This window comes from Paenibacillus sp. MAHUQ-45 (assembly GCF_058133325.1).
In genome coordinates, this window is record NZ_JBYUPV010000003.1 from 1 (window position 1) to 57,029 (window position 57,029).

Below are 57,029 nucleotides of genomic sequence, written 5' to 3' on the forward strand. Positions count from 1 at the left end.
TGCACGGTGCGTTAGGGTATCTCTCTCCCGCTCGCTTTGCACAGCAATTTACTAAAAAATCCGTTGCGTGACTGTCCACTTTCTTGACAGAGGTCCAAAATAAGGTACAAAAATGCTCTTATTGCCTAATTTACCTCTATTTAAGAAAAATAAGGTACAAAAATGCTGTTAGTTGAGGAGGCAGAGTCATTTTTCTTTGTTAAGACTAATGGTACTGAGAATAGGAGATTTGCGACCTAAACTGAAGCCCAACTTCACCAGAATAACGCCTGGTCTTCTGTTTGAATCTTAATTTCACTTCATATGTCACTCTTTTTTTCTGGCAAGTCCGTCAATAAACAAGGTGAGTATTCCCTGAGTAATATCTTCCTTGGTAGATTGATGCGCCTTCTGCTGGTAGAGATAAAGATCAGGGCTCAGCACGGACAGGAGCGCAGTCACGGTAAAGTGAGGGTCAATGTCCATGATCTCACCATTCTCGGCAGCTTGTGACAGCAATTCTGTAAGAATAACATTTACCCGTTTGAAAAAAGGGTGCTCGAATTGGGTGAGCTGCTTCTTGCCCACAAACTCAGATTTGATCAGGTGCAGCAGCTCCGCATGCTGATCAATAAAATCGACCACTTGCTCGATGCTGTTCTTGAGGCGCTGAAGTGCTGGAACGTCTGCGGTGGGAGCTTGGCCTTCCCGTTCCAGCTCGGTCAAGAAACGTCCTGTGCTGTCGCGCAGTAAGGCTGAGCAAATCTCACCTTTGTCCGTGAAGCGGCGATAAAGAGAGCCTTGGCCGATCCCGGCCTGCTTGGCAATACTGTACATACTTACATTTTCCAGGCCTGACGCTTTGAACAGTTCTCGGGCTGCGTTCAATATTCGTTCATGATAGGGATCGATACTTTGTTTGTTTACTGGGTCTATAGGGGAAAGCGAGGATTCCTCTGTTTTTTTCATAAGGGGCTCCTTTTGGCAGCAGCGTATATTTAGGCTCTTTCTTTAAAAACAGCACTTGGGAAGAACCCTCTGACCCCGTAGCCTCTTCACGGATATGAGGTCAAGCGCTGATTTTGGTGATGAGCCTATTATTATTTTAAAAATAAAATAGGGAATTGACAATGCGGACAATTGTCCGTAGACTAATGAATGCCTATACGGACAATTGTCCGTTCAAACTAATTATAATTTGAATCCATTTCAAAGGTCAATGAAACCTGAGATGGCGATAGAGGAGGAAGAGAGAATGGAACATACGGTACAACCGGAGCAAGAATTTCGCATCACAAGCATCCTGATTCCGCTGATTGCGATTATTGCTGGCGTATTCATGGTAGCACTAGACTCCACTGCTATGAACGTTGCATTACCCACACTGTTGAAGGACTTCGGTACAAATTTGACTACATTGCAATGGGTAGTTACTGGCTACATGCTGGCACAGGCCACAGTGATTCCGCTGTCGGGTTGGCTTTCCGACCGGTTTGGAGCCAAAACAGTATTCTTGAGTGCTGTTGTTTTGTTTACGATAGGATCGATACTGTGTGCGCTGCCCAATAGCGCAGAATGGCTGATTACATTTCGGGTCATTCAGGGACTTGGGGGAGGTAGCGTAATTCCGATAGCCATGGCGTATGTCTACAGATTGAGCCCGCCCGGTAAGGTTGGCGTAGTCATGGGCATGATGGGCATTCCTGTCCTGTTTGCACCGGCAATAGGCCCTGTATTATCGGGCTGGCTTGTTGAATACCATTCCTGGCGTTGGATTTTTCTAATCAATATTCCAATTGGCATCATCTGTTTGTTAATCGGCATGCGAAAGTTGCCTAAAGTTGAGCGAACTCAAGTCCCGGGGATGGATAAGTTTGGAATGCTTCTCGGGCCGCTGGCTTTTGCCGCATTAACCTACGGTGTCAGCCAGGGCGCTGAGAGCTGGACGTCGGGCAAAACGCTGATCGGTCTCGGTCTTGGTGTCGTTGCCCTGATCCTGTTCGTTATTGTGGAATTAAGGGCGCGGACACCGTTATTGGAACTACGTGTGATGGGCTCCTTAGATTTCAGTCTAGGCATCATCGTCCAGTGGATTGGACAATTCGGGCTGTACGGTGCGTTGTTCCTAATGCCGCAATTCTTGCAGCAGGCCCGCGGTTTCGGTGCGTTTGATACCGGACTGACGATGTTGCCACAAGCCATTGCCTCCGGACTGATGATGCCGATTGCCGGGTTTCTGTTCGATAAAATCGGAGTGCGCTGGCTCGTCGTTGGCGGACTCGGCTTGATCTCCGGCGCGCTGTATCAGTACTCCCATGTGGATCTGACAATAACCTCACGGGATGTAATTTTGCCGCTGCTGATGTGCGGCGCGGGGATGGGGATGATGATTATGCCGATGAATACGCATCTCCTTAATAAAGCGCCACGCCATCTGGTAAACCGGGTGACTTCGTTGACCAACTCGATGCAGCAGGTAATTAATTCTTTGGCGATTTCGACACTTGTGACGATTCTAACCTCCAGAACAGCGACGCATGCACTTGAAATGAAGGAAGCGGCTGCTGCCGCGGGAGCAAGTTCTACAGCAGCTTCGCCGGAAGCGGTCAAGCTGGCTACCCAGAATTTACTTGTAAAAGGCTTCGACGACACCTTCCATATTATGATGTTCGTCGCTATTGGCGGCGCAGTGATGGGACTACTCCTTCGCAGAGGTAGCAAAAAGGCGGAAGAGACACCGCATACGGAGATCATGCACGGCTAAAGGATCAAGTGAGGAGAAACTTAGAATGACTATTGCCTTATGGATTGTCCAGATCTTATTAGCGCTCATCTTTTTAATAGCTGGTGCCATGAAATTGTTCCAGGAGAATAAAGCGAAGGAAATCATGATCTGGGCAAGAGAAGCATCGAGAAGTTTTATAGTATTTGTCGGGTGTGCTGAGATATTAGGCGGACTCGGTCTAATCTTACCTGGAGCTCTGGGGATATTACCAGTATTAACACTTCTTGCAGCCATTGGCACAGCTATCATTCTTATTTTAGTAGCATTATTACATGCAAAAAGAAAAGAAAAAGGTGTAGGGATTAACCTTGTATTTCTATTATTAGCTTTATTTGTGGTCATTGGTCATATGACCTTCAAGTAGACAAATAAAAAAGAACCTCTAACTTCGCGCAAACCGCAAGATCAGAGGTTCTTTTTCCGTTATAGATAGGGAGTTACTGCGAATATTGAAATCATTATTCAGCAACAGTTTCGCGGGATTTCAGGAAGTCCACGGCATTATAGACCATGATCGCGGCCTCCGCACGGGTGATTTCACCTTTTGGATTGAATTTTCCGTTGCTGTCCAGCGTGTTGATTTTGTAGACTAGCGAGCGTTGAACGGCACCTTGGTAAGAAGGGTCCAACTGGCTGTCATCCGCGATGTTGGCAGGCTTGATGTTGATCATTGGCAGATTGCCGATGGCTTCCACGCCCTGAATCAGCATGCTGGTGAATTTCTCTCTGGTCAAGGTTTGAGTAGGGTTTATATCTTTTGGAATGTCTACACGGTTGTAGTGTGCATTAATGAAGGCTTCTGCGTACCAGGCATTGTCCTTCACATTAGTGAACAGGCCGCTGGCTTTAGGGGCAATATTGAAATCTATCGCAGCCAGGCTGAGCTGAAGTCCTCCGGCAATGAATTGTACACCTTGGGCAACCGTCACTTTCGAAGCAGGTAGGAAGGAGGTCTCTGTAACTCCCTTGATCAAGCCTTGATCTTTAAGGGCAATAATCTTTTCTTTGCCAGCTACAGTATCAAGATCCTTGAAGCTAGTCTCTGCGGCAAACACTTGACTCCCGAGGGAGAAGGAGAGAAGTGTTACGGTAGCAATCGCTGCAAATGCGCTTTTTTTCAAACTCATGTTAGTTCCACCTTGTCATTGGATTGGCCGCTTGGCCATTATTTGTTTCCTTTGACGAGGCAATGATTGGAAAGGTTGCAGGCCATTTAATAGGATTCACGAAAAAGCAGATTACGGTAGGGATACTTACTGAACGGCGTCCTGAATAACAGGGCTACACCACTATCTTCGATGATTACAGAGCGCAGGGCAGCACTTTTCACGAGCTTTCGCACCAAACATTTCACAGTTCTTTGGTCTTTGCGGCGGATTGCGCATGCTAAGGTCTTGGCAAAACTGGAGTCCGTGGCCAGCTTTCGGTAGAAAGGCAGTAAAGCACGGGCAATGTAGCGGTGGGCTTGTGTATTAAAAGTAAATTGGACCAGACCCGGCGGGATCGTGGTTCCATTCGTATAATAGCCGACAGGCGAAGTAAAGGGAAAAGAAATAAAGTAACCGATGGCATTCGTGCCATAATTCTGATTTCCAGCCAGTGAGGGGATTTTTGCCAACAGCTCCTCCATAAGGTTGAGATTTGCTGTAACTACTGCTTTTGACCACTTCCGGGCGAACTTGTCGTCCTTGGCGATTTTTATATAGAACGGCAGCATGGCCCTGGCAGTTTTGCGCAAAACATAAGCCGTGACATAGGCCCGGGATTTCTTCCGTACCAATTGCGACATACACACCATCTCCTTCATATAGGTTACACCCGTCTATATAAAGTATGGGGGTTGGGCTTATATCTGATTGGGCGATTGCTCCGCATGTGAAAATATATTTTTGACCTGTATACGGTTTTGGAACACTGGACAAGGATGTTATAATAGATTTAGACTCTTTTCAAGTGATGGTAAATTTGTTATGCTCATATCGTAATCATTACTATTTGAGTGTTGAGTGTTTGGAACAGTATCGTCTCAAGGGAGTGTAGATGCTGATTCGTTCTGGAAAGGCGGGAGACTTATGAATCCAATTGAAAATATTAGCCAGCAGTTTGCAGCACACAATTATAAATTAACGCGTCAACGCGAAGCCATAGTCCAGGTATTGCTGGATAACGAGAAGGATCATCTCAGTGTTGAGGAAGTGTACATGCTGGTCAAGAACAGCTATCCGCATTTGGGACTGGCAACGGTGTACCGGACGCTGGAGCTGCTGTCGGAGCTGCATATTGTTGAGAAAATGAACTTTGGTGACGGCGTGGCCCGTTACGATCTGCGTGATGAGTCGCATGCTCATATGCACCATCATTTGATCTGTCATGTCTGCGGCAGACTCGAAGAGATTAAGGACGATTGGCTATTGGATCTGGAGAAAAGGCTGGAGCATGAATACGGCTTCACCGTTACCGATCATCGTCTGGATTTCAAGGGTACATACGGTACCTGCAAGCAGACCGGCTGCAAGCGTGACAAGGAGAAGAAGGCAGTTTAAGGAAAATTTAAAGCCAGTCCAGTCTGGGTGTATCCAGACCACAACTGGCATGAGAAGTGAGGAGCGGGGGCAACCCCGCTTTTTTCAAATTCAAGACGGTCTTAAAGGTCCTTTTTGAGATAATAATGGGTGTGGCTGCCTGCATTTTCAAGGGTACCGTATACTTCAAATCCTAGTTTCTTGTAAAAATCCAAGGCTTGGAAGCTTAAGGTATCTACTTTTATGAACTCGCACTTTTTCTCTCTGGCCAATGATTCAGCTTCTAGCATTAGTGCTTTGCCATAACCTGACTTTCTAAGCTCTTCGTTAACAAAAAGATATTCGATCTCAAGCCAATTCCAGCATATCTCCCCAACAAGTCCCCCATAGATTTGATTATCTGCATCCTTCAGGAATAGATTGACCACTTCGCATCTACCTTTTAAATCGTCCGGAAAATGTAACATATTATATTCGAACATTTTATTCTCAATATATGCCTGGTGCTCGTTATTATTTTCTTTGTGAATATGAAGATTCATCTAGTCGTCACTCCTGTTTAGTAGTTTTATGGTGATGCAAGAGCTGTTCAACTTTATTGTATTAGTGATACAGGGAAGATGGAGTGAAGAGAATAACTATAATTAAAATATACTAGAATCTGGTATGTAATCTGTACAATCTTTAAAAAAGCATTAAAATTGAAACAGTGATAGTCTGTGCCGACCAGCATGGATGAAGTGCAAAAGGGGCAAACTAAGGCTAGTAGACTTGAAAAATGAACTGCTTATTTTGTAAACATAAATTGATGATAAGGGTGTTTCTTGATGACAACTAGTAGATTGAATCCCAAGGTTGATGAATTTCTAGGTAAATCTAAAAAGTGGAAGGAAGAATATGAGAAGTTGAGAAATATCGTTCTCGACTGTGGGTTGACCGAAGAATTTAAATGGATGCATCCTTGTTATACGCATGAGAATAAGAACATCGTTTTAATACATGGTTTTAAAGAATATTGTGCACTGCTCTTTCATAAAGGTGCCTTGCTTAAGGATGCGCAGGGTATATTGATCCAACAAACGGAGAATGTTCAGGCGGCGCGCCAGATTAGGTTCACCAATGCTCAAGAAATAGCTGACATGGAAACCATTTTAAAAGCTTATATTCATGAAGCCATTGAAGTTGAAAAGTCCGGTTTGCAAGTGGAGTTGAAAAAGAACACAGAATACACTATTCCTGAAGAATTGCAGAATAAATTCGCTGAAATCCCTGGCTTGAAAGACGCCTTTGAAGCATTGACGCCGGGACGGCAAAGAGCATACATTCTCTATTTCTCTGATGCCAAACAATCCAAAACTCGAGTAGCCAGGGTTGAAAAATATGTGCAGCACATTCTGGATGGTAAGGGATTGAATGATTAAGATCGCCTTTCTGTCAAAATGCTATATTCTGATTTTAATTAGATCAATGAGTCCTGTTTATTAGGTTCATTGGTCTATTTCTTGAATAGGTGCTTCTAAATGTTCTGCTAGAAATCTAATGTGATCTAAGAAGGATGGATCGTGTTTTTTGAAGTCATATAAACTGCAGGATTCAATGTCTCACTTTCAATAATGAGGGCTGTTAACCCTGTACTTGTTTTTGTTTCGTGCCATTCCTCCTTTTGCCAAAACACAGCATCTCCAGCTTGAACTTTAACATACTCATCTGTTTCACCTCTTACCAAGCCCTCTCCTGCCATAATAAGAAGAAGTTGAGGTATCACTGCTTGATGATATCCAACGATCCCGTTTCCTTCTAAAAACATACATCCAATATGAGCTGCCGATTCTGTCTGAATAATACGAGACATCATAAAGTCAGAATCGAGCTTCGTAATTCTTTTCCCGGTTTCTTTACTAAAACTATAAATCTCCATGGTAGGCTCCTTTTTGTTTATATTTGAAAATAAGGGGTTTATTCAAACGGTAGGCGAATCGGGTGTCTGCTCAGGCAATCATCCCGTGTCCGAAGGCGATGGAAGTCCCGATATACATAGCGGGGAGACTATATGCGAAGGTCCATTATTTAATACAGCTGTGCTATACTCGGAACATGCCCAAAATAGTAAATCATGATGATCGTCGAAAGTTATTTGCAGAAGCGGCCTGGCGAATTATACGCTGGGAAGGCCTGAAAGCCGTGTCTGTGCGGAATGTTGCCAAGGAGTCCGGAATGTCGTTAGGGTCGTTGCGGCATTATTTTGTTACCCAGGACGAGCTACTGTCATTTTCCATGAAGCTGGTGTTGGAGCGGGCCGGTGAGCGTATTCGAAGGATAACATTTTCAGATAATCCCCGTAGTGCTGCTGAGCTGCTGATTGGTGAACTGCTGCCGCTGGAAGAAGAGAGGCGTGCGGAAGTCGAGGTTTGGCTTGCTTTTGTCGGCGGGGCGGTAGCGGTATCTGCTCAGGGACTAAAACTGAAGATACATAATGAGTTATATGAATATTTTCGGGGACTCATCCATTATCTCGCTGATCGTAATTTGTTGAAGAAGGGTGTGGACCTTGGCCTAGAGAGCAAAAGACTACATGCGATGATAGAGGGCTTAGTACTTCAACATATTCTTCATCCCGAAGAATTAACTCCGGAGGAGATGACCCGGCTGGTTGCATATCATCTGGATAGCCTGATAGTCTAAGCAAACAAATCCAAATCCAAATCCCAATGCAAATCCCAATGCAAATCCCAATGCAAATCCCAATCCCAATGCAAATCCCAATCCCAATGCAAATCCACTCAACCTTCAGACGTGCAGATCCGGTAAAGTGAAAGTGGATGTAATGCAGCGCTTAAACAACTGGAAATTCTCAGACTGTTGAGAAAGTAGTTGTTTTGAGAAAATCGATACCCTTGATTAATGAACTGATCTCGAAATCCGGACTTGCTTCTTGTTCCCTCTGGTAACGGACCTCAGATCCGTTATTTCCTAACAACTGATCGTTCCAGAAAATAACGGACTCCAGAGACGCTATTAGCAGAAATCGGGTGTGAAATCCACGGTTTGGGAGGAAATAGCGGCACCTGAGTCCGTTACATGTTCCAGAAGCTGCTTGATGTGTAAATAACGGCGCTGGGGTCCGTTAGCCCCCATGCATACGTCTTCAACCTTCTGAAGCAGTGGTTTTGACATGCATTGATGATGACGCTGAGCCTGATTTATAAGGCTATTTCGCATCAACAATCGTAGAGAATGGTGTTTCTCGACAGTCTGAGAAATTCCCTTTATTTCGAGCAAAACCGTTGAAAGGGGAGAATTAACGGTACATTTTCCTGTTAAATCAGAGCCAAGCCCCCAAAGGGTGTGAGGAGGACCTGTATCCGGCTCTGATCAGTCCAACTCCACCGTGCTGCGCGACCTGCGTACGGCGGCTTTATTTGCACAGCAGCTCATCTCGAAAGGCTGTGCCACCGAGGTGGAGGAGCAAACGGTTCAAGGCCCCAAATATCAGAGCGTTAACTTCGGTTAGGTACAAACGACTTGATCCAATTTCCAAAGCTGCCAGGGTTCCGGCTCTGTACGTAAATCACGCCTTCGCCGCGGAAGCGGCAGACGAGCGCCTCTCCGCTGGTGATGCTGCTGAGCCAGCCGGAGGAGGCTTTTTCAATTTTGTAATCCATATAATCCGGCCAAGCCACCAGATGCCCGTTGTCGATGATCGTTTCTTCGCCAGGTCCTAGATGGATGGGATGAATGGCGCCGAAGGAAGAGAGGAAGACGGTGCCTCTGCCGCTGATTTCGACAATGAAAAAACCTTCGCCAGAAAAGAGGCCTCGGCCAAATTTTGCATTTTGGTGCTTACTTGAATACCTTGTGTTCCGGCAAGGAATCCGTCCTTTTGCACGAGTAGCCGGTATGAACCGTCTAGCTCAATGGCCTGCACATTTCCGATTGACCTCGGTGATAGCAGCACTTCACTATGTCCTCGCGTGGCTGTCAGCTCCTGAAAGAAGAACTTTTCTCCGCTCAGCATTCGCCCAAGCCCTTTCATAAGTCCGCCGTCCACAGTCCCCCGCAGCTCTACGTTTGGTGACATCGCCACCATTGCGCCCATTTCAGCTTTGACACTTTCACCCGGATCGAGATCCACCTTCAGCATAGCGAATGCACCTTCATGCAAAACCTCGTATTTCATCCTTTGTTCCTCCGATTCTATGGATTAATACTGCTTACACTATATCCCAAGTATACCGAATTCCTGCTGGTGTTGATAGTTGCTATGAAAGTAAGCGATTTTGGTATAAAAGCCAAGCCTGAATACTATAATATACTATGCCCTAGACCCCAGAAAGCTTGTCCCTTCGTTTGAAAAATGGCTATTTCGGTTATATGAAAGATACAGTGCACTGGAATTCCTGTTCGACCAAGCTACAATACGCCATACAGAAGAGGTGCAGCTATGAAACCAAAGAATATCAAGGAATTTGCATTCCCGTTGATAATATCTATCCTGCTTTTGTCCCTGTTCGGTCAAGCCGCCTTTGCCCATCCCGTTAAGGGTGGCACATTTGAGCAGAGTCAGAAAAAGATCGTAACGAGAGAGAGAACGCCTTTGATTAAAAAGACTGTTCATGCCACCTATGAGGGTCAGGCAGACGGTCATACGGTCGAAGTTTCGGTATACGGTGAACCGATAGCCTTGCAGTTCAAGCAAGGTCTGCAGCCGGCAATCAGCTCGCTGGAGACCGGAGATGCAGTGGTCATCAGCTACACCGTACAGAAATTCGTGGATGATCCAGTAGTTCTGCTATGCAATCTGCTGTCCATTCGAAAACTCGAGCCTGGTGAAATCAAGCACAGAACAGATTAAAGAATATTTTACCGGGGCTTCATTCCTCCTGTCTGCTGTTATGATATGTTTTCTGTGCTACAATAAAGAAGAGCAACAAGCATACACACCATGGTCAAAATAGAACAGGAGAGTGACGCCACATGGCACGTACAAAAACGAAAAAAACACTTCTGAAAGCAGAGCGCTCGGGAACCTGGAGCAATGTCAGTCAACGCAGAACCAATGAAGATTACAGCGCAATCTCACAGCATGTGCGGGTGACCCCGACCAAACGACAGCAATTGAACAAAATAAAACACAAGGAGCGGATCTTCCATGATGGCGCTCCTTTTTTGTTGGGCAATACTATGATAAGAACCTGCCAATACGCCGTAGCCGCAGCTTAAATCTGGGATCTACTGTGGGCCCGGTACTCTTTTGGCGACATGCCGAATCGGCTTCGGAAAATCCGGTGAAAATAAGTATAGTTGGCAAAGCCACAGGTCTCCGCCACATGCTCTAGTGGCATTGGACTGAATGTAATGCGCTCCCGCGCCATTTCCAGTCTGACGTCGTTCAGATACTTGACGATACTCGTCCCGAAGGCTTCCTTGAACAGATGAACGGCCCGGGAGACAGAGATATCGACATGACTAGCCACATCCTCCAGCTTGAACGGCAAGGCGGCGTGTTCTTCTATATATTGCTTCATACGGTAGGCTAGGAACCCTTTGGGGCTAACGGTTGGCTGCTCGGTCGTCAGTCTGTCGATTTCCATACATACGATTTGCAGATAGCAAGATGAGATTTCCGGTGAAAAATCCGATTGGCGGCGCTGCTCCAGCACGAGCTGACGGAATAGCCCGAGGAAGTTGTCGCTGAGCGGTACACTGACCTTGTCCGGACGTTTTCTGCTATACCACCACTCTTCAATCCAACTCCCTCCGCAATAAATGTGATAGTCCCCACTTTCAATACGTGGTCTGCCTGAAGGGAATTCCTCTTCGTCGATGATGAGATTATAAGGGGCGGTAGGCGTGAACAGCATAATATCGCCCGGCTCCACCGGAGAGATTACTCCGTCGATCAAAGCCCGGCACCGGCCTTCGCTCTGGAGACGAATGAGGTAATACTGAATGCCCTGGCTTAACGACATCCGGAACGGCTTGCGGTGAAAAGAAAATCCCGCGGATAGTACGTGACAATCAGCTGCTTGTATCATTAGTCCTCCAAATATTTTTTTAAAAGATAACCAAATTGTTCATGTTGGAATCATATTATTCATTTTATTATAAACGCTCTCATATTACCATATAGCTAGGTTCAAGAGAAAGAAATTGAACAGATAAGGCTGAAATAGGGCGCTGTAGGTTGAAAAAGGGCATTTTATATTTTTTAGTTCAAAAATATGGTAATAATGTCTTCATACTATACATGACCCTATTGTTCATGTCGTAAATTTAGATACTATCCATAATTTGGTGTACCTGAATGAAGAACGCAGTAGAAGTTAACCCTAACCCAATTGGAGTGATCAGACTATGTTGAAGATTGGTCTTCAGCTATACACGCTGAGAGAAGAACTGGAGAAGGATTTCGAAGGAACCGTTCGTAAAGTGGCAGCCCTGGGCTACCGTGGTGTGGAGTTCTTCAATTATTTTGGACGTACGCCTGAACAAGTGAAGCAACTGCTGGATGAGACCGGACTCGTTGCCTTAGGGGCACATAGCCCATACAATGCCATGATTAAGGATGCGAAGCAGGAAGTAGCATTCAATCTGCACATCGGCAATCCAAACCTCATTATTCCGTACCTTAATGAAGAAGAGCGGAATTGGAAGGATGTTGCGGTTAATCTGCGAGTGATCGGTGAACAATGCAAAGAACAGGGTGCTGTTCTTTCCTATCATAACCATGATTTTGAATTTACCGAGCAAGTAGAAGGCCGTACGGCTTGGGATTATCTGTTTGATGAAGTTCCAGCAGATCTGCTTCACGCTGAACTTGATACCTGCTGGGTACATTTTGCCGGCTACGATCCGGTAGAGTACATCCACAAATATGCAGGTCGCCTGCCGATCATCCATCTCAAGGATGTGAAGAAACGCGAAGACGGTTCACCGGAAACGGTTGTACTGGGCGAGGGCGAAGTGAACCTGACTGCGATCCTGAAAGCAGCAGAGCAAGCAGGCGTGGAGTGGGCTGTTGTAGAACAGGATTACTGCAGCCGTCCAGCGTTTGAAAGCGTTACAGATAGTTTGAACTGGGTAAAGGCATACGCAAATCAAGGGGGAAATATAAATGTCTAACAAGTTGAAAATTGCAATTATCGGGTGCGGAGGAATCTCGAACGGTAAACATATGCCGAGCTTGTCGCGTCAGGCTGACGCTGAGATGGTAGCTTTCTGCGATATTATTGAAGAGCGTGCTCAGGAAGCGGCTACGAAGTACGGTGTCGAAGGCGCTGCTGTCTATACCGATTTCCGTGAAATGCTGAAGGACGGGGGGTTCGATGTTGTCCATGTATGTACACCGAACGATAGCCACTCCGAAATTACGGTAGCTGCATTGGAAGCAGGCAACCATGTTATGTGTGAGAAGCCGATGGCGAAGACTACTGCCCAAGCGCAAGAAATGCTGGATGCAGCCAAACGTACAGGCAAGAAGCTGTCTATTGCTTACCAGAACCGTTACCGTTCCGATAGCGAATATTTGAAGGCGATGTGTGAGAACGGTGAACTGGGCGATATCTATTTCGCCAAAGCAATCGCGTTGCGTCGTCGTGCAGTTCCAACCTGGGGTGTATTCCTTGATGAAGAGAAGCAAGGCGGCGGACCTCTTATTGACATCGGTACCCATGCGCTCGACCTTACGCTGTGGATGATGGATAACTACAAACCGCGCAGCGTAGTTGGCTCGACCTTCCATAAGCTGGGCGATCGGAAGAATGCTGGTAATGCTTTTGGCGAGTGGGACCCTGAAGAATTCAAGGTTGAAGACTCTGCCTTTGGTTTCATTACGATGGAGAACGGTGCAACGATTGTGCTGGAATCCAGCTGGGCACTTAACGTTGCCGAGTACGGAGAGGCTAAGACTTTGCTCGCAGGTACGGAAGCTGGCGCGGATATGACCAATGGTCTGCGTATTAATGGTGACCGCGGCGGACGTCTGTACGAGACCAAAGTAGACTTGTCTTCCGGCGGAGTAGCTTTCTATAGTGGCGGACAAGAGGATGCATCCGATCGTGAAGCGCGTTTGTGGCTGGAAGCGATCAGAGAAGATAAAGAACCTGTAGTGAAACCAGAGCAGGCATTTGTGGTAACGCAAATTCTGGAGGCTGTTTATGAGTCGGCACGTACTGGGCGTGCGGTGTATTTTGACGGAACATCCGATAATTAATTCAATACCAAAGCTAAATTACTTTAAATAAAAGCAGGTGTGGAAACGATGAGCGCAAACAAACATTCTCTGGTTATTGTAGGCTTCGGAGGCATGGGCAGTTATCACAGCAAATTGATTAAGGACAACAGCCGTCTGGAAGTTACAGGAACCTTCGATCTACTGGAAGATCGTCGCAAAGCCTCCGTTGAAGCAGGCTATACGTCTTATGCAAGCTTTGATCAGGTGCTGGCCGATCCGACGGTTGAGGTGATCCTGATTGCTACACCTAACGACGTGCACAAAGACATTGCTATCTCTGCATTACGGGCAGGCAAGCACGTCATTTGCGAGAAGCCGGTGGCGATGAACAGTCAGGAATTTGAGGAAATGATGTCGGTTTCCAAGGAAACCGGCCGTGTGCTAATGGTGAATCAGAACAGACGCTGGGATGAAGACTTCCTGGTGATCAAAGAAATGCATGCCAAGGGTACAATCGGTGATCTGTTCCAGATCGAATCCCGTGTTCATGGAGCCAACGGTATTCCGGGCGACTGGCGTCATCTGGAGGCTCACGGCGGCGGAATGCTGCTGGACTGGGGCGTACATTTGCTGGACCAGCTGCTCTTTCTCATCGACAGTAAAATCACCAGTGTATCCAGCCGCTTGAGCTTTATCCTCGGCGACGAGGTGGATGATGGCTTTGAAGCGTATCTGCAATTCGAGAATGGCGTAATTGCAACGGTAGAAGTGGGAACGACGAACTTTATCCAACTGCCAAGATGGTATGTCAAAGGGATTGAAGGAACGGCTATCATCGAGGATTGGTCGCTGTCTGGAAGAGTCGTGACCAGAAACCATGAGTCCGTCAAGGTTGAACCGAAGCCGATTCAGGCAGGGGTAGGACTGACCAAGACGATGGCGCCTCCTTCTGAGGGTGCGACCCTAACAGAAGCATTGCCAGCACCGTACAAGATGTCCTCTGGCTTCTACGATAACTTTGCAGATGTCATTGAAGGAACCGCAGAGCCTATTGTCAAGAATACAGAAGCACTGCGTGTGTTGAAGCTGATCGAGGCGATTTTTGAATCCAGCCGGAGCAAGCAAGCGGTGACGGATTTTGATACCTATGAGACGTTAGTTCTAAGCTAAATCTTGGATTCGAACTGAATAATTCTCCTAAAATAGAGAGGTGGCACATACTATGAAACTTGGCGTATTTATGGTTCTCTTCGGCGGACGCAAGCTGGAAGACGCATTGGATTATGTAGCATCCAAAGGATTAAAGGCTGTGGAAATTGGTACCGGTGGTAACCCGGGTAAAAGCCACTGCGATCCGGCCCTGCTGCTTGAGAACGAGACAGCGTTGAAGGAATTCAAACACGCGGTAGAGTCACGCGGATTGACGATCAGTGCTCTGAGCTGTCACGGCAACCCGTTGCACCCGCAAAAGGAACTGGCCCGCAAGGATCACGAGGACTTCGTGAACTCTGTGAAGCTCGCTCAAAAGCTGGGCGTTCCGGTAGTCAACACCTTCTCCGGTTGTCCTGGAGACCACGAGGATGCGAAATATCCGAACTGGCCAGTAGCCCCATGGCCGAATGACTATCAGGAAATTCTGACCTGGCAGTGGGAGAACAAAGTAATTCCTTACTGGAAAGAAACGGGCGCTTTTGCCGCTCAGCATGATGTGAAGATCGGTCTGGAGCTGCACGGCGGATTCTCCGTACATACTCCGGCTACACTGCTTCGTCTCAGAGAAGCGGCGGGCGAGGTTATCGGAGCCAACCTGGACCCGAGCCATATGTGGTGGCAGGGTATTGATCCTGTACAAGCGATTCACATTCTTGGTCGTCAAGGCGCGATTCATCACTTCCACGCCAAGGATACCGTCATTGATCCGGTGAACGTGAACATGCACGGGCTGACTGACATGCAGCCGTACACCAATATGCTTGACCGTGCTTGGCAGTTCCGTTCCGTTGGCTTCGGTCATGATGTGAAGACCTGGGCGGATATCATCAGTGCCCTGCGTCTTGTAGGCTACGATTATGTAGTGAGTATTGAACACGAAGACGGACTGATGTCGGTAGAAGAAGGCTTCTCCAAAGCCGTTGATAACCTTCGTCAAGTTCTGATCGAGGAACCATTGGCCGATATGTGGTGGGTCTAATCATCAAGAGCAGTAGAACATAGAACGGAGAAAGTTCCCCTCAGAAAGCCGCCAGCTGCTGGCGGCTTTCTGCTGTGACCGAGGGATCGGAAGAGCCCTCTGAATCCGTAGCGGCCCAATGAAGCGTCGACCGCTGATTTTGGTTTTAAGTCGATAATAAGGGTGGTTATTTCATGGAGAGCGTAATCAAGGCTAAGTTAAATGATGAGCAATTGAATCTGCTCGTCAAATCAGCATTTGGTGCGGCGACAGTCATAATGCGGCAAACAGAGCTGACCGCAGGCATGTTCAATACAGGGTATGATCTGGAATTAAACGACGGCAGGTCCGTTATTCTGAAGGTCGCGCCTGCGGCGGAAGTGGAGACGTTAAGCTGTGAAAAAGATATTATGCGCACCGAAGTTGAAGCACTGCGTCTGATCCGCGCCACTGGACTTGTACCGGTGCCGGAGGTGTTCAGCTATGACCTGAGCCTGAAGCTTATCCCTTATCCTTACTTTTTTATGGAGAAGATTGAGGGTCAGCCGTACAACGAAATCAAGGAAGGTCTCACTCCGCAAGAGAGGGAAGCGATAGAGTCCCAGATTGGGCGGTATAACAGGTGTATTAACGAGGTCACAGGGGAACACTTTGGCTATTTCCATCAGGAGAAGAGCAGTCTGACAGCCACATGGCGTGCAACTTTTGAAATGATGATGGACAATCTGCTACAAGATAGCGAGCGACTAGGAGTGCAACTGCCGGTCTCTTATGCAGAGATTAGGGAGAGAATAAATACACAGCTCCCGACTCTCGATGAAGTAACTCAGCCCAGACTGGTGCACTGGGATCTGTGGAACGGCAACGTCTTCGTAAAAGACGGGAGCATTACAGCGATTATCGACTGGGAGCGGGCGCTGTGGGGTGATGAACTGATGGAGTACTATTTCAGACGTCAAGAGGGTTCTCCCGCCTTTTATCAAGGGTATGGGATGACAACGGATAGTCCAAACCAGCGGATACGTAAAAAGCTCTATGATCTCTACTTTGATCTCATTATGGTCATCGAATGCTATTCACGGAAATATGAGAATCAAGGCCATGTTGAATGGACGCATCATAATTTTGTTCAGGGCTGGGGACTATTCTGTGGTGAAGAAGAGGCGGGTTCAGTGGTCTAGGGTGCATTGTACTGCCTAGTTACATTAAATAAGCCGGAGCCCTCTGAGAAGAGGATTCCGGCCTTGTTTGATATTTTTTTATAATACACTTGTCAAGAGATCAGCGAACATTGGGAACACTGACAATAGGATTGGATTCAGCTTCATAATCTATGCCCGCTGTCTCGAAACCGAATAGTTGGAAGAATTCACGCCGGTATCCCTGAAGGTCTGACAGCTCGTAGATATTCTCTGTTGTAATCTCGTTCCATAGCTTGGTTATTGTCTCCTGTACCGCAGGAAGCATCTCCAGGTCGTCCAAGCGAATCCGGCCTTCCGTATCCACCGGTGTACCTTCCGGAGCATACAGGCGGTCTGAGAGCAGGCGGTAGGCTTGCTGTATGCAGCCTTCGTGAAGCCCTTGCTCTTTCATGACTTTGTATAGTAGAGAGATGTACAGCGGGACGACAGGAAGAGCGGAGCTGGATTGCGTGACCAATCCTTTCGTAACGGCTACGTAGGCTTTTCCGCCCTGTGGTGCCAGCTGGGCATTTATTTCTTTGGCTGTTGCCTCAAGGTGATCCTTGGCTCTCCCGATGGAACCATCGCGGTAGATGGCACGGGTCAGCTCGGGTCCAATGTAAGAAAAGGACACAGTGGTGGCATCGGCAGCGAGTACGCCGGCTTCATTAAGGGCAGTGATCCACAGTTTCCAATCGTCTCCACCCATTACCGCTACAGTGGCGTCCAATTCTTCTTCAGTAGCGGGGTCAAGGGTGACGAGCCCGACTTCTCCATTATGAAAATTTACGGTTTTGTTAGTATATGGATGCCCAACCGGCTTCAGTACGGATGTATGAGTGATGCCAGTGGCTGGATCAGTCCGCCGCGAAGTGGCTACACTGTAGACAACGAGATCGACTTGGCCCAGCTCGCTGCGGATCAGTTCAATAGTTCGAGACTTTGTCTCGTCGGTAAAAGCATCACCAGTAATGCTGTAGGATTGCAGACCGGCCTCTGCCGCAAGCTGTTCAAAAGCAGCGGAGTTGTACCAGCCTGCTGAAGCCGTACGGGTGTCGCTGGCTGTGCTGGGGCGGTAGACGCCAATGGTGGCAGCCCCCGACCCGAAGGCTGCAGCAATGCGTGAAGCAAGACCGTATCCGGCTGAGGCTCCAATCACAAGGACTTTTTTCGGGCCGTTGATCGGCGGCTGTGAGGTGATATATTCCACTTGCTCAGCCACCTGGGCGGCACAGCCTTCGGGATGGGCTGTTGTGCAAATAAAGCCGCGCGTTCTCGGTTTGATCATCATAATGACGTTACCTCATTTCAATGGTAGAATTGGGGAATGGCTATTGATATAGCGTGTTCTTATCTTAACAAGGACTTCTCCAAAGGAGAAGCTGAATAAAAAATTGAACACCTGTTAATTTCAGAAAACGCTTGACGTAGGGCTATGAAACTAGATAAAATTATACTTATTGCTCATCGTGGAATGAGATTTTTTATCATAATTTTCGGGAAATTGAGAGGGTGACGTGATAAGATGGAGCGCCTATTAGAGGTAAAAGACTTAGCGATTTCGTTCAACACACGTGGTGGAGAAGTACAGGCCATCCGGGGTGTTAGCTTCCATGTAGATAAAGGTGAGACACTTGCGATTGTTGGTGAATCCGGTTCCGGTAAGAGTGTAACTTCACAAGCTGTAATGAAGCTCATACCTGAACCGCAGGGTATTTATAAGCGCGGACAGATCCTGTTCGAGGGACAGGACATTATCAGTAAGACCCAGAAGCAAATGCAGAAGGTTCGTGGTAAAGAGATCGGTATGATCTTCCAAGACCCTATGACCTCGCTTAACCCAATGATGAAGGTGGGTAAGCAGATTACAGAGGTGCTGTTCAAGCACGAGACTATCACCAAAGAAGCCGCAAACAAACGTGCAATTGAGCTGCTCTCACTTGTGGGAATTCCTTCCCCAGAGAAACGGTTCCAGCAGTATCCGCATGAATTCAGCGGCGGGATGCGTCAGCGTGTCGTTATCGCGATGGCACTGGCTGCTAACCCTAAATTGCTGATTGCGGACGAGCCAACGACTGCGCTCGACGTAACTATCCAGGCGCAAATTCTGGATTTGATGAAGGATTTGCAGAAGAAGATCGGTACAGCGATTATCTTTATCACCCACGATCTAGGGGTCGTTGCGAGAATGGCTGACCGGGTTGCCGTAATGTATGCTGGACAAATTGTTGAGACAGGTACTGCGGAAGAGATTTTCTATGATCCGAGACATCCGTACACTTGGGGTCTGCTGGCTTCGATGCCAAGTCTGGAGAGCAAAGGCTCCCTGCTTACTGCGATTCCGGGAACACCTCCCGATCTGATCAAGCCGCCTAAGGGCGATGCTTTTGCCCTGCGCAGCTCGTATGCTATGCAGATTGATCTGGAGAAAGAACCGCCACTTTACAAAGTATCAGATACGCATTTCGTGAAGTCCTGGCTGCTGCACCCGATGGCACCTGCGGTAGAACCGCCTGATGTGGTGAAGAAGAGACAACGTGTTCTGAAGAACACGTATGCAGAGCCTGTGCTGGTTGAAGGCGTAGTTCTGTAACAATAGATGTACAAGTTAACTTTAATTGCAATGCTTAAGTCCTGCAAGGGGCTTATATAGTAACCGGGTCGCTGCAGCGGCCCGGTTTTTATGTTTTCCAGAATAAAATTTTGTGCGTTCCAGGAAAAATGCTGTACATTTCAGGATACAGTTAGCCGTAGCCCTCGTGTTCTCAATAGCGGCAGCCTGTGATACACTTTATTTAAAATATTTTACCAATTGAAATCATTCTAGGTGAGGTGATTCTTTGAAGATTAATCACTTGGTCGTGAATGTGGACGCTTACATACAAGAAGACAAAGAGAGAATAGCCGATATCGAGTCCATAGGATTGCCTTATATGCCCAAATGGGGCAAGGGGACAAAAGGGTTTAAAGTATCCAATCTATGGATTGGGCAGGAATACTTCGAGTTCGTCAGAATTAAAGCTAAAGACGGCGGGGGATGGGTTCAGGAATGGACTACAAAATATCTTGCTGGGCATAGAGGTCTGATTGGCTTTGCCTTGGAAGTCGAGAACATAGAAGACACTTATCACAAACTGCGTAGCTTAAGCGTCGATGTAACCCCGCCGGAGCCACTTAGGTTCCGCTGGTTCTTCAATCTTTTGACCAGGACGATGCCTTGGCGTAATGCATACCTGCCTGGATTTACAGGCGTGCCTTTTCAATTCTTTCTCCAGCAGATGAATGATGAGAAATCTCGCAAGTTCATGGAACAATATATGGTGCCGAACAGTCAGGATCAAGGGATTACAGGCATTTCAGAGGTGAACATTCACGGTGAACTAACGGAAGACGACACCCGGATCATATTCGCGTTATTCGATGACTGTGAGCAGAGGGACGGCACAATAATCATTCGTTTGGGTGCGCAGTGTATTCGTTTTGTAAATGCAGTTGACTATAAAGTGGAAGTTCTTCTGGCCTGCAGCAATCCGCTTTATGCTGGTAAGGAGATAGATGTACATAATCTCCACATACGCAACATGTAGACTCCTTCGAAAAAGCGCACAGATTGGGCAATTCAGGACAGCCGTGCTACAATGGCTTGTGAAGGAGAGTGGTACCATGTCTATTCAAATCAATGTTCAGAACACCCCTAATCCCAATTCGGTCAAAATCAACACTAACCAAACTATCTTTGAGGGACCCTCAAGCACATCCCTAAAAAGCGGAGATGTCACAGAGCATCCTTTGGCACAAGCGCTGCTGGCGATTGAAGGTGTCGATAACATCTTCGGCATTCGCGATTTCGTAACGGTCAGCAAACTTCCGGATGCGGAGTGGGATCAAATTTTGCCTCAAGTAGAGCAAGCCTTTACAACAGTATACGAGTAGGACAACAACCGCAAAACCCCCCAGTATCGCAAGTACGCGATACTGGGGGGTTTTTAGATGTGGTGCTCAAAGTGCGTCTTGCCAGTTACTCTTCGTATTTACGAACCACGATGACAGCATTATGGCCGCCAAATCCGAAGGAGTTCGAGATCCCGATATTGAGATCCGCTTTGCGCGCTGTATTGGGCACATAGTCCAAATCGCAGATTTCATCAGGGGTTTCCTGGTTGATGGTAGGAGGGATGATTCCATCCTGAAGGCTTTTGATCAGGGCGATGGCTTCCAGGCCACCTGCGGCACCTAGAGCATGTCCGGTCATGGATTTGTTCGCCGTGACCGGAATGCGGTAAGCGGCTTCGCCAAACAGCTTCTTAATGGCCATAGTTTCGGAGCGATCGCCAACAAGGGTGCTGGTGGCATGCGCGCTAATCACGTCCACATCCTCCGGCTGAACCCCTGCTTCGGCTAGGGCCAGCTTCATCGCCTGATAGGCGCCGATGCCTTCGGGATGAGTCGCGACCATATGATAGGCATCTGAGCTGGCGCCATAGCCAATGACTTCGCCGTAGATGACGGCATTTCTGCGCAGGGCGTGCGAGAGAGATTCCAGGATGACAATCGCCCCGCCTTCACCGATGACGAAGCCGTCCCGACTGCCGTCAAAGGGACGGCTGGCTTTAGCCGGTTCGTCATTACGCGTGGACAGCGAAGTGGCATTGCCGAAGCTGGCCAGCGCGATTTCTGTAATAGCGGCCTCGGAGCCCCCGGAAATTATGACATCGGCACCGCCGTAACGGATCAGGCGGAACGCTTCTCCGATCGCGGTATTGCCGATGGAGCAAGCTGTGACCGGAGATAATGTAGGTCCCAGCGCCCCGAGCTTGATGCTGATCGTCGCTGCCGCCATATTGGAGATCAGCATAGGGATCAGCGTCGGGCTGACTTTTTGCGGGCCGCGTGACTTCAGTATAGCTTCCTGCTCCATCAGGGTCTGGATGCCTCCCACCCCGGAGCCGACATACACGCCTAGACGTTCGCGATCTATCTCGTCAAGATTAAGGCCGGAATGCTTCCAGGCATCCTCTGCGGCAGCCAGAGCAAACTGCGTGAAGCGGTCCATCCGCCGGGCCTCCTTGCGCCCGAATCTGGACTCTGCATCGAAGTCATGTACCACCCCCGCGATTTTGCTTTTAAAGGCCGATGTATCAAAAGAAGTAATCTGCGTAATGCCAGATTGCCCCTGAACCAAACCATTCCAGAATTGCTCCACCGTATTTCCTAACGGCGAGATTAATCCCATACCTGTTATAACTACGCGTTCCATAATGCAACCTCCCAGATAAAGTGTAGGTTTATTTTTTCATTTTCGATATCCTATTACAAGTTGTAGTTTATCCTAGTATAATCAGTGATATAATAAATTCAGAGTTAAGGGGGGATTAACAGTATGTCCAATCAGACGAGGCTTCAGGCTCTGTCCGATTTTCTAAAAGCGCGCCGTGCGGCCATTTCGCCGTCTTCCGTGGGACTGCCTGAGGGAACAAGACGTCGGACACCGGGCCTGCGAAGAGAAGAGGTTGCCCAACTGGCAGGCGTCAGCAGTACCTGGTATACCTGGCTGGAGCAGGGGAGGGATATTAAGGTCTCTTCGTCCGTACTGGATTGTATAGCGACAGCGCTACAAATGACCAAGGATGAACGAAAGTATCTGTTTGCGCTGGCTTTGGAGACGGGAGCCGGAAGCCCGGTGCTTCCACAGGAGGAGACTTCGGTCATCAGCCCGTCCTTGCAGAAGATTCTGCAGGAGCTGAAGTATTGCCCGACGATTATTTCGGATCGCCGCTGCGGGATTGTCGGCTGGAATGAGGCCGCGGCGCATGTATTTCTCAATTTTTCCAAGCTGCCTGCTGAAGAGAGGAATATGATCCGATTGTTGTTTGTGCGCAAGGAGTTCCAGCGTCTCGCAGTGAATTGGGAGCAGTTCGTGAGCGGGTACCTGTCCATTTTCCGTGCCTATTACGGTCAGTACGTTGAGGACCAATGGTATGATGATTTTATTGCGGAGATGAGAGAGACGCATCCTGATTTTAACGAGCTTTGGGAGCAGAGTCGTGTCAGCACGGCCCCGGATGTGGTGCTAGAATTCAGGCATGCCAAGGCCGGGAAAATGCTTTTTCATCTCACTTCCCTACAGGTTCACGGCACTACGGATCTAAGATGTAGCATTTATACGCCAGCAGGTGATTCCAATACAGAAGCGAAGCTGAAGCAGTTACTGGAGCAGCACGAGTTGAGCTAGAGGGGAGAAGCCCCGATAATCCAATGATCAGGACCTCATATTTAAAAGCATCACCAACCAGAGTGCGGTCAGTGATGCCAAGGAAGGGGAAAATCAAGGGGTGAGTATGGGCGGATACTCGGTAAAGCTTTAGAAATCGGTCGTGGCGATTTCAATTGTGCCGGATACGGCTCCGGCCGCTGTGCTTAGCAGTCCAGCAACAAGCAGTCTGTTCACGGAAAGTGTGAGACTGTTGAAAGCGGGAATTGTGTAAGTGATCACTGGCGCGTTAACACGGGTAAGAACAAGTTCTACAGGAAAAGCAGAATTGTTCTGTACAGTAGCTATTGTATTAACCTCCTTTTCGCTTTGATAGAATATGATATGCTGGAAATCTATCAATGCTTTCTTATATGACTTAGGAGGTAAGCACATTTTAATAGCGTTAAGAGTATGTATCCCGATTTCAGCTAAGCAACATCTTCACTCCGGAGAGGTCGTTTTCCATACACCCGGTACAGCAGGAACCCAACGATCATCCCCAGGAAGGACATGAGGGAAATTGTCAAGTAAAGCGTCTGACCGCCAAAGGTTTTGTACATTGCTCCGCCTGCATAAGAGGCGAGAATACCCGAGACTCCGAAGAACAGCAGGGCAAGTACGGTCTGACCTGTAGCCCGCCATTCCACCGGCACAATTCGGTACAGATATTGAATCGCAGCAGAGTAGAAAACCGGGAATGTCAGGAGTTGCATAATTTGCAGATAGACAAGCCAGTGGGGATCGGTAATCCATGCCGAGAGGAAAAAGCGAACACAATAAAAAGCAGCCGCAAGGGTGATAATAATCAGTTCTTTCCCTTTGCGCAGCCACCAGAAGCTGAGGGCGAACACCGCAATCTCACTGGATGCCGCTAAAAACCATGCCTGTCCAACTAGTTCCGGACTACCTCCCAGTTCTTTGATATAGACCCCGAGGAAAATATCATTCATCCGGGCGGGAACGGAGCAGATGAAGACCAGCACCAGGAATAATAAGGTCTCTTTGTTGCTTAGGAATTGTTTGAGACTGCCTAGAGTGACCGGCTTGCTTGCGACTGGCGCATCAGGCATAATCCAGCTTATAGCAAAGCTGATTACGCCAATACCTGCGAACAGCCAGGCCATGCTGTGTGCTCCTAAATAAGACATCACATAACCTGTAACGAGAGCAGTTACTCCATATCCCAGCGCACCATATGTACGAATGGACCCGTAGCTGACCCCGGAAGCCTCAGCGATGCTGAAATTAAGGCTTTCAGTCAGTGGATCAATCGGCATGAGGAAGAAATATAAGAGCATAGCGAATAGGACGAGCAGGATGTAGCTGGTAGAATCGTATAGCAGATATCCGATAACGCTGGAGAACAGCAGCAGAAGCAGCAGCACCTTGCGGATCGTTTTTGTTTTATCGCTGATCATCCCCCACAAGGGTTGAGCGATAAGCGTGACGAAGCCCCCGGTTCCGACGATAAAGCCGATTTGGGCCGGGTCCAGTCCCTGCTCACCAAGATAGACAGGAAGAAAGGGAATAAACATCGCCAGTAGTGAAAAATACAAAAAATTAAAGCCTCTTAAAAGTTTTGGTGCATTCATAGAAATTCTGATCCCTCACGTATTCCATAGATTATGTTGACTCGTCATTGTATTGTATCATGAATATCTAATCTGTTATGAATGAAACTGAGAAATAATGGAGCAAAGTTGGAATTAGTGGTTGAACTCAAAACAAAAGAGATGGAGAAAATGAGATTATGAAGCTAGTATCATGGAATGTGAATGGCCTGAGGGCCTGTGTGACTAAAGGTTTTAATGAGTTCTTCGAAGAGATGGATGCCGACATCTTCTGTATCCAGGAGACCAAGCTGCAAGCGGGGCAAATCTCGCTGGAACAGCATGAAGAATATTACCAATACTGGAATTATGCGCAGAAGAAGGGCTATTCGGGGACGGCGGTATTCAGTAAAGTCAAGCCGCTTAACGTGAGATATGGACTGGAAAGCGATGAAGAGGCGGAAGGGCGGATCCTTACTCTGGAATACGAGAGCTTTTATCTGGTGAACGTATATACTCCGAACGCCAAGCGCGACCTCGCCAGGCTGGATTACCGGCTAGAGTGGGAAGATCGCTTCCGCAGCTACTTGCAGGGATTGGACGCCATCAAGCCGGTCATCGTGTGTGGTGACCTCAATGTCGCTCATGAGGATATCGATCTTAAGAATGCCAAGTCTAACAGAGGCAATTCTGGTTTCACTGATGAGGAACGAGGCAAAATGACGGAGCTGTTAAGCACTGGCTTCATAGATACGTTCAGAACTTTTAATCCTGAGCTTGAGGGGGCTTACACCTGGTGGTCCTACATGCCAAAAGTGAGAGAACGGAATGTCGGCTGGCGTATCGACTACTTCCTGGCTTCGGCCAGACTGGCCCCACAGCTAGTATCCGCAGGGATTGAATGTCATGTGCTGGGCAGTGATCATTGCCCGATCACACTGGTTATTGAGGAGCTATAAAAAAAGGGCGTTCCGGCAGCCATGTACAATGGTGCGGAGCGCCCTGTTTGTATGATTAGAAGAGTGGAGGGTGGTGAACTATATTCTTCCGATTATGGCATCACGATTATCTGTATCAGGAACCACGTTAACTTTTTCCTTCAGCGCAATGGTTTGTCCATCCATCTTTACTTCCACTGTGATGAGGATAGCTGTTTCAATAAACCGGATCGTGTATTCAAACGTATCTTCGTCTTTCCAGGTGAAGGAACTGACTACTTTAAGATCTGTTTCTTCTATCAAATTGCTTCTTCCCGCCAGCCATGCACTGCGTCCGGCTCTAATAGTATATGAATTTTCCTTGTGGACCATTGTAATAACGGCTTCATTCCCGGTGAAGGCTACAGAAAATGATATCCAGCCCTGTGGATCCTCAAATTTATAAATCTTCCCATTCATCAATTCCTCATTATCCGAAAAATCCAGGCCATGGGGCGGAAGAATCGCCAGTTCTCTTAATTGAACAGCAATTCGCTCGGCTTCGATCTCATTAGCAGCTAACGTTTCAGGTTTCATCGCTGGAAGCAGATGATCCCATATCGTGTTAAGAACGAGTTGCGTATCTCCTTGCGCGCCTGTAATGGCTATCACAGCTTGCTGCTCCGGCATAACCAGGCAAAATTGGCCGAAGAAGCCGTCACCACGGTAAGCATGATGGCGACATTGCCAGAATTGATAGCCATAACCTTGGTTCCAGTCGCTATCTGGATTGTCACCATTAGCAATTTGCTTCGTGGTAGCTGCCTGTATCCATTCTTCGTCCAGAAGGCGTTCGCCGTTCCATACTCCTTGTTGCAGGTATAGCAGTCCCAGCTTAGCAATGTCTTCCGTAGTCAGACTGAGGCCGAATCCTCCGGCACTGATTCCCCGTGGACAAGTGTCCCAATGCGGATTAATAATGCCGAGTGGGGCGAACAGTCTTGGCCCCAGATAGTCCAGCACCGTCTGTCCGCTCACCTTTTGGATAATGGCGGACACCATATAGGTAGCCCCGTTGTTATAAAGGAAATGAGTGCCTGGTTCTTTCTCCAGCGGGACTCCCAAAAAAGCTTTAACCCAGTTGCCTTCCGGCTGTTGGTTCATGGTCTCTATAGTATCTTGTGTATGTCCGGAAGCCATCATCAGTAAGTGCTTGATAGCCAGCCGTTCCAAATAAGGTGAGATCTTCTCCGGCAGATCTTCCGGAAAGAATGAAATGATGAGATCATCTACCGTCAGAAGCTTCTCTTGTACAGCAAAACCTACAGCAGTTGAAGTGAAGCTCTTACTGACTGAATACAGCGCGTGTGGAAGATCAGCACTGTAGGGATTCCACCAGCCCTCGGCGGCAACCTTGCCGTGCCGGAGTAGCATAAAGCTATGTAGTTCCACTCCGCTGCTGCTTATAGCAGCAAGAAAACGCTCTATACCCTTAGAGTCTATACCAAGTGCCTCAGGCTGGCTTCTTGGCAAGCTTACATTTATGCTGGATGTCATTCTAAGCTCTCCTCTGCTCGGATTCTGTCACTCCATCTATTGTAAACAATTCCCATTGCGCTGGACAATCTTTAATTCACGGAAACAGGGGGTACTTCCTCTTTGGGTGACCCCATTTTCTCCGGCCAGGATATAGCATGGCTTGTCCCGCTGATGCTCTCATAGAACAACACGGAGTCTTTCTTGAGAATCTTGATTATCAGATGAATAAAGAATAGTAGATCGATTAGCATGAACAACCCTTGTAGCCTTAGATACCAAGAAGAAGACAATGCATCTACTACCTTCGGTTCAAGAAGCAGTACTTGTAGTCCAAAGAATCCCCAATAAAGTACCCCGTACCGCTTAACAAGCTCCCAGAGGGTGATTTTTGTTCCGTTTAATCCCTGTAGATGAATCCGTACAACCCATTTGCCAAAGGTCCGCCCGTTGGTCAGCCGCGGCAGCAAAATGTAGTAGATACCTGTTGCAATCCAATACGCACCTGGGACATTTAGGAAGCGTAGTAGCAAGTAGATGAGAAGGAGTACACAAAGGTCCATCATAAAAGCGAGACTGCGGCGTAGCGAAGTTACCCGTTTGTTAACAAGGTTAGCTTCTGCATCCAGTTGTTCAATCCTCGGAAGCAATCCCGATATCCAAGAGGCTGCCCGGAAGCCGAGAATTCCGCCCAGCGTATTGGCCATGAGATCGTCAACATCAAATACCCGGTAAGGATGGTCGTAGAACCCATAGATCCCTGTAATCTGCGTGACCTCGAAGAAGAGGGACAGGCTAAAGGACAGCATGAGACATACCACCCAGCGGGTACGGAAATAATAGTTCAGGAACATGCCGAAAGGCACCGTCAGCAGAACATTGAACAGAACCTGAAGAAAGGCTGGTTCACTCAATATGGACCAGTAGGACTTCGGAGCATCCGCAGATCCCGCGCGAAAACCTTGCATGATATCCTGAATAAACTGGAAGGGAATACTCTGGATGGAGTTGCCGGTCGGCGCCAGATTATGACGGGAAGCCGGAAGAGGCAGAAGGACTAGATATAAGGCGTTCATTAAGTAGAGCAGAAGCAGATACAGCATTAATGCCCTCACCTTATGAATATAGCCATGCCTGCGGTATTGGACGATCATAAACGGCAGCGTGAAGAACAGTGCTGCAATTGGAAACGTCATAAAAGCATAGGAAATAGGAAACAAATACGATCGAAACATGATACACCTGCCATTCAGTTTTTTAGCATACTTATTTAATCGACTCTTCCGGCATAGATATGTCAGAGAGGAGCGTGATGCAATGGAGAAGAAGGTACAGCAATACTATAAACTTAAGCAGAAACAAAAAGAGATTGAGAAGGAACTGGCGGAACTTCGGGAAGAAATTATTGCTTATTGTAGCAGTCAGGACTTAAGTGATGCTGAGCTTGGGGGTTATAAGGTCAAGCTTGTGGTGCAGAACCGCAAGGAATACGATGATGCCAAGCTCTATGAGACATTGTCTGACCCCGAGGTGTGGCGTTTGCTGTCCAGAACAGACCCGGCCAAAGTAGCAAGTCTTGTGAAGCTGAACGTGATCGCAGATGAGCGCATCCATCATACCTATACATTAAAGACAGTGACTTTACTTCAAGTGGATAAAAAATAGCTTAGAAAGGTCGCAGATTGCTGCGGCCTTTTTTCATATACTTTTCTCATAATTTTCCCACAGAAATGCCGTAACCGCCTGCTAAGATGAAGATACTTTAAAGAAAGAGGTGGTTCAAGATGAACAAATGGACAAAAAAAGCAATCTCGATGTTGGCAGTGGTGAGTGTACTGGGTGGAGCGACTAGCGCGTTTGCGGCAGCAGGACCGGTTAAACCGGTTACCCCAACTGTAAAAGCTGTAGCGCCTGCAACAACTTCCACCAAGCCGGTCTCAAGCACTAAAGTAACTCCGGCCCAAACAACCGCTGTTAAACCGGCAACAACCAAGACTGCTACTGCACCAAAAACCTCTACACCAGTGAAACCTGCACCAGTGAAATCTACACCTGTCAAGCCCGCACCAGCTAAAGCAGCACCAGCCAAAGCGGCAACAACTAAAGCCACTCCAGCAAAAACTACAGCAGCTAAAGCAACTCCTGCAAAAGCTAAAACAGCTAAAGCAACTCCAGCTAAAGCCAAAGCAACAACTGTCAAAACAACTGCTGCCAAAGCTAAAACTACCAAAACTGCTGTGAAGAAAACTGCTGCCAAAGCTAAAACTACTAAAACTGCCGTCAAGAAAACTGTTGCTAAAAAACCAGTGGCTAAAGCTCCGGTAAAAAGCACGCCTAAAAAGACCACTGCCGTGAAACCAGTGATTGTTCAACCTAAAAAGAAATAAGGTCAGCAGCGGAAATCATAGTTATAAATAAATACTAGAGTAGTATTATGCAATAGACGGGACCGTAAAAGGGATACCCGTCTATTGTCATTTATGATAACCTGAAAGAACAGATTTTTGAACAACGAACGGTGAAGGGGCTAGGTATTATGAGCAAAATAGTAGTCGTCGACGACGATCTTTTCATTCTGCAGTTGCTCTCCGAGTATTTGCGTAAAGAAACCTACGAGGTAACCTCCTTTTCCAGTGGCCACAATCTGGTGGAGCATGTCCGTGTTAACACTCCGGACTGTCTGATTCTGGACATCATGATGCCCGGAATTAACGGGCTGACTCTGTTAACAGAGCTGCGCAGCTTTACCGAAATGCCGATTATTATGATCTCGGCACGGGGTGAAGAGAATGACCGTATCCAGGGGCTGGAGCTCGGTTGTAGTGATTTTCTAAGCAAGCCCTTCAATCCCCGCGAATTGGTAGGCCGGGTCAAGGCGATGCTTCGTCTGGCCAAGTCAGGAGGTGCAGGGAGCAGTGCTGCTACAGACGATACTTCTGCGCAAGAGAATAGTGAAAGTGTGTACAAATTTGGTAATGTAGAGATTCAGCCAGAGTTACGCAAAATAACCGTAGGTAAAATCTCACTTAGCCTGACTTCGCGGGAATTCGAGCTGCTGATGTTCCTGGCGATGCATATTGAACGTCCCTTTGAACGTGAGCATCTGATTCAACAGGTGTGGAAATATGATTTTTTTGGCGATGTAAGAGTAGTGGACGATCTGGTGAAGCGTATCCGCAAAAAGCTGGGTGAACTGGATTCCATGCTGCAGATCGATACGGTATGGGGCTTTGGCTACAAAGCCATCGTGCGGAAGGTGTAGCATGAGAACGATTCGGGCTAAAATGCTGCTCTCCCTGTTCATTGCCATGCTGGTTACGGTCGGAATCACCGTGTTGCTGTTTGTACGACTGATTGATGATATTCTGGTGAATCAGGTGAAGTCTCAACTGCATGTTCAAGCGCTGAAGGCAGCCAGAATTCTGCACGAAGGGGATATCAATGGCCTGAGCAGCACCGAATTTCGCTTTGTCGTGCGAGGTCTGATGATGAATGCCGACTATCTTCTGCTCGACAGTCATAACAAGATTATCGACGCCAGCGATGCCAGACAGGAAGGGAAGACGCTGCATGATTCGGTGAGGGGGAGTGAAGGAATCACGAAACTCCACGGCAAAAAAGTGCTCTACAATGAGGAGGCGGTCAGAGGGTTGCCTTATCATATTTTCATTTATTCTCCACTCTCCTCGCTTAGAGCCTTGTATGGACCGCTGCTGCGGACCACGCTGCTGTCGATTGCTGCGAGCTTTTTTGGTATACTGGTCATCGGACTTCTAACCGTATCACGGGTCGTTCGTCCGCTGAACCGTTTGAAAGAAGCGGTAAGAAGCTATGAGCCGAATCGCGCCCAGAGCCAGGATTTCCCGGAGGGAGATCGGACTGAGATTGGCGAGCTGATCACAACCTTTCATTCCATGTCCGGACGCATTCGGCTGCATCAACGCAACCAGATTGAATTTTTGCAGAATGTGTCCCATGAGCTGAAGACGCCGCTGATGTCGATTCACGGCTTTGTATATGCTATTCAAGATCAGGTTGTCTCCCAGGAAGAGGGGCTGAACATCATTACCGTTCAGTCCCAACGGCTCATGGACATGGTCGACAAGCTGCTGCAGCTCTCGCGGCTGGAGGCAGTCGACGAGCATTGGCCTGCTGAAGCACTGGACCTTAGAGACATAGCGGAGGAGGCGGTACAGCTCCTCCTGCCTGCTGCTGCAGAGAGAAATGTCAGGCTGGAAGTCGAAGGGGCAGGACTTCAAGTGATGGTACCCGGCGAGCAGTTGTTCCGCATTCTGCTCAATCTGCTGCAGAATGCCGTCAGACATACGTCAAGCCGGGTTAAGGTGCGGATTGAAGGGCGTGGGACGGGGACAGCCTGGGCTATTCATGTCGAGGACGACGGCCCCGGTCTGAATGACGAAGAGCAAGAGGCTGTATTCCAACGCTTCTATACTGGCTCCAATGGTGTAACCGGACTGGGGCTGGCGATCAGCCGGGGAATCGCTGCTAGATTAAGCGGGGAGTTGAGCTATACTCGTTCTTCACTTGGAGGGGCTTGTTTTAGCTTCCTGAAATATGAGGATGAATATCCTCAGAGCGGATAGAGGCAGCATAACATTTGACAGTCAGAGTTCGAAGATTAGAGAGATGGAGGACAAAATGATGAATAACTTTGAGCACATGCTCAACAAATATGCAGAGCTAGTAGTGAAGGTTGGAGTCAATATACAGCCCGGACAGGTGCTGATGGTGCATGCTCCAATGGAAACTGTAGAGCTGACCCGCCTGATTGTAGGCAAGGCCTATGAAGCAGGAGCGAAATATGTAATTGTGGATTGGGAGGATGAAGCTACAACACGTATCCGTTATGAAAAAGCTTCAGAGGATTCCTTCGATTATTATCCGCAGTGGCAGGCCGATATGATGGAGAAATTTGCTGAGGAGAACGGCGCCATTTTACATATTAAAGTGCCTGACCCGGAATTGTTCAATGGAATTGACTCTTCCAAGGTATCAAGAGCTGTTAAGGCGGCTGCTGTTGCACGTAAGAACTATTCTAAATATACACGTAATAGTAAGATTAGCTGGTCACTTGTTAAAGCTCCAACCCGTGCATGGGCGAATAAGGTATTTGCTGATCTCCCTGAAGAAGAGCGGATTAATGCAATGTGGGAAGCCGTATTCCAGATGACCCGTGTGGGCAGCGATGATCCTGTAGCAGCATGGAGAGAGCATATTGCTCATTTGAAAGAAAGTCAGGACAGAATGAATGCTAAACGTTATAAAAGCCTGCACTACCGCGCTCCGGGAACGGATCTGCGTGTGGAGCTTCCAGAAGGGCATCTATGGCGTGGAGGTGGCGGTGAGAACGATCATGGCGTATATTTTGTTGCGAATATGCCAACCGAAGAGATTTATTCCATGCCGCATCGTACAGGAGTAAACGGTACGGTTGCTAGCACACTTCCTTTGAATCTGAACGGGCGCTTGGTTGAAGGACTTTCGTTTACTTTTAAGGATGGTAAAGTTGTGGCTTATGAAGCTGAATCAGGCCGTGAGCATTTGACATCATTGCTTGAGACAGATGAAGGTGCGTCTTATCTTGGCGAAGTGGCACTGGTGCAGCATGATTCTCCAATTTCTCGATTGAACCGAATCTTCTATAATACAGGGATTGATGAGAACGCCTCATGTCATTTTGCGCTCGGAAGCGCCTATCCGGTGAATATCGAAGGGGGCACGAAGCTTAGCAACGAAGAGCTGCTGGCTAAAGGCGCGAATGTCAGCTTGACGCATGTCGATTTCATGATCGGCTCCGCAGAGCTAGATATTGATGGTGAACTAGCGGATGGAACAGTTGAACCTGTATTCCGTAAAGGGAATTGGGTACTGTAAGCTGTTCTGCAAATAAACATTGAAAAAGATAAGGCCGTAAACCTCACCAATGACGTGGATTTACGGCCTGTTTGCTGTTGAGCAGGGCATGCATACCGTCCAGCTGCCATTCCAGGGCAATAGTACTGTCCAGTGTCCAATGCTCATTGACATAATATACATGTCCTGAGCGGACGGCTTCCAGAGCCTGCCACGCTTTACTATGCACGATCTGCTGGAAGGTTTCGCGAGCTCCGGGCATATGGCCACAGACGATAAAGATCCGATCGGCTTCGTAGCGGGCAAAGCGGTCTGCCGGGATGAACATCCTTGAGGTGGAGACTGAGATCAATTGCTGAAGCGAGATAGGCACCTCCAGCCCCAGTACGTCATACAGCACAGGGCATTCTTCCGGTCGGTACAAATAGATATTGTCATGAACAACATGGAAAAAGACAGCACTTTCCCCTCTGCGGATGCTTGTCCGCGTGCGTTCCTTGAGTTGTCTAGCCTTCAGCCTGTACCGGGTCAGCCAAGCACGGGCCTCCGACTGCCTTCCCAAAAGCTCCGCGACATCTCTTAATCCAGCGAAGAGATCCACGCGACGGGTATTTAATTGGACAGTGGGTGCAATCTGCTCCAGACCGTCCTTAAACCAGGGATCGGTGTAGTCATTAACAAGAATTAAATCCGGCTGCAGCCGGGCGATTTCGTCCAGACCAGAGGATGAGGTATCAATGCCCTGAATCCCCTCAGTGTAGCCGTTATCCAACCATTCTAATAGATGCTTCTCCACGGCCAGTGGCTTGGTACCGAGGGAGAGGATATCGCCCAAATGGGTAAAAGCAACAGTTTTCAATTTTGACTTGTAGTTGCGTATATACTGGCGGGGGGAGGTGCCGACAATTTCTTTGAATCGACGGTTAAAATAGTACTCGTCCTTGTAGCCCACACTATGAGCGACATCACTCAGCGGTGCATCGGATACTAGCAGAATTTCCTTGGCCCGGTTGATTCTGAGTTGTGTAATATATTCGGTCGGATTAAGACCTGTCAATTGCTTGAACAATTGCCGATATTGCCAAATTCCAATATTGGCTCTCTGTGCCAGCTGTTCCACTGTGATCTCATCACTGTAATCCTGCAGCAGTTGATCAATGGTTTCTTGTACCGCTAGCAAGGAATTTGGCACGGGCTGAACAGTGTCGTTCTGTTTGAACAGGAAATATAACAGTTCTTGAAAATCCAGATGGGCCCGAAGGGCGTTCAAACCACGGCCGCTGGTTTGACGTCCTGATATTTTGTGGAGATAATCCAATAATTGCAAGAACGGAGACACATTAAGCTTCCCTTCGTAAGGAAGTAGAGCAGATGACTTTCGTCCTTGAACTTCCACACTAAGAGGGGTAAAGGTTAATTCGTAATAGCTTAATTGCGCTCTAGAATCATTGTTGATACTGACCACCGTGTTCGGAAGAAACAAATAACAATCGCCTGACTGAAGCCGACGTTGCTGCCCTTTGAGCTGAAGACTACTCGTACCCTCGGTAACGGCAATTAGCATATAAGTGTTGTCTGGGCAGGTGCTGATTGACGTCCAGTTGGCATCACGCTGCTGTAAGGTCAGTGCCTGCTGAATAAACAGCAGGTCCTTCAAAGGAGAGGATTCGGAAGCGCTCATGCAGCAGCCTTCTTTCTAATTGAGAATAATTATCACAATAGTAAAGCAAAAAAAGAAATCCTTCAACCATCTGGCTGAAAGATTTCTTCACGGTAATTGCAATACGTGTTTATTTTACAATTTGCGCTTGTGCTTCTTCCAACTGGGCATATAGAGAAGAAGCGTCACCGAGACCCCATTTGTTGGAGACGGTGTAAACCTTGTTATTTTTTACAGCATTTAAAGACTTCCAGACACCACTTTCTTTCAGCTGCTCAAAGGTAGACTGCGTTAGCTCGCTGTCGTCATCCATCTCCACGAACAGGTTGTCAGGGCTATACTTGGGCAGAACTTCAAGCGAAATCGTCTCAAAGCCGAAGTTCTCGTTCTTATCCAGCAGGGGCTTCATTTCTGGAGTCGGCGTGAAGCCTAACTGGCGATAAAGAGTATATCCGCCATTGCGGATGCCGGATATGCCCAAATCTTTGCCGGAGATGATGAGCAGCAGCGCTGTTTCACCTTCTTTTACCTTCGGTCCAATAGCTTGCTTCACCTCGCTGACTTTGGCGTGATACTGTTCCTGCCAGCTTTGCGCTTCCGCTTGTTTGCCTAAAATCTCTGCCAGCTGATTAAAATGAAGGAAAGGGTCTTCCGTCCAGAATGGCAGGGTTATTGTTGGTCCAACTTTGGCTAACTGCTCACCCTCGCTGGCATCGCCTGTATCATCGGTCAGGATTAGGTCAGGCGCAGCGGCAAGCACATTCTCAAGACTCACCGGACGATTGCCCACGCTTTTAACCCCGTCCAAGGCCGCTCCGTAAGTATTCTTAGCATAGTCCGTCACATAAGCAGGCTTCACGCCAAGTGCTAACAGATCACCGGCATATTGAATCGCTACAATATTTTTGGGCGCGACAGGGATGGTAATCTCTTTGCCGGTATAATCCGTATACTGGCGGGTACCACCGGTAGTCTCGGCGGGAGCCTGGGAAGGTGTTGCGGTCTGAACAGAGCTTGTTGGCGCCGCGGTTGCAGAAGCCTCTTGTGTTCCTGCTGTGTTATTGCCTCCCTGACAAGCTGTTGCAAGCATTGTAAGAAGAAGGAGCCCGGCAAGCAGGGCCGTTCTTGATTTTCTGAATATTCTCATCGTCATATAACCTCCAGTAATGATAATCATTCTCATGAATGACTCTGAATAACTATATTACATCATTACACAGAGGGAAATGGATAGAAATGAGTTTATTTTGGGATTAAAGTGTGGCGCCATGTCTATGGATTAACAGTGACAGTCATCCCTTTTTTTGGATCGAGATTATTTTTCCACTGAATATTGATGGCATGTGAGTTGTAAAGATCTGAGCCGTCCGATACTTGGAAGTGCAGATGAGGCTCACTGGAATTGCCTGAGTTGCCGAGCAGTCCGATGACATCACCTGTTTTTACCTTGTCGCCGGGCTTTACGGTAGCAGAACCTTTTTTGAGATGGGCCAAATAGCTGTATTCGCCGCCGTGATCAATGACGACCACATTGCCTGCAGGATGCTTTTCGTTCATTACTCCAACTGGGACATTATCGGCGATATCATTTACAACGGAGACAACTGTGCCGTCGGCAGGGGCTAGCACATTTTGTCCAAAAGCATAATAGCTCTCATTCTTCAGCGGATCACCTTTGAAGGAGTAATGGTTAACTGCTCGGATAATGTCATAGGCGTAACGTTGAGCGGCAAAGGAGTAGTGGGCATTCTCCATTTCATTGTTCCCTCCCCAGAAGATATACCAGTCTCCGCGCAGGGGCAACTCATAGGCGATCTTGGTTTTGATCTTGTCAGTATCAGGATGAGTCTCCAAGTGGGTGATGGCCATCTGAAAGATGGTCCCGTTTGGATCGAAAAGGGCCGTAATTCCTTTGTCTCCGGCATCGCTTTTCCAGAAACGTTGATCTCCGCCATTCAGAAGGCTAACGGAGCCGGGAGTGAAGGACTTAACGCCTGCTATGAAGGAGGCGGACATCTCGCTGAATTCTTTTTCCGTAACATCTTCTTTAAAAGAGTCGCTGAAACGCTGGTAGATACCGCTGAAATTACCTTTCAACATTTCCTGTGCCAGCGCCTCGGGTTGAACCTTGGATGTGGCTGTGTTTCCCGGCTGCTGCGTTGCAGAAGTGTTGGTACTCGCCGTTGCCTGTGGCTGACCTGTTGCACCTGTTTTTCCCTTATTCTCCACTGCTTTTTCTCCTCCACAAGCGGTGAGCAGAACGGCTAACGCTGCTGTTCCCACTATCAATTTGGTGTACCCAATCGTTCGCCTGCCATATCTCTTGTGCTTTCTGTTCATTCTGTTCATTCTGTTCATTCTGTTCATTCCTGTTCCTCCTTGCATGATGCTTGCCATCCTCACTTCATTATTGTAGCGGCTTAACTTTTCGCCATATGAAACGGAGCATTAGCAGTACCTTAACTTTTAACAGCTTGTGCAGCGAAGAATTAAGATTTTGTTAAGGTTGGGGTCATCACTTCTATAGAAGGAATTCATGTTAAGATGGGGAAGACAAGAAGTGTGGGGGAGGACCCAGAATGAAAGATGCTTCCATTCTGCTCGTGGATGATGAGGATTCCATTATAGAGCTGATGAAGACCGTATTGCGCAAGGAAGGATATACCCATGTTGATTCCGTCGGAAGCGGGGAAGAGGCGATTGCCGCTTGTTCAACTACTACCTATGATTTGATTGTACTGGATGTGATGCTGCCGGGACGAAGCGGGCTTGACATCTGTCCGTTTCTGAGACAAACGACGAATGCACCGATTCTGTTCCTGTCCGCCCGCGTATCCGATTTTGACAAGCTGACCGGCTTTGCCGTTGGGGGCGATGATTACATTACGAAACCGTTCAACCCGCTGGAATTGGTCGCGAGAATCAGGTCGCAATTACGCCGTTATTTGGAGAAAACAGCCACAAGCGGTGCAGGGATAGATCCCGGCAAGGACAGCAAAAGCCAGGCGGCCAACGTTTATGATTTCGGAAGATTTCAAGTCGATGAAGTCGCCGGTGAGCTGAGGGTAGAAGGGCGAACGGTTGCCTGCCCTGCGCTAGTGTTTCAACTGCTGCTGTTTATGTGCAAGCATCCTAACCGTCTGTTTACCAAAACAGAGCTGTACGAAAGTGTATGGGGTGAGGAGGCTTTTTGCGATGACAATACGGTTATGGTTCATATCCACCGAATCAGAGAGCGTATTGAGCGGGAGCCATCGAATCCGGTTTATCTGGTGAATGTAAGAGGAATGGGATACAAGCTCGTACAGGAGAACCAGAGGAGATCACTGTAGACATGAACATCAAGCGACAATTAACATTGCGTTTTGTCCTGCATTCCGTCATTGCGGGTTTGGTCGTGCTCTTGATCGCCGCTTGTACTCTATGGTGGGTTATGCAGCGCATGAATGATGTTAAACTGCAGAACAATTTTTACTCCGTAGGACTGGAGCGTCTCGTGGAATCTTCCCAATTTGGAGAGGATGGTGTGATCTTCGATCCCGAGCTGCTGGAGCAGGTGAAGAAGAATCACGGATGGCTACAAAGCCTCAACGAAGTGGGTGAGGTCGAGCAATCCTACAATACACCAAGCGATGTTCCCAAGCAATATGCGCCGGGAGAGTTGATTGCTTACTGGCAAGGGCAAAAGGAGTTTCCTTATGGACTGTATTTGTGGATTCAGGAGAAAAACGGTGTTCTCTACACATTGCTGTACGGTGTTCCTAAGACCTTGGAGCCTCTGCTGAAAAGCATCACGGAAAGTAATCCGCGCTATTCGGATGGAAGGTTGTTGCTCCCGGAAGGCATAGCCGACCGTATGTATGCCAAAAAAGGATACGTGCAGCTAATTAACAACTCGGGTGCTGAAGTGGCCTCCTTTAACCGCCCTTTATCGGTCCCGGACCATTATAATGTTCAAGAATTGGCGCTGCGAACAGAGTATGGGGACCGATATGGTTATGATGTTTCATCTGCTTATGATGAAGAGACAAGTTTGACTTGGGTGATCGGATTACCTCTTAACGCCAACATTTATTCGGCACAAGAGTTTTTTGTCTCGGCAGAAACCCGAATCACCTGGAGTGGGGTAGGAATTATGCTTACCGCAACCCTGCTCATCTTTGCCCTGCTTTCCTTTCTAAATGCCCACCGATTTGGCAGCCCCATGCTGCATATGCTGGCCTGGCTGGATTCGCTCGGCAAATCATCCTTTAAAGAACCTGCGAACCGGAAAGGACAGCCACGTAGTCGGATGAAGTCAGGTAAATGGAGAAGGCGCTATCGCGTGTTCGGAGATGTGATGCTCTCCATCGACAAACTGTCGGACAGCCTGCAGCGCGAGCAGGAGAACCGCCGGCAGATGGAGATTTTGCGTGAGGAATGGATCAGTGGAATTACCCATGATTTGAAGACCCCGCTGTCCTCTATCAAAGGGTATGCCCATTTGCTAGCAGAAGAAGAATATGAATGGTCAGCCAGTGAAGTACGCAAATTCTCTGCAATCATGCTGGAGAAATCCGCACATATCGATACATTGATCAGTGATCTGGCGATCTCCTATCGGATCCGAAGCGGTATCACGCCACCGCTGGCCGAAGAGATGGAACTGAACGGCTGGCTGGCTAATGCGCTGGATCAAGCAGCAGCCAATCCTGCCTACGGAGAGGGGAGGATCATCTACCAAGGTGTAACCAATGAGATCAGAGTTCATCTGTATACGCCTTGGCTAGAGCGGGTTGTCAATAATTTGACAGCCAATGCCTTGCTTCACAACTCTCCCGAGACCAAACTTACAGTTACTCTTACCGGTAGCACCGGTAAGGGAGTGATGATTCATTTCAGCGACAATGGACAGGGGATGGATCAGCGAACGGTCAGCAATTTATTCGAGCGTTACTACCGTGGCGGTAATACCAGTGCCTCAACCGATGGGTCCGGGCTGGGACTGGCCGTCTCCAAAGGACTCATTGAGGCGATGGGCGGCCGGATTGTTGTGAAATCGAGCCTTGGCAAAGGAACGTCTATTTGGTTAATCTGGGATCAAAACAGTCAGAATGGTTGATTCATCGCTTGAACCTGCGGAACCTGTTCCGCAGGTTTTTTTTATTTGAGAGGATTAATTGTTAGAGAATGGTTTCATTCACATCTCTTGATTAACTGATTGTAGGAACAATCAGATATAAGTTAAGCTTGTTGACACATATGTAGACCAAAGGTAGAATTATAATGTTAATACTTGGTAATTTTAAAAAGATGAAAAATGAGGGTACTAGGTAATGTACTTTTTGTTAATTTTAACAACCATTTTAATTATTTTTTTTGTTTTTTATAGTACTAATTATGTGAAGGTTAACTATCAACCTCTTAACTTGGGTATACCTACCCCTATAAAAGTAGTACATATAACAGATCTTCATGGTAAGACCTCATTTATTAATGGTAGTTTATCAAAAACCATTAATTCTCTAAACCCTGATATGGTTTTAATCACTGGAGATCTTGTTTCAAAGCAAAAATCATTAAAAAAAGTAATATCAGAATTGAAAAAAATTAACCAAGATGTTCGCTATTTTGTCCCCGGAAATTATGAGAGAGAGACCCTAATGAGTTTAGGAAGGAAAAGGAATTTATCGAATGAGGAATATCGCGATAATTGTAATCTTATTGGCAGTGTGGCAACCTACTTGGAAAATTCGGGGGATATAATTAGAGTCAAAGATACTTCCATATCCATTTATGGATTAGATAATTCAATCTATGGTCTCGAAAAGCTGGAGAATAAACATCAACAGAACCACCATGCAGACTTGCAATTTGTTTTAGCTCATTCACCCAACATAATCAATGTAATTCACAAAAATAAAGTTTCATACGACCTATTACTTACTGGACATACACATGGTGGACAATTACGTTTATTCAATAAAACAATAGGGGGATATAGACATTTTCATGTAGGTATAAAAAAGATTGACGATTCTTATTTTTATATTTCAAGGGGAATCGGAACTGTTAAAATACCAATTCGATTTAATTGCCCGCCGGAGATTACTTCTTTTTACATCTATTAAATTATCTAGAGCAAATTAATGGAGATTTATCATGAATCTAACTCACAAATTGAATCAAATCAGATCCGCGAGCCAATCAACCACGAAGCAAAAGGTGTTTGCAATAATCAAAGCAATGATTATCGGAGTTCTTTTGGGTCTAGGGGCAAAACTCGTGGATACACCGAATTTCAACCCCATCTTTGACAATATTGGTGGACGACTTGGCATCTGGGTGTTTGTGGCCACACTGTTGTCGGTGTTCAGTTCTTCGCCCAAATTAGCCGCTGTAAAAATATTTGCTTTTTTTGGATCGATGCTTGCCGTGTATTATGTGTATACAGTGCTTGTGCTGCATTTTTTCCCGCGAAAAGAAATTATTTTTTGGGGGATATGCGCGCTGGTGTCTCCTGTTTGTGCCTATTTAATGTGGTATGCGCGTGGAAAGGGGATGTTACCTACTCTTATTTCGGCGTTTCCAATCACAGCCTTGCTGACAGAAGGGTTCGAATTGCGTCACGCCTTCTTGCCTATTCACACTCATTACTATTTAATTCCATACCTTATGGGGATCTATCTAATCATGATCCTTATTTTGCTATTTAACATTCCGAAAAAGAAAATGCAATTTATGTATATACTTCCGATAGCTCTTATACTGTCAATTATTACGATCTATTTTAATATCTTTGGCCTGATTTTTGGTGGAATGAACGGGTTTTTATAGGATTTTGAACCTTAAACAGGGCTTCTCACTATGTTAAAAAGAGGGCCTTTTTTGTTGTGAAAGGGTAAAATGATGACGGTTTTTGTCTTCATTTTATTTTACAAACTGCATATATAGATTTCACAATTGTCCATTATTCTAGGAGAGTACTAGACAGGCAAGGAGGCACAGGATCAGAAATACAGTGTGTTTTATCAAAATTGGTATCGATACCAATTTGTGTTCAATGCGTTGTAGTTGAGGATTAGCAGGGGATTAGAAGGCAATTTCAAGTCAAATTGGTATCGATACCAATTTGAAAGTGGAGGTTCGGATGAGTTGGTATTTTAAAAGTTTGGGAACAAGGAAGATAATAGAGTTTATCATTTTTGCGCTGTTTATTTTCTTTTTTCTCGGTCCGCTTATCAATCTGGCAGTACTGGCGTTTTCAGGTGAATGGCGGTATCCGGCGGCGCTCCCGCAAAGCTGGTCATTTACTTGGTGGAAATTTGTACTGACCCAGCCTGAGATTCTGAAGTCGATTGGCTTATCTTTTCTGATCGCTATTGTTGTAACGATCGTTTCGATCGCGGTTTGTGTTCCTGCGGCGTATGCCTTTGCCCGTATTAAGTTTCCGCTGAGTCGCTGGTTTCTATTTTCATTTCTGCTGACGAATGCTTTCCCGAAAATGGGCTTATACGTGGCGATCGCCGTGCTGTTCTTCAAAATCGGATTGATGAATACTTTTCTCGGAGTCGTGCTTATTCATGTCATTAACACCTTGATGTACATGACCTGGATTCCCGCCGCTTCATTTAAAAGTGTTCATAAAGCCCAGGAAGAAGCAGCACGTGATGCAGGGGCCAGTCCTTTCCGAGTGTTCTGGAATGTGACACTGCCGATGGCATTGCCAGGAATTATCGTGGCTTCGATCTTTACGTTCTTGTCTTCGCTGGATGAAGCACAGGGAACGTTCATGGTAGGAATGCCTGATTACAAAACAATGCCGCTCATTATGTACGGAGCTGTTCAAGACTATCCGGCTACTGCCGGTGCGGTCTTCTCAATTATATTAACCCTGCCGACGATTATTCTGCTGTTCGTCTCCCGGCGTTTTGTCAGCGCAGATGTGATGTCCAGCGGGTTCACCATGAAATAACAAGGAGGACGGGTAATGACTGCACCAATTCAATTATCGATCCAAAAATTATCGAAGCGATACAAAACAGGCGACGGGGTCACCGAGATATCGCTGGATATCGCACACGGAGAGCTTGTCACGCTGCTGGGACCTTCCGGTTGCGGTAAAACAACGGTACTGCGCTCTGTGGGTGGCTTCCTTGAACCCGACTCTGGCGATATCCAAATTGCCGGTAAAAGTGTACTGCACTTGCCCCCTGAGAAGCGTCCCACGGCGATGGTGTTTCAAGGCTATAACCTGTGGCCGCATATGAACGTCTATGAGAACCTGGCTTTTGGTCTCAAAATACGCAAACAAAGTAAAGAACAAATTCGTGAAGCGGTAGATCGGGCGCTGCAACTAGTGCGGCTGCCAGGTGCTGAGAAGAAACGCCCTACTGAATTATCGGGTGGACAGCAGCAGCGGGTGGCTGTAGCCCGTGCGTTACTGTTGGAACCGGCGGTATTGTTACTGGACGAGCCTTTCTCAGCACTTGATGCCAAATTGCGCGGTGAATTGCGCGAGGAACTGCGTGAGATTCAGTCGTCCACCAAGCTGACGATGATGTTCGTAACCCATGATCAGGAAGAAGCCCTTTCGCTATCTGACCGCATCATCGTAATGAACAAAGGGAATATCGAGCAGTCGGCATCCCCACAAGAAATTTATGATACTCCCCGATCGTTATTTGTTGCTAATTTTATCGGTCGTATGAACATGCTGGAGGGGACAGGAGAGCATGATAGTGTCCATTTAAAAAATCTCCAGTTATCCAATCCTGATCATCTTCTTGGCGATGTAGTCGTTGCTATTCGTCCTGAGGATGTGAAATGGAAAGATGCATCCTTGCCAGGTCTTGCCGCAACGGTCAAACAGGTTATGATTCTGGGACATTACGCAGAAATTACTCTACTCACTGAAGCAGGCGTTGTACGTATGTTCCTGCCCCGGGAAGAATCCACCGAGCTATCCAGTGGGCAATCGGTCTCCCTTTCGTTTACCAAACATGCAGTTTATTCAAAATCATCCCTATAACACAACCATTTGAGGAGGATTTACAACATGAACAACTATGGCGGAATGAAACACAAGGGAAAAACTTTGCTGGCTACTTCACTTGCAACAGTAGTACTACTGGCAGGATGCTCGTCCGGTACAGGCGGAAACAGCAGTAATAACAGTGCTGCGGCCAAGGACAATGCACCAGCGAGCAGCAGCAAACCGACCGAAATCTCGTTCTACTTCAGCGGATCACAGAATGTTCAGGAACTGTGGGAGCATTTGAAGGAAATGTATGAGAAAGAGCAAGATAAAGTGAAAGTGAAGCTGGTCTATATTCCTTCTGGACAAGGCGAACAAGCAACGATGAACCGGATTGTAGCCGCCAAGCGTGCTGGCAAAGATACTGTTGACGTTGATTTGTATGAAGCCAATGGTGGTGCCGATCTGGCTGCAGACAAGAAGGATGGCGTATTCCAGGAGCTGGGTGAGGCACAGATTCCAAATATTAAGTTAATGAATCCGCAAAATATGCTAGATACAGGCAACAAAGCCGTTCCTTATCGTTCTTCGTCGGTCATCCTTGCCTACAACAGTGAGAAAGTGCCGACACCTCCAAAAACGCTGGATGAATTGTACGCATGGATTCACGAGCACCCAGGAAAGTTCGCCTACAACGATCCAGCCACTGGTGGTTCCGGGGGATCTTTCGTAATTACTACCTTGTACAAGTCCCTGCCTGAAGATGCGATTCATAACCAGGATCCAAGCATTATGCAACAGTGGGATAAAGGCTTTGAACAGCTCAAAGCACTGGGTAAAGACATGTACCAGCACGGCGTGTATCCAAAGAAAAACCAAGGTACGCTGGACTTGCTGGCGAACGGCGAGGTGGATATGATTCCAGCTTGGTCAGATATGGCACTTGAGCAAATCAACAAAAAGCTGCTGCCGGCGACAACCAAGGTGGCACAAATTGATCCTGCGTTTACAGGTGGCCCTGGATTGCTGGCTGTACCGAGCATGTCCGAGCATAAAGAAGCCGCTTATGACTTCATAAACTTCGTATTAAGTCCTGAAGCACAAGGTGAAGTAGTTAATAAAATTTACGGTTTCCCAGGTATTGAATGGTCCCATATGCCGGCTGAATTGCAGAAGAAATTCGAAGGCGTGTCGGTCAATTACCGTTCCTTTAACTTGGGTGAGCTGGAAGGCGAAGCGATGAAACGCTGGCAGAGAGAAGTAGCAGGCCAATGAGCGGACAGAGTCTAAGTCCATCCTTGGAAAGGGGAACACCACAGAAGAAGACCTTGTTCAGTCGCGGAGCGAAAAGCTCCGCACTGGGCTTAGGGTTAGTGCTTCCCTCCTTTTTGTTGCTGTTATTCATGATCGTCGTACCAATCTTTACTTCCATTCAAGAAAGCTTAACAGGGAGTAACGGATTTACCTGGGATAACTATAAGTTTTTGTTCACAGATATTGCGATGCGCAGAAATATTATTTTTACGCTTCAATTGACGGCGGTTTCTTCGATCATGGTGCTGGTCATCGCTTATATGCTGGCCGTATTTCTTAGATTCAGTTCGGGACGTGTAGTGAAATGGATTCAGAGCTTGTACTACATTCCGATGTTCATTCCTTCCGTTATCGCAACGTATGGGATTATGAATCTATATGGGAATCACGGTTGGTTAGCTCGTATATTGATGTTATTTACGGATGCTCCGTTTGCTAGAATCATTTTCGATTCCAAAGGACTTATATTGGCGAATCTATGGTTCAATATTCCGTTTGCTACGATGCTGCTGAGTTCGGCTCTATCGGGTATCCCTAATGCTGTCATCGAAAGTGCTAAGGATGTGGGAGCAGGTAAAATACAAGTATTCTTCCGCATTATCTTTCCGTTATCCTTCAAATCGATGCTGGTTGCGGCAACATTCGTCGTCATGGGCATTATTGGTAGCTTCACAGCACCGTTCCTGATCGGTCCGAATGCACCGCAAGTGCTCGGTGTGGCGATGCAACAACAATTCTCGGTGTACTTTGAGACGGGAATTGCCAGTGCATGTGCTGTATTTATGTTTGGCATCTGTTCCTTGGTCGGTTATTTCTACATTCGCAACATGATGAAGGAAGAAATGTAAGGAGGGGGTAGAGGGATGAGAGATTTACTGATTGTTGAAGGTCAGTTAACTCCTCTGAGCTCCAAAACGCATATCACGTACCAATTCTATTTGCCGGAAGGTATCGATAGTCTAGCTATTGATTTTAAATATAGTCCTAAAATCCTGGAGGATAAGGACTTGTCACAAGAGCTGATTACAGAAGCGATTCACAAATATGTTGATCCAACGCTTCAGCAGGTGTATGCGGAGCAGTGGGAAAGATTCTTTCCACTGCAAAATCTGCTTACGTTGTCGATTGATGACCCCGAAGGCTTTCGTGGTTCAGCCCATCGACATCCCCCTGTGCAGCAGCATGTCTTGTCACAGGAGACAAGTTCACCTGGATTTTTTGCCGGAAAAATCGGGCCAGGCGTATGGAAAGTAACCATTAGTGTGCACTGTGTCGTTACACCGGAGTGCCGTTATCAATTGCATATACGGGAAGGAGCGGTAGATCATGAAGTGGCTTCCCTTTGAACTGCATACGCATACCCCACATAGTGATGGCACTCATACACTGCTTGAGATGTGCCGAAAAGCGAAGGAGATGGGCTATAGCGGAATCGCGCTAACAGATCACAATACAACATCAGGGATGGTCGATGCCGCTGCTGTAACCGCAGAGACCGGAATCATCATTGTCCCTGGCCTGGAATGGACCACCTTCTACGGTCATATGCTGACGCTTGGTATTCCTTATAGTGAATGGCGCGACTTAGGTCCCGGAGATATTCATAAGGGCATTGAACGCGTGCATAATCAAGGTGGCATTGTCGGGATTGCCCACCCATTCAGCTTGGGTAGTCCGATTTGTACAGGTTGTCACTGGGAATATGAGATCAAGGATTGGAATGAGATCGATTATATGGAAGTGTGGCATGAGACGTTGCCACCGATGCGGAACCATAATGCACCGGCCTTTGAACAATGGACACAGCTGTTGAATCAAGGCTACCGGATCTCGGGTACCGCGGGGCGGGATTGGCATGTTTCTACGGAAAGTGATGATCCTCCTGCATACACTTACCTAGGGGTACCAGAAGAAGGTGAGGTAGGTAAGGAGCAAGTGGTTGAGGCGATCCGCTCTGGTCGCATTTGCGTAAGCATGGGTCCACGCTTGGAGCTTCATATCAAGGCTGGGGAACAGCAATATAGCATAGGCGATGTGATTCCTGCACTTCATGGCAAGGGAGAAGAAGTGGAGCTTTCGGTCTCTATCCATTCCTCCATGCAGGAGAATACCTTGCTCAGCGCGGGTCAGCCGTTGATGCTGATTGTTGAGTCGAACTTGGGTGAGCTAACGCGCAGCGGATTTTCGGAAGACTTAACTGAATTTCACTATACAATGACTACAGAAGGGCTTCTTTGGCTGCGAGTGCGTCTACGCGGGATGCTAGGCGGTGCACTCTCCACGGTAGCTTTTACCAACCCGATCTACTTTGATGAGAGGAGCGAAGGACATGAGTAATCCATTAATTATTGCGCATACCGGTTGTGAAGGCACACCGTACAATACATTAGAGTCAAGCCTGGCGGGAAGAGCAGCTGGTGCCGAGGTGCTGGAGGTGGATGTGAGAGCGACGAAGGACGGCGTATGCGTATTGTTCCATGACGACCATACTGCCTTCTCTGAACTTACATTTGTGGAGATAATCGCGCAGAATCCATTGCAACTGTCAGAGGGCAGCAAGCTCGAACAATTAGAAACGGTCTTGCTTGAATTCAAAGGCCAGCCCGTTTCATTCAACCTGGATATCAAGAACGACGAAGCGGTAGCTCCAACTCTGGCCTTACTTGAGAAGCTGGAGATGTGGGAACAAATTTATTTTACAGGTGCCACTAATACGATTACAAATTCTTCATATCGTGCTAGAGTTATGTGGAATACTCCGGAAACGTTGAGAGCTATGAACGATTCCGAGTACGACGCCACAGCACAAGAAATGTGCAGTATGGCCAAACAAGCGGGTTATTCGGGTGTGAATGTGGATTATCCTTCGTGTCGTCCAGTTCTGGTACAGTATGCTCATGAGCAAGGTCTGCGGGTATGGATCTATACTTTGCAGGATCAATCTTTGTTTGCTGCTTATGAAGATATGAAGGTCGATGCGATATCGACTATTGATGTGTCTGCGGTTGTGTCTGCGCGGGCCCGAAGGCATTCAACTGCTCCCTCCCAAATTTGATCGAAACGGGGACAGCAAGGTATGGATGTGAAAATTAAAGATGTGGCGCGTTTAGCAGGGGTATCGGTGACGAGTGTGTCCCGAGTATTAAATAAAGGCGACCATGTAAGCGAGAAGCTTGAAAAGAAAGTGCGGCAGGCAATCGAGGAGCTGAATTACTCGCCGAGCTTGATCGCCAAGAGTCTAAAGCGAAATAAGACTAACCTGATCGGGGTCATCATCCCTGATATCACCTCTAACTTTCAGGCAACCATACTCAGCACCATTGAAGAGATAGCAGGCCGCAAGGGCTACAATCTGCTAGTCTGCAACATTGTTGAAGATACGGATAAAGTAGTGAAGTATTTGAACATTTTTCAAGAGATGCGTGTCGATGGCATTGTACTTATGCATGAAAAAATAAATGAAGATATCGAGCTGTTTCTGGAGAAAACACAAATTCCACTCGTAGTCCATTTCGATCTGGATATGAACTTGTCCAAGGTCTTCATCGATGACTTTCAGGCGGCTTATGATGCGACAACTTATCTGATTCGTGAGGGTCACCGGAGAATAGCGATGATCGCGGGCGATATGCGGGACTTGTGTGCAGGCAGAAAGCGTTATGAAGGGTACTGCGCTGCTTGTGAGGAGCATGGGATTGCAGTAGATTCGTCGATTATACGGTTTGGCGACTATAAGCTGGACACCGGATATTGGTTAATGAATGACCTGCTGACAGAAGAGGGGGGATCGTTCTCCGCAGTATTTGCTGCGAGTGATGACATGGCGGTAGGGGCGATCAATTGTATTCAGGATCATCAGCTCCATGTGCCTGGCGATATTTCTATTATTGGCTTTGATGGAAGCGTTATTGCAGATGTGGTTAGGCCCAAGCTAACAACGATTCAACAGCCTGTGGACCAGATTGGTCAGGTCACCATTGATTTGTTAATGGAGCTTATTGAGCAGAGGGAAAGCTCGCAAAGGCCGCAGACAATGAAGGCGATTGTGCTGGGGCATGAGTTGGTGGAGAAGGGCAGTTGTCGCAGCCTGCAGGAGACGAAGGCTCTTTGAGATCGAAGAAGGCGGGCTTTATGGAAAAACAACAGATTAAACGGTTAACATTGTTCGGACTCACAGGACCTATTTTTCTGGAACAATTTTTAAATACGATTATATTAAATATTGATACCTTGATGCTCAGCAAATATTCAGATCATGCGGTAGCTGCCGTAGGGGTAGCCAATCAGATTCTGGTCGTGGCGCATTTCTTGTTTGGATTTGTCACGGTGGGTCTCAGCGTACTGATCTCCCAATTACTTGGTGCCGGCAAAGAGAAAGAAGCAGTCAAAGTAGCTTCCGTCTCTATTGGTTTGAATATGATTCTAGGTGTAGTTGTGAGCCTAGGCTTGGTTATCTTCGCTAAACCCATGCTAATCTTGATGAAACTGCCGCCGGAGTTGATGGAGGAGGGGTATACCTTCCTGACTACAATCGGCACATTTATGTTCACAGCTGCTTTCATCAGCACCGCGGATACGATACTACGGATGCATGGTTTTGTGAAGCAGATGCTGGTACTGTCTTTTACGATCGTTCTACTCAATATCCTCGGAAATTACCTGTTCTTGTATGGACCTTTTGGGATTCCGGTGCTGGGCGTACACGGGGTTGCGATTGCCACGAATGCCAGTCGGATCATAGGTGTGGGCATCGCGTTAGTGATGCTTATCAAGATTTTACCGTTTCCGCTGTCTGTTCGAGATATGGTACGCATGCCTTGGAATTATGTAAAAGAATTGATCACCATTGGCATTCCCTCTGCGGGTGAGAGCATTTCCTATAACGCTTCGCAGGTGTTTATAACGTATTTTGTGGCGATGTTAGGCACATCGGCCTTAACCACCAAAATATACACGCAGAACATTACAATGTTCGTATTCTTATTCTCGATTTCAATAGGTCAAGCCACCTCGATAATGGTAGGACGAATGATTGGCGCCAAACAGCATGATGACGCCTATCGGGTCGGGTATAGAAATTTACGGATCGGGTTGTTGATCACGTTTGGCGTAGGCTGCGTATTAGTCCTATTCTCAAAACAGCTGCTAAGTTTGTTTACTGCTGATCCGGAAGTCATCCATCTGGGGCAGATGCTGATGCTTCTATCCCTGATCCTCGAAGCAGCCAGAGCCTGCAATGTGATTGTCATAGGAGCGCTGAATGCAGCAGGTGATGTGAAGTTCCCGGCTTATGTCGGGGTGATTTCGATGTGGGGCATCAGCATTCCGCTAGCGTATTTGTTCGGTATTGTATGGCAAATGGGCATACCAGGGATATGGCTTGCCTTCATTGTAGATGAATGGCTGAGGGGAATACTGATGATTATGCGCTGGCGTTCGCGGAAGTGGCAGCATATACGGATAGGGATTGTTAACGGTGAAAAGGAGCACTTCAACGTGGGTTGAGTGCTCCTTTTTCTTTTCGACGAAAAATTCACCTGAAGCACAACGTTGCTTGACTGCTTTTGATGCAAATTCCGTTACCTATGATCTTTGGGCACGGGACCACAATAATACAGGCACGAGCAGCAGGGCGAGAATTCCCCCGGCTAGTGAAAGGGTACCATAGCTGGAGTGAGCTACCACCATTCCGGATAAGGCTCCGCCAGAGGCACCAGCCAGTGCGATTAAGACATCCACAGATCCTTGAACTTTAGCACGATTGGCTGGTGTTGTAGCATCGACTACGAATGCTGTTCCGCTAATCAGGCCGAAGTTCCAACCCAGTCCAAGCAAGGCTAGGGCAATAATCAGTAAGGTCATAGACTGAGCAGGTGCGATGGCTGCCAAGATTCCGGCTAGAAGCAAGGTCACACCTGAGGCAATCGCCATGGCTCTGCGACCAATTCTATCTACTAACAGGCCTGTTACGAGCGAAGGCAGATACATAGCTCCCACATGAATACCAATCACAAGTCCTACCTGACTTAACCCATGCCCATGATGTTTCATATGTACAGGCGTCATGGTCATAATCGCAACCATCACAATTTGCGTTAGAATCATGATGGTTGCCCCAATAGCGATTCCTTGTCTTTTTACGGTTGGAGCACTCAGCTTGTCGTGAGCTTGTTGCAGCTTGTTTATACTCTGATGCTCTGCGATGGCTTTGGCTACCAATAGAGGATCAGGACGCAGGAATATTAAAAATACTAATCCGGCTACAATATAAGCTGCGGCGGCAAGAATGAACGGACCAGCTAGTGCAGGGACGCCCAGCATCGTAGCAAACCTGCCCATAGGTGAAACCAGGTTGGGACCTGCGACCGCACCAAATGTGGTAGCGACCATGGCTATACTTACCGCTGTTGCCCGATTCTTGGAATCAGCCAAATCAGTTCCTGCATAACGAGCCTGCAAGTTCGTTGCTGTCCCGGCACCATAAATGAATAAAGAAATAAAGAGTAGTGGAAGATTAGTCGTTAGAGCGGCAAGCACAACGCCAATAGCACCCAGTCCGCCGGTCAAGAAACCTCCAGCAAGTCCGAGGCGCCGTCCAAAGCGTTGAGAGAGTCTGCCAACAATCCAAGCCGCAGCGGCAGAACCGAAGGTAAAGAGCGCTGTAGGGACACCTGTGAAGCTATCTGCACCGAGCATTTCCTGAGCCAGCAGCGCTCCAACCGTGATCCCGGCAGCAAGACCCGCACCTCCGAACATTTGTGATAGCACTACAACGAACAACGACCTTCGATATAATCGTTGCTGCTCTTCCGGAGAATGAACATATTGTTGCAGTCTGGAAGGGTTTCCTTCTGTCGATGCTTTAGCATCTATTTCTGAATTCATAGTAACGTTTTCCCCCTGAATCTGATGGAATAGAGAATCAATATTATCAACAATTCAATTAAGTAATTGAATTAAGATCATTATAGGAGCAGTGCTTTTTGTTGTCAATTCATTTTCCTCTATTTTCATCCTTCATTATGGTTTAAAATCGCTATAGAACTATGCGGGACAAAACATACTAAGGTAGTTGGGGTGACCATGGATATTGAAAAGCAACGTTTGAGCATACAAGCAGCGAGACTCTATTATCAATCCGATTATAGCCAGCAGCAGATTGCCGCCCAAATGGGCTTATCCCGCCCGACCGTCTCCAGACTGCTGCAATATGCCAAGGATCAGGGCTACGTGAATATCACGATCATTGATCCTAGTGAGGATCTGGACCTGCTCGCCAGCGATTTGAAACGAAAATATGGACTGGATACCGTTATCTTATGTAATTCGCCTACTAATGAGGCAGAAGAAATTAAGAAGCATATCAGTAAAAAAGCGGCAGACTATATCCACGAGACCGTGCAGGACGGCGATATTATCGGCGTGACCTGGGGCACCACGATGCATGCTGTAGCGCTTCAATTGCAATCCAAGCCTGTAAAGGGTGTGGAAGTTGTTCAATTGAAGGGCGGTGTGAGCCACTCCCAGGTCAACAATTATGCAGCGGAGATTGTTAATCTATTTGCGGAAGCTTTTCAGACCATCGCGCGCTATTTGCCGTTGCCTGTGATTTTTGACAGTGTTGCGGTGAAGACCATGGTAGAAGAGGACCGGCATATTCGGCGAATTATTGAGCTTGGCCGGCAAGCCAATATTGCTGCCTTTACAGTGGGAACGGTTGAGGAGGATACGCTGCTATTCCGCCTAGGGTATTTTAATAAGGAAGAGCAGGAATTGCTGCGCCGTACAGGAGCGGGTGATATTTGCTCACGCTTTTTTGATAAGGATGGGATGATTTGCAGTGAGGAGTTGAACAACCGTACGGTGGGTATTGATCTTGCTGAATTAGGCAGAAAAGAGAAGTCTATTCTCGTCGCTGGCGGTCAGCGTAAAACCGAAGCGATCCGCGCTGCGCTCACTGGCAGATATGCTAATATTCTGATAACAGATCAGTTCACCGCACAAGCGTTATTACGCTAAAGGTACGTTCGTTTTTTTAGCAAAAGGAGAAACAGGCTATACTTGATATGAACGTGAAGAGTAGCTTGTGAACGTAATTTCATACGTGTGTTTACAAGTGTTCAAGTGCGTGATATGGTAGCATAGACTCAAGAATTGTTCACGGGAAAGGTGATGGCGTAAATGTTGAATTTAGCAGGAATGATCGATCATACGCTGCTGCGTGCAGACGCAACTAAAGCGGAGATTTCCAAGTTGATAGAGGAAGCCAAGAAATATGAATTTGCATCCGTATGCGTGAACCCGACATGGGTAGGCTATGCTGCTGAACAGCTGGCTGGCACTAAAGTCAAAGTCTGTACCGTAATCGGATTCCCTTTGGGAGCAAGCACTAGCGCTACTAAGGCTTTTGAAGCTCAAGATGCGATTGCTAATGGTGCTACTGAAGTGGATATGGTCATTAATATCGGTGCACTTAAAGATGGCGACCATGCCTATGTAGAGCAGGACATCAAAGCTGTAGTGGATGCGGCAGCTGGCAAAGCCATTGTAAAAGTCATTATTGAAACCAGTTTGCTGACGAATGAAGAAAAGGTGATCGCTTCTCAATTGTCCGTCAAGGCGGGCGCAGATTTCGTGAAGACATCGACTGGTTTCTCGACCGGTGGGGCTACTGTAGAGGATGTTGCGTTGATGCGCAAGACTGTAGGCGAGAACGTTGGCGTTAAGGCATCCGGTGGTGTTCGTAATCTGCAGGACATGCAGAACATGATCGAAGCGGGCGCTTCTAGAATCGGAGCCAGCTCCGGCGTGAAAATCATGGAAGGCGAGCAGTCTAACTCTTCCTATTAATCTGTTATTATCTCAGGTCTGTTCCTTCAAGGGACAGGCCTTCTCAGGAGGGAATCATGATGAAAGAACAGCTGATCAAGGAAGCCATAGAAGCACGCAATGCTGCTTATGTACCCTATTCTAATTTTCCAGTCGGAGCCGCGATCCTTACGGGGGGCAAGAAGATTTACAAGGGCTGCAATATTGAGAATGCGTCATTTGGACTGACCAATTGTGCTGAACGTACAGCGATCTTCAAAGCAGTCTCCGAAGGAGAGCATGTCATTGAAGCCATTGCTGTCGTGGCGGATACTGAAGGTCCAGTGTCGCCGTGCGGCGCCTGTCGTCAAGTATTGGCCGAATTCTGCGATGAGAATACTAAAATTTATTTGACCAATTTACATGGAAATACCGAGGAATGGACGATGGCCAAGCTTTTGCCGGGTGCCTTCCAAGCGGATGATATGAGTAAATAGAGAAGGGGTCTTCACCAATGAAGCCATTTAAACGAATCCACCTAATTGTTATGGACTCTGTAGGAATAGGAGAAGCACCTGACGCTGCTGAGTTTGATGATTATGATGTAGATACACTGGGACATATTGCCCGCGCACGCGGGGGGCTGAACATGCCGAATCTCGCAGCGCTCGGTTTATCCAACATCGAAGAAATTCAGGGTGTACCTGCTGCCCATCAGCCATTGGCTTATTATACGAAGATGCAGGAAGCATCACGCGGCAAGGATACGATGACCGGACACTGGGAAATCATGGGCCTGTACATTGATACACCTTTCCGCGTCTTTGAACATGGCTTCCCGGAAGCGCTGATCACACAGATCGAGCAAAAGACCGGACGCAAGGTGATCGGTAACAAGCCGGCCAGCGGAACAGAAATTATCGACGAGCTTGGTGAAGAGCATGTGAAGACAGGGGCGCTGATCGTATACACCTCTGCGGATTCCGTGCTGCAAATCGCGGCTCACGAGGATGTTGTGCCATTGAAAGAGCTGTATGAGATTTGTGAATATTGCCGGGAAATTACACTCGAAGATCCTTATATGCTAGGTAGAATTATTGCCAGACCGTTCGTTGGTGAGGTGGGTCACTTCAAACGTACCGCGAACCGTCATGATTATGCGCTGAAGCCATTCAGCCCAACAGTGATGAATGCTTTGAAGGAAGCTGATTATGATGTTATCGCCTTGGGGAAAATATCGGATATTTACGATGGTGAAGGTGTTACACAGAGTATCCGTACGGTGTCCAATTCGGACGGGATGGATAAAATCATCGCCACACTGGATGAACCTTTCCATGGACTCAGCTTCTTAAATCTGGTAGACTTTGATGCGTTGTACGGCCACCGCCGGGACCCGCAGGGCTATGCTGATGCTCTGGAGGATTTCGATACCAGACTGCCTGAAGTGTTGTCCAAAATGACCAGCGACGATCTTCTGATCATCACCGCGGATCACGGAAATGATCCAACGTACCGTGGAACGGATCACACTCGTGAGTATGTGCCACTTCTGGCCTATTCGCCGCGTTTTGCGGCAGGTGGACAAGCCTTGCCAGTTCGGAAGACCTTCGCAGATATCGGTGCAACCGTAGCTGAGAACTTTAATGTTACCATGCCGGAGTATGGTACGAGCTTTTTAGCGGATCTGAAATAATTAACCAGCCTAAAGGAGAATTAACCATGAGTGTTCATATTGGAGCCCAAGCGGGCGAGATTGCCGAAACGGTACTATTGCCAGGAGACCCGCTTCGCGCAAAGTTTATCGCTGAGACCTATCTAGAGGATGTGACCTGCTATAACCAGGTCCGCGGTATGCTCGGATTTACCGGAACTTATAAAGGCCAAAGGATTTCTGTACAAGGTACAGGAATGGGTGTGCCTTCGATCAGTATCTATGTTAATGAATTGATCCGCGAGTATGGCGTGAAGAACCTCGTTCGTGTCGGCACCTGTGGTGCGATGCAGGAGAGTGTTCGTGTTCGCGAGGTTATTCTCGCTCAAGCTTCCTGTACGGATTCCAGTGTGAACCGTCACGTATTCGGGGGCTATGATTTCTCGCCGATCGCTAATTTCCACATGCTCAAGTCTGCCTATGAGCGCGGTACTGCTAAAGGTCTGAAAATGCATGTTGGTAACGTCTTCTGCTCGGATACGTTCTATCGTGATGACAAAGCCATTGTGCAAAAGCTGATGGATCACGGTGTGCTGGGTGTAGAGATGGAGAGCACTGCACTTTACACATTGGCGGCAAAATATGGCGTAAACGCCCTTACGATTCTGACTGTAAGCGACCACCTGTTGACCGGTGAAGAAACAACCTCGGAAGAACGTCAAAGCACGTTCAACGACATGATGGAAGTAGCGCTGGATACAGTTCATTCCCTGTAATACCTATAACGTAAGCAAAGACATCCTTGTACCGGAAACGGTCGGCAAGGATGTCTTTTTTTATAAGTGAGTAACGGAATTCTGCAGGGGCTGAGGATGCAGTAAGCTCTTTATTCATTTCTTTTCATAAAATATGTTCACTACTCATGGAGCCTTTATTGTGGAGGGCAATCGCTGCAAATTTCTCTACAAGCGGCTCGACATGCTCCTGCTGTCTTGTACACATGACTATAGTGTTCTTCAAAATCACACCCGTTACATTTACTTTGGCAAGTTTTCCATGGGTGATATAGGAGTTGGCGACTAGTAATGAAATGAAACTCGCTCCATAACCGGCACTAACCGCATGAATGGACCCGCTCATTCCAGTGAATTGCAGTTCAATATTAGGAGGTGGGAGGTGGTGCTCCTCACATAACTGTGTGAGCCGCTCCCTCGCTACACTACCTGCCTCCCGCATGATGAAGGGCTCAGCCATCATGTCGCGCAGCGAAATTACCTGATTGGCATACTTATGCTCTGGTGACACCACGAACAAGAACTCATCAGCATACAATTCAGTCCAGTGGAGTCCTTGCGTAGCCGGCAGAGGCATATCGCCAAGACCGTAGATCGCAACGTCTGCTTCAAAATCCATTAATTTCTCAAGCGCTTCCCGGGAAGTAGTGGTGCTGATATGAACCTCCACCTCCGGATATTTCTTCTTGAACAAAGCGGCCATGGAGGGAATCAGGATGCTGGTAGAGAGGTAATTGCCGGCAATACGCAGCTTACCCTTGGGATGCTTGTGATGATCCTCGATGCGCAGCTGCACTTGTTCTTCAAGTGCAAATAGCTTTTGAAGGGGCTCGATCAGCTGCTCTCCAAGCGGTGTAAGTACAAGCTGCCTGCCTTTAGTGACGAATAAGACGATATTATGCT

The 57,029-nt window shown here is 47.4% G+C and carries 56 protein-coding genes and 1 pseudogene (1 of these 57 running past the window's edge); 40 read left to right on the forward strand and 17 right to left on the reverse strand.

Annotated features, from left to right (window positions below; translation table 11 throughout):
- Positions 1-306: 306 nt before the first annotated feature.
- On the reverse strand, positions 307-948 hold the full coding sequence (locus tag AC3Y23_RS07215; protein WP_379197181.1) for a TetR/AcrR family transcriptional regulator: 642 nt from the start codon (positions 946-948) through the stop codon (positions 307-309).
- A gap of 286 nt (positions 949-1,234) precedes the next feature.
- Between AC3Y23_RS07215 and AC3Y23_RS07220 the strand changes: the two genes are divergently transcribed.
- Positions 1,235-2,743: a DHA2 family efflux MFS transporter permease subunit gene (locus tag AC3Y23_RS07220; RefSeq protein ID WP_379197183.1), complete on the forward strand. Its 1,509-nt coding sequence runs from the start codon at positions 1,235-1,237 to the stop codon at positions 2,741-2,743.
- 25 nt (positions 2,744-2,768) lie between these two features.
- Positions 2,769-3,128 carry a DoxX family protein gene (locus tag AC3Y23_RS07225; protein WP_379197186.1) on the forward strand — a complete coding sequence of 120 codons (360 nt, stop codon included), beginning with the start codon at positions 2,769-2,771 and terminating at the stop codon, positions 3,126-3,128.
- A gap of 94 nt (positions 3,129-3,222) precedes the next feature.
- Here the strand turns inward: AC3Y23_RS07225 and AC3Y23_RS07230 are convergent, their stop codons facing one another.
- Both AC3Y23_RS07230 and AC3Y23_RS07235 read right to left on the reverse strand, forming a co-directional pair.
- Positions 3,223-3,891, reverse strand: coding sequence for an S-layer homology domain-containing protein (locus tag AC3Y23_RS07230; RefSeq protein WP_379197188.1), 669 nt, complete (start codon positions 3,889-3,891; stop codon positions 3,223-3,225).
- An 86-nt stretch (positions 3,892-3,977) separates the two neighbouring features.
- A complete protein-coding gene (locus AC3Y23_RS07235) occupies positions 3,978-4,553 on the reverse strand; it encodes a hypothetical protein (protein WP_379197190.1) in 576 nt (191 codons plus the stop codon).
- Positions 4,554-4,836: 283 nt separating this feature from the next.
- Between AC3Y23_RS07235 and AC3Y23_RS07240 the strand changes: the two genes are divergently transcribed.
- Positions 4,837-5,307, forward strand: coding sequence for a Fur family transcriptional regulator (locus tag AC3Y23_RS07240; protein WP_379197192.1), 471 nt, complete (start codon positions 4,837-4,839; stop codon positions 5,305-5,307).
- Between the two features lie 101 nt (positions 5,308-5,408).
- Here AC3Y23_RS07240 and AC3Y23_RS07245 read toward each other — a convergent pair whose 3' ends face one another.
- On the reverse strand, positions 5,409-5,828 hold the full coding sequence (locus AC3Y23_RS07245) for a GNAT family N-acetyltransferase (RefSeq protein WP_379197194.1): 420 nt from the start codon (positions 5,826-5,828) through the stop codon (positions 5,409-5,411).
- A 285-nt stretch (positions 5,829-6,113) separates the two neighbouring features.
- Here AC3Y23_RS07245 and AC3Y23_RS07250 point away from each other — a divergent pair, with 285 nt between their 5' ends.
- On the forward strand, positions 6,114-6,707 hold the full coding sequence (locus AC3Y23_RS07250; protein WP_379197196.1) for a YdeI/OmpD-associated family protein: 594 nt from the start codon (positions 6,114-6,116) through the stop codon (positions 6,705-6,707).
- 125 nt (positions 6,708-6,832) lie between these two features.
- Here AC3Y23_RS07250 and AC3Y23_RS07255 read toward each other — a convergent pair whose 3' ends face one another.
- Complete coding sequence (locus AC3Y23_RS07255; protein WP_379197198.1) at positions 6,833-7,204, reverse strand: cupin domain-containing protein; 372 nt, start codon at positions 7,202-7,204, stop codon at positions 6,833-6,835.
- 176 nt (positions 7,205-7,380) lie between these two features.
- On the opposite strand from AC3Y23_RS07255, the gene AC3Y23_RS07260 reads away from it, so the two are divergent.
- The gene (locus AC3Y23_RS07260; protein WP_379197200.1) at positions 7,381-7,968 is read left to right on the forward strand and encodes a TetR/AcrR family transcriptional regulator; all 588 of its coding nucleotides are present in this window, start codon (positions 7,381-7,383) and stop codon (positions 7,966-7,968) included.
- An 815-nt stretch (positions 7,969-8,783) separates the two neighbouring features.
- Here AC3Y23_RS07260 and AC3Y23_RS07265 read toward each other — a convergent pair.
- Positions 8,784-9,463: pseudogene (locus AC3Y23_RS07265) on the reverse strand (TIGR00266 family protein).
- A gap of 264 nt (positions 9,464-9,727) precedes the next feature.
- On the opposite strand from AC3Y23_RS07265, the gene AC3Y23_RS07270 reads away from it, so the two are divergent.
- Both AC3Y23_RS07270 and AC3Y23_RS07275 read left to right on the forward strand, forming a co-directional pair.
- Positions 9,728-10,138, forward strand: a complete 411-nt coding sequence (locus tag AC3Y23_RS07270) for a hypothetical protein (protein ID WP_379197202.1) — start codon at positions 9,728-9,730, stop codon at positions 10,136-10,138.
- A 122-nt stretch (positions 10,139-10,260) separates the two neighbouring features.
- The gene (locus tag AC3Y23_RS07275; RefSeq protein WP_379197204.1) at positions 10,261-10,506 is read left to right on the forward strand and encodes a hypothetical protein; all 246 of its coding nucleotides are present in this window, start codon (positions 10,261-10,263) and stop codon (positions 10,504-10,506) included.
- On the opposite strand, the gene AC3Y23_RS07280 is transcribed toward AC3Y23_RS07275, so the two are convergent.
- Positions 10,503-11,321 (reverse strand): helix-turn-helix domain-containing protein, encoded by an 819-nt coding sequence (locus AC3Y23_RS07280; protein ID WP_379197206.1) that lies wholly within the window; start codon positions 11,319-11,321, stop codon positions 10,503-10,505. The genes AC3Y23_RS07275 and AC3Y23_RS07280 overlap by 4 nt on opposite strands.
- Before the next feature lie 319 nt (positions 11,322-11,640).
- On the opposite strand from AC3Y23_RS07280, the gene AC3Y23_RS07285 reads away from it, so the two are divergent.
- The 5 genes from AC3Y23_RS07285 to AC3Y23_RS07305 all read left to right on the forward strand — a co-directional run bounded on the left by AC3Y23_RS07285 (position 11,641) and on the right by AC3Y23_RS07305 (position 16,810).
- The gene (locus tag AC3Y23_RS07285) at positions 11,641-12,408 is read left to right on the forward strand and encodes a sugar phosphate isomerase/epimerase family protein (RefSeq protein ID WP_379197208.1); all 768 of its coding nucleotides are present in this window, start codon (positions 11,641-11,643) and stop codon (positions 12,406-12,408) included.
- Complete coding sequence (locus AC3Y23_RS07290) at positions 12,401-13,498, forward strand: Gfo/Idh/MocA family protein (protein ID WP_379197210.1); 1,098 nt, start codon at positions 12,401-12,403, stop codon at positions 13,496-13,498. Before AC3Y23_RS07285 ends, AC3Y23_RS07290 begins: the two co-directional genes overlap by 8 nt.
- Before the next feature lie 48 nt (positions 13,499-13,546).
- Positions 13,547-14,629, forward strand: a complete 1,083-nt coding sequence (locus AC3Y23_RS07295) for a Gfo/Idh/MocA family protein (RefSeq protein WP_379197212.1) — start codon at positions 13,547-13,549, stop codon at positions 14,627-14,629.
- 52 nt (positions 14,630-14,681) lie between these two features.
- Positions 14,682-15,650 (forward strand): sugar phosphate isomerase/epimerase family protein, encoded by a 969-nt coding sequence (locus AC3Y23_RS07300; protein ID WP_066370351.1) that lies wholly within the window; start codon positions 14,682-14,684, stop codon positions 15,648-15,650.
- A gap of 173 nt (positions 15,651-15,823) precedes the next feature.
- Entirely contained in the window at positions 15,824-16,810 is a 987-nt protein-coding gene (locus AC3Y23_RS07305) for a phosphotransferase family protein (RefSeq protein ID WP_379197215.1), read from the forward strand.
- A gap of 100 nt (positions 16,811-16,910) precedes the next feature.
- Here the strand turns inward: AC3Y23_RS07305 and fabV are convergent, their stop codons facing one another.
- Positions 16,911-18,101: an enoyl-ACP reductase FabV gene (fabV, locus tag AC3Y23_RS07310; RefSeq protein WP_379197217.1), complete on the reverse strand. Its 1,191-nt coding sequence runs from the start codon at positions 18,099-18,101 to the stop codon at positions 16,911-16,913.
- 234 nt (positions 18,102-18,335) lie between these two features.
- Here fabV and AC3Y23_RS07315 point away from each other — a divergent pair, with 234 nt between their 5' ends.
- From AC3Y23_RS07315 to AC3Y23_RS07325, 3 genes are all read left to right on the forward strand, one after another.
- A complete protein-coding gene (locus tag AC3Y23_RS07315; RefSeq protein WP_379197219.1) occupies positions 18,336-19,403 on the forward strand; it encodes an ABC transporter ATP-binding protein in 1,068 nt (355 codons plus the stop codon).
- Positions 19,404-19,650: 247 nt separating this feature from the next.
- A complete protein-coding gene (locus AC3Y23_RS07320) occupies positions 19,651-20,397 on the forward strand; it encodes a VOC family protein (RefSeq protein WP_379197221.1) in 747 nt (248 codons plus the stop codon).
- A 76-nt stretch (positions 20,398-20,473) separates the two neighbouring features.
- Entirely contained in the window at positions 20,474-20,743 is a 270-nt protein-coding gene (locus AC3Y23_RS07325; RefSeq protein WP_379197223.1) for a NifU N-terminal domain-containing protein, read from the forward strand.
- 85 nt (positions 20,744-20,828) lie between these two features.
- Here AC3Y23_RS07325 and fabF read toward each other — a convergent pair whose 3' ends face one another.
- Complete coding sequence (gene fabF / locus AC3Y23_RS07330; RefSeq protein WP_379197225.1) at positions 20,829-22,067, reverse strand: beta-ketoacyl-ACP synthase II; 1,239 nt, start codon at positions 22,065-22,067, stop codon at positions 20,829-20,831.
- Between the two features lie 123 nt (positions 22,068-22,190).
- Here fabF and AC3Y23_RS07335 point away from each other — a divergent pair, with 123 nt between their 5' ends.
- Positions 22,191-23,042 carry a helix-turn-helix transcriptional regulator gene (locus AC3Y23_RS07335; RefSeq protein WP_379197227.1) on the forward strand — a complete coding sequence of 284 codons (852 nt, stop codon included), beginning with the start codon at positions 22,191-22,193 and terminating at the stop codon, positions 23,040-23,042.
- A gap of 449 nt (positions 23,043-23,491) precedes the next feature.
- Here the strand turns inward: AC3Y23_RS07335 and AC3Y23_RS07340 are convergent, their stop codons facing one another.
- Entirely contained in the window at positions 23,492-24,655 is a 1,164-nt protein-coding gene (locus AC3Y23_RS07340) for an MFS transporter (RefSeq protein ID WP_379197229.1), read from the reverse strand.
- A gap of 158 nt (positions 24,656-24,813) precedes the next feature.
- Between AC3Y23_RS07340 and AC3Y23_RS07345 the strand changes: the two genes are divergently transcribed.
- Complete coding sequence (locus AC3Y23_RS07345; protein WP_379197231.1) at positions 24,814-25,572, forward strand: exodeoxyribonuclease III; 759 nt, start codon at positions 24,814-24,816, stop codon at positions 25,570-25,572.
- Between the two features lie 78 nt (positions 25,573-25,650).
- Here the strand turns inward: AC3Y23_RS07345 and AC3Y23_RS07350 are convergent, their stop codons facing one another.
- Both AC3Y23_RS07350 and AC3Y23_RS07355 read right to left on the reverse strand, forming a co-directional pair.
- The gene (locus AC3Y23_RS07350; RefSeq protein WP_379197233.1) at positions 25,651-27,087 is read right to left on the reverse strand and encodes a serine hydrolase domain-containing protein; all 1,437 of its coding nucleotides are present in this window, start codon (positions 27,085-27,087) and stop codon (positions 25,651-25,653) included.
- 71 nt (positions 27,088-27,158) lie between these two features.
- Entirely contained in the window at positions 27,159-28,301 is a 1,143-nt protein-coding gene (locus AC3Y23_RS07355; RefSeq protein WP_379197235.1) for a VanZ family protein, read from the reverse strand.
- An 82-nt stretch (positions 28,302-28,383) separates the two neighbouring features.
- Here AC3Y23_RS07355 and AC3Y23_RS07360 point away from each other — a divergent pair, with 82 nt between their 5' ends.
- From AC3Y23_RS07360 to AC3Y23_RS07380, 5 genes are all read left to right on the forward strand, one after another.
- Complete coding sequence (locus AC3Y23_RS07360) at positions 28,384-28,731, forward strand: hypothetical protein (protein WP_379197237.1); 348 nt, start codon at positions 28,384-28,386, stop codon at positions 28,729-28,731.
- Positions 28,732-28,850: 119 nt separating this feature from the next.
- Positions 28,851-29,453, forward strand: a complete 603-nt coding sequence (locus tag AC3Y23_RS07365) for a hypothetical protein (protein ID WP_379197239.1) — start codon at positions 28,851-28,853, stop codon at positions 29,451-29,453.
- Between the two features lie 149 nt (positions 29,454-29,602).
- Entirely contained in the window at positions 29,603-30,328 is a 726-nt protein-coding gene (locus AC3Y23_RS07370) for a response regulator transcription factor (protein WP_379197241.1), read from the forward strand.
- A 1-nt stretch (position 30,329) separates the two neighbouring features.
- Positions 30,330-31,670: a sensor histidine kinase gene (locus AC3Y23_RS07375; protein ID WP_379197243.1), complete on the forward strand. Its 1,341-nt coding sequence runs from the start codon at positions 30,330-30,332 to the stop codon at positions 31,668-31,670.
- A gap of 58 nt (positions 31,671-31,728) precedes the next feature.
- The gene (locus AC3Y23_RS07380) at positions 31,729-32,961 is read left to right on the forward strand and encodes an aminopeptidase (RefSeq protein WP_379197245.1); all 1,233 of its coding nucleotides are present in this window, start codon (positions 31,729-31,731) and stop codon (positions 32,959-32,961) included.
- A gap of 43 nt (positions 32,962-33,004) precedes the next feature.
- On the opposite strand, the gene AC3Y23_RS07385 is transcribed toward AC3Y23_RS07380, so the two are convergent.
- The 3 genes from AC3Y23_RS07385 to AC3Y23_RS07395 form a co-directional block, all read right to left on the reverse strand.
- Entirely contained in the window at positions 33,005-34,621 is a 1,617-nt protein-coding gene (locus AC3Y23_RS07385) for an AraC family transcriptional regulator (protein ID WP_379197247.1), read from the reverse strand.
- A gap of 109 nt (positions 34,622-34,730) precedes the next feature.
- Positions 34,731-35,747 (reverse strand): ABC transporter substrate-binding protein, encoded by a 1,017-nt coding sequence (locus AC3Y23_RS07390; protein ID WP_379197249.1) that lies wholly within the window; start codon positions 35,745-35,747, stop codon positions 34,731-34,733.
- A gap of 125 nt (positions 35,748-35,872) precedes the next feature.
- Positions 35,873-36,967, reverse strand: coding sequence for a M23 family metallopeptidase (locus tag AC3Y23_RS07395; RefSeq protein ID WP_379197251.1), 1,095 nt, complete (start codon positions 36,965-36,967; stop codon positions 35,873-35,875).
- Between the two features lie 212 nt (positions 36,968-37,179).
- On the opposite strand from AC3Y23_RS07395, the gene AC3Y23_RS07400 reads away from it, so the two are divergent.
- The 13 genes from AC3Y23_RS07400 to AC3Y23_RS07460 all read left to right on the forward strand — a co-directional run bounded on the left by AC3Y23_RS07400 (position 37,180) and on the right by AC3Y23_RS07460 (position 50,375).
- Positions 37,180-37,932, forward strand: coding sequence for a response regulator transcription factor (locus tag AC3Y23_RS07400; protein ID WP_379197253.1), 753 nt, complete (start codon positions 37,180-37,182; stop codon positions 37,930-37,932).
- 2 nt (positions 37,933-37,934) lie between these two features.
- Positions 37,935-39,701, forward strand: a complete 1,767-nt coding sequence (locus AC3Y23_RS07405) for a sensor histidine kinase (protein WP_379197255.1) — start codon at positions 37,935-37,937, stop codon at positions 39,699-39,701.
- Positions 39,702-40,008: 307 nt separating this feature from the next.
- The gene (locus tag AC3Y23_RS07410; protein WP_379197256.1) at positions 40,009-40,710 is read left to right on the forward strand and encodes a metallophosphoesterase; all 702 of its coding nucleotides are present in this window, start codon (positions 40,009-40,011) and stop codon (positions 40,708-40,710) included.
- 31 nt (positions 40,711-40,741) lie between these two features.
- Positions 40,742-41,416, forward strand: a complete 675-nt coding sequence (locus AC3Y23_RS07415) for a hypothetical protein (protein WP_379197257.1) — start codon at positions 40,742-40,744, stop codon at positions 41,414-41,416.
- A gap of 313 nt (positions 41,417-41,729) precedes the next feature.
- Positions 41,730-42,554, forward strand: coding sequence for an ABC transporter permease (locus AC3Y23_RS07420; protein WP_379197259.1), 825 nt, complete (start codon positions 41,730-41,732; stop codon positions 42,552-42,554).
- Positions 42,555-42,569: 15 nt separating this feature from the next.
- Positions 42,570-43,610, forward strand: coding sequence for an ABC transporter ATP-binding protein (locus tag AC3Y23_RS07425; RefSeq protein WP_379197260.1), 1,041 nt, complete (start codon positions 42,570-42,572; stop codon positions 43,608-43,610).
- 27 nt (positions 43,611-43,637) lie between these two features.
- Positions 43,638-44,831, forward strand: coding sequence for an extracellular solute-binding protein (locus AC3Y23_RS07430; protein ID WP_379197262.1), 1,194 nt, complete (start codon positions 43,638-43,640; stop codon positions 44,829-44,831).
- Positions 44,828-45,718, forward strand: coding sequence for an ABC transporter permease (locus AC3Y23_RS07435; RefSeq protein WP_379197264.1), 891 nt, complete (start codon positions 44,828-44,830; stop codon positions 45,716-45,718). Before AC3Y23_RS07430 ends, AC3Y23_RS07435 begins: the two co-directional genes overlap by 4 nt.
- Positions 45,719-45,733: 15 nt before the next feature.
- Positions 45,734-46,216, forward strand: coding sequence for a hypothetical protein (locus AC3Y23_RS07440; RefSeq protein ID WP_379197266.1), 483 nt, complete (start codon positions 45,734-45,736; stop codon positions 46,214-46,216).
- Positions 46,197-47,207 (forward strand): CehA/McbA family metallohydrolase, encoded by a 1,011-nt coding sequence (locus AC3Y23_RS07445; RefSeq protein ID WP_379197268.1) that lies wholly within the window; start codon positions 46,197-46,199, stop codon positions 47,205-47,207. Before AC3Y23_RS07440 ends, AC3Y23_RS07445 begins: the two co-directional genes overlap by 20 nt.
- Entirely contained in the window at positions 47,200-47,925 is a 726-nt protein-coding gene (locus tag AC3Y23_RS07450; protein ID WP_379197270.1) for a glycerophosphodiester phosphodiesterase, read from the forward strand. The genes AC3Y23_RS07445 and AC3Y23_RS07450 overlap by 8 nt, the downstream gene beginning before the upstream one ends.
- A gap of 21 nt (positions 47,926-47,946) precedes the next feature.
- Positions 47,947-48,981, forward strand: a complete 1,035-nt coding sequence (locus AC3Y23_RS07455; protein ID WP_379197272.1) for a LacI family DNA-binding transcriptional regulator — start codon at positions 47,947-47,949, stop codon at positions 48,979-48,981.
- A gap of 20 nt (positions 48,982-49,001) precedes the next feature.
- Entirely contained in the window at positions 49,002-50,375 is a 1,374-nt protein-coding gene (locus tag AC3Y23_RS07460; RefSeq protein WP_379197274.1) for an MATE family efflux transporter, read from the forward strand.
- A 78-nt stretch (positions 50,376-50,453) separates the two neighbouring features.
- On the opposite strand, the gene AC3Y23_RS07465 is transcribed toward AC3Y23_RS07460, so the two are convergent.
- On the reverse strand, positions 50,454-51,755 hold the full coding sequence (locus tag AC3Y23_RS07465) for an MFS transporter (protein ID WP_379197276.1): 1,302 nt from the start codon (positions 51,753-51,755) through the stop codon (positions 50,454-50,456).
- Positions 51,756-51,953: 198 nt separating this feature from the next.
- Between AC3Y23_RS07465 and deoR the strand changes: the two genes are divergently transcribed.
- From deoR to deoD, 5 genes are all read left to right on the forward strand, one after another.
- Positions 51,954-52,889, forward strand: a complete 936-nt coding sequence (gene deoR, locus AC3Y23_RS07470) for a DNA-binding transcriptional repressor DeoR (protein ID WP_379197278.1) — start codon at positions 51,954-51,956, stop codon at positions 52,887-52,889.
- Positions 52,890-53,054: 165 nt separating this feature from the next.
- The gene (deoC, locus tag AC3Y23_RS07475; RefSeq protein WP_379198536.1) at positions 53,055-53,720 is read left to right on the forward strand and encodes a deoxyribose-phosphate aldolase; all 666 of its coding nucleotides are present in this window, start codon (positions 53,055-53,057) and stop codon (positions 53,718-53,720) included.
- A 59-nt stretch (positions 53,721-53,779) separates the two neighbouring features.
- On the forward strand, positions 53,780-54,175 hold the full coding sequence (locus AC3Y23_RS07480) for a cytidine deaminase (protein WP_379198538.1): 396 nt from the start codon (positions 53,780-53,782) through the stop codon (positions 54,173-54,175).
- A 17-nt stretch (positions 54,176-54,192) separates the two neighbouring features.
- Positions 54,193-55,374 carry a phosphopentomutase gene (gene deoB / locus AC3Y23_RS07485; protein ID WP_379197280.1) on the forward strand — a complete coding sequence of 394 codons (1,182 nt, stop codon included), beginning with the start codon at positions 54,193-54,195 and terminating at the stop codon, positions 55,372-55,374.
- A gap of 26 nt (positions 55,375-55,400) precedes the next feature.
- Positions 55,401-56,108: a purine-nucleoside phosphorylase gene (deoD, locus tag AC3Y23_RS07490; RefSeq protein WP_379197282.1), complete on the forward strand. Its 708-nt coding sequence runs from the start codon at positions 55,401-55,403 to the stop codon at positions 56,106-56,108.
- A gap of 124 nt (positions 56,109-56,232) precedes the next feature.
- Here the strand turns inward: deoD and AC3Y23_RS07495 are convergent, their stop codons facing one another.
- Positions 56,233-57,029, reverse strand: partial view of a LysR family transcriptional regulator gene (locus AC3Y23_RS07495; RefSeq protein WP_379197284.1) — the 3' portion only. The gene runs 127 nt beyond the window's last position; 797 of the gene's 924 nt are visible here — the last part of the coding sequence; the start codon falls outside the window, past its right edge; it ends in the stop codon at positions 56,233-56,235.

Coding starts and splice junctions, on each gene's coding strand:
- AC3Y23_RS07215 (WP_379197181.1), bottom strand. CDS start 948: ATGAAAAAAACAGAGGAATCCTCGCTTTCCCCTATAGACCCAGTAAAC.
- AC3Y23_RS07220 (WP_379197183.1), top strand. CDS start 1,235: ATGGAACATACGGTACAACCGGAGCAAGAATTTCGCATCACAAGCATC.
- AC3Y23_RS07225 (WP_379197186.1), top strand. CDS start 2,769: ATGACTATTGCCTTATGGATTGTCCAGATCTTATTAGCGCTCATCTTT.
- AC3Y23_RS07230 (WP_379197188.1), bottom strand. CDS start 3,891: ATGAGTTTGAAAAAAAGCGCATTTGCAGCGATTGCTACCGTAACACTT.
- AC3Y23_RS07235 (WP_379197190.1), bottom strand. CDS start 4,553: ATGTCGCAATTGGTACGGAAGAAATCCCGGGCCTATGTCACGGCTTAT.
- AC3Y23_RS07240 (WP_379197192.1), top strand. CDS start 4,837: ATGAATCCAATTGAAAATATTAGCCAGCAGTTTGCAGCACACAATTAT.
- AC3Y23_RS07245 (WP_379197194.1), bottom strand. CDS start 5,828: ATGAATCTTCATATTCACAAAGAAAATAATAACGAGCACCAGGCATAT.
- AC3Y23_RS07250 (WP_379197196.1), top strand. CDS start 6,114: ATGACAACTAGTAGATTGAATCCCAAGGTTGATGAATTTCTAGGTAAA.
- AC3Y23_RS07255 (WP_379197198.1), bottom strand. CDS start 7,204: ATGGAGATTTATAGTTTTAGTAAAGAAACCGGGAAAAGAATTACGAAG.
- AC3Y23_RS07260 (WP_379197200.1), top strand. CDS start 7,381: ATGCCCAAAATAGTAAATCATGATGATCGTCGAAAGTTATTTGCAGAA.
- AC3Y23_RS07270 (WP_379197202.1), top strand. CDS start 9,728: ATGAAACCAAAGAATATCAAGGAATTTGCATTCCCGTTGATAATATCT.
- AC3Y23_RS07275 (WP_379197204.1), top strand. CDS start 10,261: ATGGCACGTACAAAAACGAAAAAAACACTTCTGAAAGCAGAGCGCTCG.
- AC3Y23_RS07280 (WP_379197206.1), bottom strand. CDS start 11,321: ATGATACAAGCAGCTGATTGTCACGTACTATCCGCGGGATTTTCTTTT.
- AC3Y23_RS07285 (WP_379197208.1), top strand. CDS start 11,641: ATGTTGAAGATTGGTCTTCAGCTATACACGCTGAGAGAAGAACTGGAG.
- AC3Y23_RS07290 (WP_379197210.1), top strand. CDS start 12,401: ATGTCTAACAAGTTGAAAATTGCAATTATCGGGTGCGGAGGAATCTCG.
- AC3Y23_RS07295 (WP_379197212.1), top strand. CDS start 13,547: ATGAGCGCAAACAAACATTCTCTGGTTATTGTAGGCTTCGGAGGCATG.
- AC3Y23_RS07300 (WP_066370351.1), top strand. CDS start 14,682: ATGAAACTTGGCGTATTTATGGTTCTCTTCGGCGGACGCAAGCTGGAA.
- AC3Y23_RS07305 (WP_379197215.1), top strand. CDS start 15,824: ATGGAGAGCGTAATCAAGGCTAAGTTAAATGATGAGCAATTGAATCTG.
- fabV (WP_379197217.1), bottom strand. CDS start 18,101: ATGATGATCAAACCGAGAACGCGCGGCTTTATTTGCACAACAGCCCAT.
- AC3Y23_RS07315 (WP_379197219.1), top strand. CDS start 18,336: ATGGAGCGCCTATTAGAGGTAAAAGACTTAGCGATTTCGTTCAACACA.
- AC3Y23_RS07325 (WP_379197223.1), top strand. CDS start 20,474: ATGTCTATTCAAATCAATGTTCAGAACACCCCTAATCCCAATTCGGTC.
- fabF (WP_379197225.1), bottom strand. CDS start 22,067: ATGGAACGCGTAGTTATAACAGGTATGGGATTAATCTCGCCGTTAGGA.
- AC3Y23_RS07335 (WP_379197227.1), top strand. CDS start 22,191: ATGTCCAATCAGACGAGGCTTCAGGCTCTGTCCGATTTTCTAAAAGCG.
- AC3Y23_RS07340 (WP_379197229.1), bottom strand. CDS start 24,655: ATGAATGCACCAAAACTTTTAAGAGGCTTTAATTTTTTGTATTTTTCA.
- AC3Y23_RS07345 (WP_379197231.1), top strand. CDS start 24,814: ATGAAGCTAGTATCATGGAATGTGAATGGCCTGAGGGCCTGTGTGACT.
- AC3Y23_RS07350 (WP_379197233.1), bottom strand. CDS start 27,087: ATGACATCCAGCATAAATGTAAGCTTGCCAAGAAGCCAGCCTGAGGCA.
- AC3Y23_RS07355 (WP_379197235.1), bottom strand. CDS start 28,301: ATGTTTCGATCGTATTTGTTTCCTATTTCCTATGCTTTTATGACGTTT.
- AC3Y23_RS07360 (WP_379197237.1), top strand. CDS start 28,384: ATGGAGAAGAAGGTACAGCAATACTATAAACTTAAGCAGAAACAAAAA.
- AC3Y23_RS07365 (WP_379197239.1), top strand. CDS start 28,851: ATGAACAAATGGACAAAAAAAGCAATCTCGATGTTGGCAGTGGTGAGT.
- AC3Y23_RS07370 (WP_379197241.1), top strand. CDS start 29,603: ATGAGCAAAATAGTAGTCGTCGACGACGATCTTTTCATTCTGCAGTTG.
- AC3Y23_RS07375 (WP_379197243.1), top strand. CDS start 30,330: ATGAGAACGATTCGGGCTAAAATGCTGCTCTCCCTGTTCATTGCCATG.
- AC3Y23_RS07380 (WP_379197245.1), top strand. CDS start 31,729: ATGAATAACTTTGAGCACATGCTCAACAAATATGCAGAGCTAGTAGTG.
- AC3Y23_RS07385 (WP_379197247.1), bottom strand. CDS start 34,621: ATGAGCGCTTCCGAATCCTCTCCTTTGAAGGACCTGCTGTTTATTCAG.
- AC3Y23_RS07390 (WP_379197249.1), bottom strand. CDS start 35,747: ATGAGAATATTCAGAAAATCAAGAACGGCCCTGCTTGCCGGGCTCCTT.
- AC3Y23_RS07395 (WP_379197251.1), bottom strand. CDS start 36,967: ATGAACAGAATGAACAGAATGAACAGAATGAACAGAAAGCACAAGAGA.
- AC3Y23_RS07400 (WP_379197253.1), top strand. CDS start 37,180: ATGAAAGATGCTTCCATTCTGCTCGTGGATGATGAGGATTCCATTATA.
- AC3Y23_RS07405 (WP_379197255.1), top strand. CDS start 37,935: ATGAACATCAAGCGACAATTAACATTGCGTTTTGTCCTGCATTCCGTC.
- AC3Y23_RS07415 (WP_379197257.1), top strand. CDS start 40,742: ATGAATCTAACTCACAAATTGAATCAAATCAGATCCGCGAGCCAATCA.
- AC3Y23_RS07420 (WP_379197259.1), top strand. CDS start 41,730: ATGAGTTGGTATTTTAAAAGTTTGGGAACAAGGAAGATAATAGAGTTT.
- AC3Y23_RS07425 (WP_379197260.1), top strand. CDS start 42,570: ATGACTGCACCAATTCAATTATCGATCCAAAAATTATCGAAGCGATAC.
- AC3Y23_RS07430 (WP_379197262.1), top strand. CDS start 43,638: ATGAACAACTATGGCGGAATGAAACACAAGGGAAAAACTTTGCTGGCT.
- AC3Y23_RS07435 (WP_379197264.1), top strand. CDS start 44,828: ATGAGCGGACAGAGTCTAAGTCCATCCTTGGAAAGGGGAACACCACAG.
- AC3Y23_RS07440 (WP_379197266.1), top strand. CDS start 45,734: ATGAGAGATTTACTGATTGTTGAAGGTCAGTTAACTCCTCTGAGCTCC.
- AC3Y23_RS07445 (WP_379197268.1), top strand. CDS start 46,197: ATGAAGTGGCTTCCCTTTGAACTGCATACGCATACCCCACATAGTGAT.
- AC3Y23_RS07450 (WP_379197270.1), top strand. CDS start 47,200: ATGAGTAATCCATTAATTATTGCGCATACCGGTTGTGAAGGCACACCG.
- AC3Y23_RS07455 (WP_379197272.1), top strand. CDS start 47,947: ATGGATGTGAAAATTAAAGATGTGGCGCGTTTAGCAGGGGTATCGGTG.
- AC3Y23_RS07460 (WP_379197274.1), top strand. CDS start 49,002: ATGGAAAAACAACAGATTAAACGGTTAACATTGTTCGGACTCACAGGA.
- AC3Y23_RS07465 (WP_379197276.1), bottom strand. CDS start 51,755: ATGAATTCAGAAATAGATGCTAAAGCATCGACAGAAGGAAACCCTTCC.
- deoR (WP_379197278.1), top strand. CDS start 51,954: ATGGATATTGAAAAGCAACGTTTGAGCATACAAGCAGCGAGACTCTAT.
- AC3Y23_RS07480 (WP_379198538.1), top strand. CDS start 53,780: ATGAAAGAACAGCTGATCAAGGAAGCCATAGAAGCACGCAATGCTGCT.
- deoB (WP_379197280.1), top strand. CDS start 54,193: ATGAAGCCATTTAAACGAATCCACCTAATTGTTATGGACTCTGTAGGA.
- deoD (WP_379197282.1), top strand. CDS start 55,401: ATGAGTGTTCATATTGGAGCCCAAGCGGGCGAGATTGCCGAAACGGTA.